Here is a 57671-nt window from a genome sequence, read left to right on the forward strand (position 1 = left end):
ATGAAAACCTATATATCGCTGGTATTAACTGGCCTAATTTTATCTGGCTGTAGCAGTTTAACCACTGAACAAAAAGCTAAACTAGATAACCTAACTCCCTGCGAAAAAATGGATGGGCTGATTGCCGCCTATGACAATCGCTTTGCAGCGTTAAAAGACACCAAAGTAAAAACACCTTATTTAGATGTGTGGAGCGCAAAGTACAACGTATTTGGCAATAACTGCCAAGTAACCAGCTTTAACAATCAAACCGTGACCTATCGCTGTCAAGAAAACTACAAAGACCAACAACAAGCCGTTGCCATGCATCAACAAGCCGTTGAGCTCACTCGCCAATGTCTAACAAAAAATAGCAACTGGTTAGAAACACAAAAAGAGTCGGAAACCTCTCTGCGCACCACCTTTGTACTTGATGATAAATCGCCGGTTATTTCTGTTTATACCAGCAAAACCTTATCAAAAATTAAAACCTGGTCTACCTCGTTAGAAGTAGGAAAGCCCGTCGCCACTAAATAATTACGAGAGAATGTATGCGCCTAACACCCAGTAAACAATCCACTCATTTAAAAACAGACTGTATCGGTGAATGTTATAGAATGAATGGCTACTGTACTGGGTGCGGGCGCACAAGTGACGAAATATTCGACTGGATTATTTTAACCGATGAGCAAAAGCAAGCTATATTGGCCTCCCCTCGTGAAGATGCCAAAAAAGACTAGCTTAAATTTATAACCATTAAGGCGCATTACGTTGTGATGGGTCACGTTTAAAGTCTTTACTTAATCGCTTAGGGTCTAACGCTTCACGTTGTTTGCTAGCACCTTCTGCCCACCAAATTAATTGATTAAAGGTGCGCGAAAAATAGCTATCCCATGATGTTTGCTCTGCCGCATTATTTGCGTCACCACTTTCAATAAACACATCCTGCGCTTTTGGTACATGGATCATTGCTGATACCGGCAAACAGCCCAGTTCACTTAAAAAGCTGCGCATGCCAACAGCAGCGCGCACGCCGCCCCACTGCCCTGCAGAATAGGTTACAATTGCGCTGGGTTTATAGCCAAATAAAGAACTACCAAAATGGTTTAGCAAATTAGCAAGTGCCGGACTTATCGAATGATTATATTCAGGGCTCACCATAACAAAGCCATCGCTGGCTTTAATTTTTGCTGCTAAATCATCAAGTTGTTTAGGTACCTCAGCCTGCGTATAGGCAAAGTGCGGTTTAAACACAGGGTCTAAATCGTAATCGAGCGGATCAATAAGCTCTATTTCATGCTCAGAGTAATGCTCAAGCAAACAACGCTCACATGCTTTTGCTACCCTTTGCCCTAAACGAGCAGGCTTAGGTGGGCTACTTTTTCTAACCGAACCGAGAAAAATTAAAAATTTCATGTATCGGCACTCCTTTTTGATTACAAAAATAAATACCTCAAAAAAGTTTGAGGTATTTACTGTACAATTTAGGCCTTATCAAGCGCTTGGCTTATATCGGCAATAATGTCGTCAATGTTTTCAATACCCACCGATAAACGAATTAAATCGCGGCTAACGCCCGCATTGGCCAGTTCTTCATCATTTAATTGGCGGTGAGTGGTAGATGCTGGATGACACGCCAGCGATTTAGCATCGCCAATATTAACCAAACGTAAAATCATGTTTAGAGCATCAATAAACCGCGTACCGGCTTCAAGGCCACCGGCAATACCAAAACTTAAAATACCTGACGCTTTACCATTGGTAATTTTTTGGCTTATTTCGTTATACGGGCTTGATTTTAATCCCGCATAATTAACCCACAGCACCTTAGGGTGGCTCTCTAGGTATTCAGCAATTTTTTGCGCGTTTTCGCAGTGGCGATCCATTCTTAGCCCTAACGTTTCAAGGCCAATTAAAATATCAGAGGCGTTTTTAGGCGCAAGCGCCGCACCGGTATTTCTAAGGGGTACAACGCGACAACGTCCAATAAACGCCGCCTCAGCAAACGCATCGGTATACACTACATTATGGTATGACGGATCAGGCTCATTCATCATCGCAAAACGGGTGGCATTGGCTTTCCAGTCAAACTTGCCCGAATCAACAATCATGCCGCCAATAGCGGTTCCATGGCCGTTAATGTATTTAGTTAGTGAGTGCACCACAATGTCGGCACCCCACTCAAATGGGCGACATAAATACGGCGTAGCCACAGTGTTATCTACAATTAAAGGCACCCCTTTGCTGTGGGCAATTTTCGCAAGGCGAGCAATATCGACAATATTCCCAGCTGGGTTACCAATTGATTCGCAAAAAACCGCACGGGTGTTTTCATCAATGGCGTTTTCAAAGCCGTCAAAATCATCGGCTTTTATCATTCGTGCTTCAATACCTTGGCGCGGTAAGCTGTGAGCAAATAAATTATAAGTGCCGCCGTATACTTGGCTAGTGCTCACAATATTAGTGCCCACCTCACATAAACATTGAATTGCATAAGTAATGGCCGCCATACCCGAGGCCACCGCCAGCGCACCAATGCCGCCTTCCATCGCCGCAATACGCTGCTCAAGCACCGCATTGGTCGGGTTCATAATGCGAGTATAAATATTACCCGGCACTTTTAAATCAAATAAATCAGCACCATGCTGCGTATTATCAAAGGTGTACGAAGAGGTGTTATAAATCGGCACCGCTGCCGATTTAGTCGTGGCTTCAGATTCATAACCATGGTGCAACGCTAAAGACTCAAGTTTCATAATTTATTCCTTCAATATAGTTACATCTAACGTAGCATTTAATGGTTACAAAATGCACATGAAATATACTAAAGAATGTTGAAGTAATTTGATTGGATGCTGTATCTAATTCTACCGTTCGCCCATATATTCAAGAAAATGAGCCAATCGCGCATATTACTCCTCTAAGTATTTATTAAACACAATAAAAACTTAGTAATAGTAATATGTTAGGTAATTTGTTAAAACTATATGTAAAAGAAAATGAGCGCAGCGCTGGTATGAATATGCGCGATGAGCGCACTATTAAATTGTTAGGGCTCAAGGAGAGTTCGGTGAAACTTCCAACACATACGAAAAACGCTTTGTTGGCTACCTTGAAAGTTAAAGAGCTTGGCATTTCGATTGAAACACAGCAAAAAATAGGTGTGTTTGCCGTTACTTGGGGAATGTTTGAGTCCCATTTAGAAAGAGCTGTATGGATTTTACAAAATGAACAGGTTGATGGCGTTAGGCCTTCAACAGATAAAAGCTCCGCTCATAAGTGGGTTGAGGTATTAGAAAATGGTAGTGACGATTTAACACCCAAGGCAAATGATGTTTTAAAAACTGCGGCATGTGCAGCAAAAGATTTAATGAGTTATCGGCATTCGTTATTTCATGGGTACTTAGTACCATTAGGGGACACCGCTATGTTTATTAGGAATCCAAGCTGGCATGGAGAAATTAGAAATAGAGAATGCGGAGATGCACATATTGACGATAATATTATTGATTTAGCGATTGATGCATCATGGGTTCTATTTAACTTAATTATGTCTATTACTAAATTAAATGAAGATCTGGCTTCTATTACTGTTATAGAAAACTTTGAAAAAGAAGCTAAACGAATTCGCAGTAATGCAAATGAAGTGAGGCATATAGCAGCTCTAATGAATCACGAAAAGTATTAGCAGTTGAAGCCCTAACAAGGCATTTAAACGGAACAAAAACAGTTGGCTTTTGTTCGTGCCTCACAAATTATAGCCAACTATTTTTGTCCGCTTAATGCGGCGTTATGTTTTAAAGGAGTATCGATGCCAGCAGTTATAATTCCAGCAACTTTCACTGCATTAATTGCAGGTTTAAAGTTTTGGGAAGATAAAAAACTTCTCACTGAGCAACAATTAAAAGACCGAGATGAAGCTATAAATGTTGTTCTTGAAGCTGCCATATTAACTAAAGGTTATTTATACAACCGTAGAGAATTAAACGCAGAGCAAGACCGAGGCAAAGAAGAAGAGCTATCTCACGCATGGCAAAAAGCAGCTAACTGTATCTATCGCTTTGATGAACAACTATTTCAATCGGCACAAATTAAAGCTTTAGGTTGGGCTGACCCTCGTGAATGGGTTAAAGCAGCACAGCAAAATATAACTGTTACTCTAGATACTCTTATTAAGCAATGTGAGTGGCTTAAGAGTAACTAAAACATAACAAGTCATTAAAGCAGGAAAATTTACAGTTGGCTGTTTTCACTGCGTTCAACATTTTAGCCAACTATAAATTTCCTCTTAATGAGGCGTTATATGGTTTTTCAACTACGAGGTAATTCAGTGAAGACTATCGATTTTAAAATGTGGCAGTTATGTGAAAAACCAACTATTAAAAAGCAGATAAAACGTTGGCTTAAATTGCAGGAAGAAGTCCCAACCCTCTGGAAAGATTGTGATTTTGAATCAAAAGGAATTCAGCTGCTTTTTAGAAACTATACCAATGACATTAACGAGCCTTGTTTAACTATCGCTAGCGTATACTTGGCAGATGAGCTTCAGAATCAAGGTGTGCTTAAGTCATTACTAAACTATGTGTCAGAAAAATCCCCTTGGAACATTATTGCGTTTGAAGATATTGGAAATGCACATCTAAGAGACTTTTGTATAAAGTATGGCTTCAAGCCTGTTAGCTCTCGCTATCCATCTTCATTCTTCATTCTTCATCAACAAGAGTCAACTTTGTCGATTTAATGTAGATAAATTCAATTATTGATGCATCTTTTATGGCACCACCAACCATATAACAAACTGTTTAAGAGGGATTCGCAACGCGTGGCATTTTTACTATGCGTTGATTTTAGTGTTTAAGGTGGTTTGCGGCGGCATCTGTATTGCGTTGCTCACCCCTTAACAGGGCGTTAGCTGTGAGTTTTTATAACTAATAATCTGAGGCATAATAATGGAAGTTGATGAATTTACTGATACATATTCTGATGATCTCATATATCTTAAAGAAGCACGTGTAGCTCTACTTACACATCCTCTTCGCAATGAACATCACAATTTATGCAACGCTTCTTTCTGTAGAATTTATTCAATTATGATGATTGGAAGCATAGAAGCAATGCTAGAAAGGTGGTGTGAACGTGATAACTTTAATATTTTGAATGAGTACTTTGCTTCGAGTATATCTAATGAAAATCGTATAAAGAATCTTCGAGAGGTTTTCGTTGAAAAAGGGATCAATGTTCAGGCGAAAGTGTTCGACGACTATCTAGCAATAAAATATATTCGTAATGCTATTGTTCATGCTAGTTGGGAAACTGCTACAGGTAACCTGAAGCAAGACCAACTTGATTGGATAAATGAAAGAGGTTTTCCAACCGATACTCGCAAACTTACTTCTAAAGATTTAGAGCGTTTCGAATGGGTAAACGGAAATATGATGTTCTATATTGCCCTTACTGGATTAGAAGGTGTTCAAGCTAGGCCAGATTTAGTTGATATCGGAATCCCCCCTTCTCAGTTACCTGATGCAAATGGCATTATTAATCCATCAGATTGGCCTAGAATGTATTGGTCTAATATTGAACGAATATCTTCAGAAATAACAAAAATGATCGAGATTGCGGCTAATCGACCTGAGCTTGGCCGGGCTTGTGATTTTACAGAAGAGCAACTCAAGGAAATGCCCCAAGATACATTGAAAAAGAAATTTTATCTTTCAGCATTATCTGCAAAAAAAGAAGGATTTGATGGTCTCATAGACAACAATGGTTTTGCTGCTAATGCTCTCATGTGTTGGGAACAATTTGTTTCGCAGGTTTCAGTGTTTGAGATGTTTAACGAACACACAGTAAAATCAGTTTTAAAGACTTTGAGAATAATGCTTCAAAATAATATTCATCCTAAGAATAATCTTTTACCACCATTACGTAAAGATACGCCGTTCAAAATCAGAGAACAATTGTTTGGTATGTGCTTTGAGAATTTAGGGTCTTTGACGATATTAGAAATTATTGAAGCATATGATCTAGGGGAAAAAGCAAAATTTGCTATTAGGAATATTACGCCACTAAATTTATTTGCTATTCAGCTACCATTACTTGCACCTGAAAGAAACGATGAATGGCGACAAAAGGCTCAATATATTGCTGACCTTTTCGAAATTGGTCAATCATGGTACTCCTCAATAGAGGGACATTCATCACCACAATCAACCGTTGAATTTTACCGTGAAATGAACGTTATTCTAACGAAAGACAGCTAACAAGCGCTTCCAGTCGGAGCATTACTCAAGCAAGGAGAGGATATTTTGACATTAGATGAATACAGAAAAGAATTTGAACAATCTTCAAACAGATCTATTTCAATGCCGGTTGCTGGAACCATTATTTGGGGTTTAGTTGGGCTTTTAAGTACACAATTTAGCGCAAATATTTCTATATATATTCTACTTTTTGCAACAGGCGGTATTTTCCCTATAGCTTTATTAATTGCTAAATTTAGAAAAGAGAACTTAGTTTCCTCATCCAATCCTTTAGCAAAACTAATGGGTTTATGCATAGTGATGGTTAATCTTCTTTGGGCTGTCCATATACCGTTACTTTTAAATGCACCTGAATTTGTTCCTTTGAGTTTAGGCGTTGGCTTAGGACTTCATTGGGTAGTGTATTCTTGGATCGTTAAACACCCTGTTGGCTTAATTCATGCTGTGCTAAGAAGTATTTTAATTGTAGCCGCTTGGTATTTATTCCCTAACAGTAGTATTTTAGCTATCTCTTGCGTTATCGTTTTAACTTATTTAATAAGCATTTATCAAATGTTAACCAGGAATATGACAAACACCTAAACTCCGACAATGTCCTTAAAACCATCTGAACATAGAGAAAGCAATGAGTAGTAAATGAGTACCAAAAATCATTTAACTCTTGAATATCATCAGCACTCTCCCCATTGAGTTACTATAACAAGATGGAGCGATAAATGGATTTACTCAACGCTATTGATATTGAAGTGTTTTATTATTTGGGTGGAATGTTACTCGCCTTAGTAGTTTTTCAGGGAATGTTTAAGTTAGTTACTTGGAGCAAAAAAATGCCAAAGGGGGCATTGGTCTTTTTAGCTTTTTTTCCATTAATATCAATCTACCCTATTCCTCCTCAAGAAATAAAAAAAATTGAAAGAATGAAGCAAAAACAAATTAAAAGCGAAGATGAGAGTGGTGATCCAGCTAATGAAGATGAAGTTATTTAATAACTAACATGCTAACTTAGAATAATAGGAATTTAATCTGTTTTAACTTAACGTAAAGAAAAGGTACCAAGCCTTTGAAAATAAATAATAAAAATTTAGGTGTTTTACTTTGCCTATGCTTAGCCTTAATATTACTTTTGATTGCACTAAATTATAGCAATGGCCGATTATCGCACTCTTCACCTCTCAACTCAGTGGTAAAGGAACCAAATACATTAAAAACAACTCCCCCCCTTAGTTTAAAACAAAAAACACTCGATGATTTATCCGATAAAAACACTATCGCCCCTTTAGAAAAAGGCATACAAGATCAAAATAACCAACTTGCTGTAATGGCTATTCCTCGCTGGAAACAACAAGGGCAACTAAAAACACATTTAGTGCAGTTAAAAAATAAGGCTGGCAAAGGCGATATTGATGCAAAGTATATTGTTGCAGCCAATTTAAGATATTGCTTTACTGCCCCTATTGATGATTTTGCCTTACAAGCAAAGCTAGAAGCCATAGCTGATTATACCGATGCAGGTGAAGCAATTGATGCTACGTTAGAAAGATTTGATTACTGTAGTGGAATTAATCAGGAGCAACGTCGTGAGTTTTATTTATATTTTTATGATGCAGCGCAAAACGGATCTGTTGCAGCGCAACAAACATTTGCTGATATAACAGCAGAGTTTTATATGCAATCACAAGGTTTTAAAACACAAAACAGAGATGAGTACATTAAAAAGCGCGATGCATTCAAGCTACAAAAAATCGCTTTTTTAGAGCAAGCAGCCCAGCATGGCAGTGAAAAAGCGTTAATGAAATTGTCGGCTTTGTATCATTCGCAACAAATCAGCGGTAATAGCTTAGCAAAGTCGTACGCATTAAATCGCCTAATGATGGAAATAACGGAAAACGGTGAACTATATAATCGTTATGCATGGTTTGAGCAACGGCTATACCCTCAGCTTTCACAGGCTGAACTCAGTGAAGCCAACACTATCGTGAATGACTGGCTGGCAAACATTTATCAAAATGGCAGTCTTTACCCTTATTAATGATCAAACCATAGGCAATATAACAATAACGACTACCAACTCATACTGAGCCAGTGTATTTGAACAACGCTGATTCAGTAAATTCTAATATTGACATGACTTGTGTTTATCCAAGGCTGTCGTAACTTTCAAGTAACGACCGCCTTGCATTTATTGATATAAATTAGAATTTAGGGTTTAGGGTTTAATATAATGTCGAATTCACCATCACTTCGCACGTAAATAAAGCTTTCATCATCATCGTTGAAAGAAAGTTGGTGAGCATGTAGGCCATTTGAACCAAAATAACTACCGGGTTTAAGTGCCTTTAAACTACTTTTTGTTTGATAGGCTATCTTTCCTTTGATTAATACAGCGTGAAGTGTATTTGCTTTACTGCTCAGTGCTGCTGATACACCTGGTGGAAATTTGAGAAGTGCACCTCTAAATTCACCTTCTTCAAGGCTACCCCACAAATAGGTTATTTTGACGCCCGTTTTAGTCATCGACTCTTTAGAAGCCAAAGGGGTCAAATCTTGACTTCAGACATTATAACTCCTGACCATCTGCTTCTGGCACTTTGCTGCCAATCGTTAATGCAAAACACTAATAATAATTGAGGTTGCCTTTGTTTACTGGGCTTCATTGTAATAGACCGAAGTAAAAAGTGACTACCCATGTTACGTTTAACATTTCCCCCTTCATCACGCCCTGAAAATAAGGTATTGCTGAGTAATGTATTCCATGGATGAAATACAAGGCGTAACTTCGCCAAGGATGGTGAATATACGCCGCTTACGTTCAAGCAATGGTTTATATGAAGGATAAAGCGTGACGCTCGGGTGCGCTGAGAGTGTCCAGAGAGGGACCAGCGGTAGCCCCTCTTTGGCTGCTGTCGCCAGTGCGACAAAACCTTAAATAAGGTTTATTTAATCATTTACATCTCAGCCTTTAATTAACAAAAAACAATCAATCAATTATGCAACACATCAATATTTGCTAAAGCATGAGTGAAAAGCACAGTGTTGTTTTTTAGAAGCGCAGCGTCTCTTCGCCCTCTTTGTAAATCAATGATTTCAAAATCTAATTCTACAAAGATAACTAAATAAGCAGGAAGCGAGAAAATATAACCATAACGCATTCTAACTTGGCTTTTTGCTATTTTTCATCATTTCTAAATAGCGCCCTTCAATGAATTTTTTTTCTTTTGTAAGGTGTTTAAGTGCGTACTGCGTTTTTTCTAGCTCTTGCTTGAGTGTGTCTAACTCCTCACTACTTTCTGGCCCGTCTGTTTGTAACTGCAATTGCTGTAGTAGTTGGTCTTGCTCTGCAATTTGCCTTTTATATTCGTTTAAAGTGTTAAGTAGTCTTGTTTGATCGGGCGTTGAGGATGTATCTGTGCTTGATGTTTTATCACTATTTTCGCTTGCGGTTTTAAGCGCTTCATAATCTGCTTGTAGCTGGTCTTTTTCTTCTTGAAGCACAGTCACTGCATCATATTGTGCATAGAGCTTTTGACGGGTAACTTTTAATTTTTCAACACTTTTATCGAGATCCCCTTTTAGTTTGCGAATTAACTGATGCGAGCGTTTTAATTTTTTATTGAGATCATCAATTAGCTGTTGTTCTTTTTCGGTAACATGATCTTTGGTTGATGAAGTAACCTCTGTTAATTGTTGTTGTAACAGCATTTGTACACTGATTAACTCAGCGATAGTTTTTCGATTATCGTTAACATAGCTCATGGCATTGTCAACAGACTCTCTGCACATAGCTAACGTCGCATCATCCATTGTGCCGTTACTTTTAACCATACTCAACGCAAAAGCCCTAAACTCTCTGAGTATCAGTAAAAGAATATAAAACCACGCGGCTAAAATAAGTAGCCCAAAATTTATAGCAATATAATGATAAACCTCTGGCGGAAAAACGGCATATGGCATTATTTAGTTATCTTAAATTAAGTGTTTATTTACTAGAGTTTAGCGCTGTGAAAAAAATCTGCCATAATAACAACAACATTAAAAAAAAGTTACCTGTGTGAAAATACTTATCGTGGATGACAGCCATGCAACACTTGAAATTGTACGCCGAGGGTTGGAAAAGTTTGGCTATCGAAAATTATTAATAGAAAAAGCCAACAATGCTAAATCTGCGTTAACGCTGATTGGTAGTTGGCACCCCGATATTGTCCTTACAGACTGGCATATGCCTGATATGTGTGGAGTTACGTTATTACGTGCAATAAAGCAAAGGCAACTTAATATAATAGTGGCAATGCTGACCACCGTTGATGAAAAGTCTCAAATTGAAGAAGCTATTAGCTTTGGTGCATCCTTTGTATTATCAAAGCCTTTCACAGACGCGCAACTACACGATAAATTATTGCCTTTAGTACAGCTTGTTGAAAATAACGAAATCATCCCTGATGAAATTGAATTAAACAGTGATTTAGCGTTACCAAAACTGTCGCAATTAGAACGATTGTTTCATAAACATATAAGTCAGTCCTTAATCGTAAACACAATTCAACCTCAGGTATTTGATGAGTCTAAAGTACCCTGCGTCATGGCTGTTTATGAGGATCCAAAAAGTCAAAAAGTACGTGCCATTGCCATACTTGATATTTATGCTGCCTGCGTAATGGCAAGTGGCTATAGCAGCTTGTCGGCTGAAGATATCAGTAACTCTATATTGTCAGGCGTTGTAACGAATACAGCATTAAGCGCATGTAAAAAAGCGTTAACGGAAACGGCTTTTGCCTTTTTAGACAAACGAACACGCGTTAGTTTACAAATCAAAACGGTCAAAGTGATTACCACGCCTTTTCGTAAACTCACTTTGCTGTATAAAACACCTGCTGAAAAGCGCATTGATTTTAGCTGCCAGCTTGAGGGCATGGCACAAGGTAAAATTATGTTGGTTGGCATTTAGTAAATTAAACGCACGTATTTACCATTATTAAAAAGTTTATATTAAAAAACACCTTGCTCCTAAAAAAGCGCAGCGTCTCTGCACCCTCATTGTAAATCAATCACTTAAAAACCTTATTCTACAAAGAGAAGTGAATGAGCAGCAAATTAGTAACCTAAACCACCAAACAACCTTGTTTTATACCTTCCTCTGAAAGCGCAGCGTCTCTTCGCCCTCTTTGTGCATAAATCACTTAAAGACCTTATTTAACAAAGAGAAGTGAGAGCTACGAGGCGCGAGTAAAATGCTAATGTCCATAAATACGCGATATGAAATCGCTGCTACGAAATACATTTACTGATAAAAACAATTTTTGCACCACAGAGAATTCCGAGGCGCTTTGCGCTACACAGAGGTGGATTGATATCTTTTAAGCATTTCTCTGTGAACTCTGTGTCCTCGGTGGTAAATGCTTATTTAGGCTTAACTCTGACGCGATATAAAGTCGCTGCTACGAAAGACATTTACTGCTAAAAACAGTTTTTTCACCACAGAGAATCCCGAGGCGCTTTGCGCTGCACAGAGATGGATTGATATCTTTTAAGCATTTCTCTGTGAACTCTGTGTCCTCGGTGGTAAATGCTTATTTAGGCTTAACTCTGACGCGATATAAAGTCGCTGCTACGAAAGACATTTACTGCTAAAAACAGTTTTTTCACCACAGAGAATCCCGAGGCGCTTTGCGCTGCACAGAGATGGATTCATATCTTTTAAGTATTTCTCTGTTAACTCTGTGTTCTCGGTGGTAAATACTTATTTAGGCTTAACTCTGACGCGATATAAAATCGCTGCTACTAAAGATACTTACTGCTAAAAACAAATTAACTCCCCCCGCAACCCGAACCTCGCAGCTCGTAGCCCGCAGCCCGAACCTCGTAGCCCGTAGCCCGTACCCTAAGTTAAATTAATCGCCGAAAATGTTTAAACAAAAAAAGGCGCTTCCGATTAAGGTAAGCGCCTTTTTGTTATTTTAACTGCTTCTTATTTTACGATTTTCATTTCGTCTAATAAGTTTTGGGCGTTATCTACTTTATCCATTACCCACAGCATGTAGCGTGAATCTACATGGATTGAGCGATTTAGCTCTGGGTTGTAATCCCAATCACCAATAATGCTTTCGTACACACCGTCAAACAGTAAACCCACCAGCTCAGCTTTACCATTTAGTGTTGGTGAACCTGAGTTACCGCCAGTTGTGTCTACGTTTGATAAAAAGTTAACCGGTACGGTATTCATGCCACCTGTGTAATCACCATAAAGCTTGGCTTTAATTTGCTCTTGCAGCTTTTTAGGCGCATTAAATGGGTCAACATCGGTGTTTTTAGCCAGTAACCCTTCAAGTGAGGTAAACGGCGTGGCCACTAAACCATCTTGCGGAGAATACCCGCCTACCGTGCCGTAAGTTACACGTAATGTGCTATTTGCATCGGCGTAAACCGGTTTGTTTTGCGCTTTATTAAAGGCAATAATCGCACTCATTAACTCTGGGCGAGCGGCTTGTAACTTACCTGCAAGGGCTTTTGACTTATCTTCCTCAGCTTTCATTACCGTGAATATGGCTTTTGCATATTGCATGAATGGGTCTTGGCTTTGGTTTAATTGGCTAAGCGTTTGCTCAAATAATGAATTACGTACAATTTCGTTATCAAGCGTTGATTTAGCGTACATTTCATCAAGTAATGCACTTTGTTTTGCTTTATCAAACCCATTTTCTAAAGCAAAGGCTTTATCAATTTCACTAAAACGCTCTGCTTTAGGTAATGCTGCATATTGCTCTAAAAAGTGCAGTAATATGGCTTTATCTACGTTTGCGTCAAAGCGGCGTGACATACGCTCTAAACCCGATTTAATACGCGGTAAATCACGTTCTTGATAACCCGATTCACGCTCGCTATTTGGCTTTTGTTTTTCATAAGCTAAACGGTATAAACGACGTGCCGTGCTGATCATTTGTGAACGGTGAACATAGCCTACCATACGGTCGCGCTCACTGTGCTCTTGCGATTGTGCAACAAGTGCTGATAACTCATTAAGTACATTACCGTAGCGCTGTTTACGTTCGCTATCGCTGTTTATCCAGCTTGTAAGTTCTTGTTCAAACTGCTTTTTACGCTCAAACATGGTGCCTTTTTTAAAGCTTTCGATCATCGAGCCATAGTTTTTAATGTAGTTGTTATAACCAGCTATGGTGCTTTCGTAAGCAATACGCGCTTTGCTGCCATCTTCTGAGTTTTCTTCAATAAGTGACACGTATTTAGTATTGTGCATGCGCGCTTTAGGGTAGCTGTCGTTAAATACATAATCGACCTCTGCCGCAATACGGTAACGATTGGTTCGTCCTGGATAGCCAGTAACCATGACAAAATCACCCTCTTGCACGCCTTTAGCACTTACACTTAAGTAAGACTCAGGCACGTACGGTACGTTGTCTTCGCTGTATTCTGCTGGTTTGCCGTCTTTACCTACATAGGCGCGGTAAAAACCAAAATCGCCTGTGTGACGCGGCCACATCCAGTTATCGATATCGCCACCGTATTTACCTACGCCCATAGCAGGTGCATACGCTAAACGTACATCTTTAATTTCCAGCGATTTAATAAGGTAAAACTCTAAACCACCATGAAACGAATATACATTACAACGGTAGCTTTCATCGGCTTCACACTCTGCAACGAGGGCTTTTTGATTTTTTTCTAACGCATCGTAGCGTGCTTTTGCACTTAGCTCGTTAGTGCCGCTAATTACTTTATCAGTCACGTTGGTCACTGTTTCTGTAACGTACACACGCGAACCTGGCGCAGCAGGTAAATCTTCAGCCGGTGTTTTTGCTAAAAAGCCGTTTTCAAGTATGTTGTTTTCAGGCGTTGAATTATATTGCACTGAGCCATAAATACAGTGATGGTTAGTAACAACTAAGCCCTTTGGCGAAACAAACGAGGCTGTACATCCGCCTAAGCTAATAACCGCATTCATTGGAAATTCGGTTAATTTTGAAATTGAATCAACACTGATTTCAAGGCCTTTGGCTTTTAAAATTGATTCCAGCTCTGGTAGCTGATGAGGTTGCCACATACCTTCATCGGCATTGGCCGCAGAAGAAAGTGCCAGTGAACAGGTTGCTACCAAAGTGGCAACAAGAGGTTTTAAACGCATTATAGAATCCCTTTTATTATTGAACCTGCAGATTACTCATTAAGTATGAGTAAGGTCAACTACGCTGAGATAAATTGTTACAATATAGCGCTCAATAAACAAAAAAGGAGCTCAGGGTTTGTACCCTAAGCTCCTTTTTAAACAATATGATAAACGATGTTAGTCGTCTTTTTTCACATCATTTGGATGCGCTACACCCATCCATGCTTTAAATAATGCTTTTTGCTCATCAGTGGCATTTTTATTCGCAACCACTTTTTTAGGTTTATCGAAATCTTCAGACAACACAAGCTCAGTCGACATTAATGCATCACGACGAATAAAATCAACAGTGACTTTATCGCCTGCTTTAAAGGTCTCTAGGCTGGCTGTTAAGTCTTTACCTACATGCTTTTTATTAATAGCGACGAGTTTATCGTCGGTGGTTAAGCCGCCTTGCCATGCTGCACCATCGCGGCGTACATGGGTAAGCGTAAGTAACTCGCCAGTATTTTTAGTAAATGCATCTAAGCTTGGTGTGGCCTTGGCTTTTTCTGGTAATTCAAAGCTTAAACCTACTTTTGCTAGCAGTGCATCAAAATCAAGGTTGGCTGGTGAGCTAACATTTGCCTGCCACCACGCGCTGTAATCACGCCCTGATAGTTGTTTTAAAATAGCCAGTACGTCTTGCTCAGTAAACCCTGCCGGTAATTTATGCTGTTTATAAAGCGCTTTATGTACATCTCTGTAGCTAATTTTACCTTGGCTATTTTCAAGTAGGTCGATATCTAACGCCATCGACAATAATGAACCTTCAAGATAAATATTAGTGCTGTAGTTACGTGCGTGATCGCCGCCTTGGTTTATCCATTTATCAAAACTGGTTTCGCTGGCACTTTGCACTTCACGCCCCGGTGTTGTGAGGTGGCGGTTAATGGTTTTGCTTAATACTTTAAAAAACTCATCGTTAGTTTGAATACCCGAACGCACTAATAAATGATCTTCAAAATAGCTGGTAGAGCCCTCTGCTATCCATAGCAATTTTGAATAATTAATATTAGTGTAGTCATATGGCGCAAGCCCTTTAGGACGGTACGCTTTTACATTCCAGGTATGAATAAACTCATGAGCTGCAGTACTTATAAAACCTAAATAGTCTTCACGTTTAGCAAAGCGGTCGCGTGGGCGCTGAATAATCGTTGAGTTTAAGTGCTCAGTTGCCCCGCTTGCGCCTGATGTAGCATGTACCATAAATACATAACGTTCATACGGGTAGCTGTCCCAAATCACATTGCCGGTAGCCACTAGCTTTTTCAAATCGGTTAGCATCAGTTCAATATCGTAATTGCCCTCACCCCATACCACCAGTTCGTACTCACGACCATCAACTTCAAAAGTACGTAGCTCGTTAATACCGGTTTCGATTGGCGAATCAACTAATACATCGTAGTCACTGGCTTTAAAGCTGTGCTTATTTTTATAATTTTCCATGCCTGACACAGAGCGCCATGCTTTGGGGACGTTTAATTCAACCGTTACTGGCTCTTGGCGAAATGATTCGCTAAACATAAAAAAGCCTGATGCATCAATAAAGGCATGGCTGTCGTCAATATGGCGGGCGCGCTTACCTAGCTCATTGGCATACACTTGGTAATCTATATTTACTTCAGTGGGTTCATTTAAATGAACGCGCCATGTGCTGTGGTCAATCTTTTCCCACTTTAATGCATTACCTTCATCATCACTGGCTTTAAAGTAGCGAACGCCATTGGCAAGATTTAAAATTTCATAACGACCAGTGCGCCATGCTGGAAGTTTCACATCTAAGAAAGACTGCGCCGTTTTAGGAAATTCTACGTTCACATCACCTAAATGATGCTCTGGCTGAGAAATGTTTAAAGCGTAATTAACGTCGGCAAATACCGGTGCTGAACAGGCAGCTAAAATTGATAAGGCAAGTAGCTTTTTCATAAAGGCTCTTTTTTATATAACGTATTGTTGTACCAAGGTTAACAAGACCCATTTTAAAAGTGAATTAAAAGCGATAAATACACTTATATTTAAGATCGTTCGTATTTTGTTGCTAAAAACATTAAGTTTTTGATCTCATACCTACTATTAATATGTTTTTGTTGTAAACTAAACCAATAAAGGTATTAAAATAATGGTGTGTAGGTGTCTAGGAGCTCCAATACGGTGGAACAAAAACTAAAACAAGCAATCGACAGTAGAAAAGTAATAGAAAGCGCTCGTAAACATCAAGTTGACACCCTTTCTAACTTTGCGGCTAAGTTATCTTTAAGCTGTAAAGGACTTGATATTGAGCTTGATAACCGCCTAGCAAAGTTCCGTAGCGCATTAAACAAAGGAATGGATTTTGAAGACTTCTCTCCTTTGGTAGATGATATTTTGGCCTTGCTAAAAAATCAGGAAGCGATTCAACTAGCGCATCAACGCGACCTGTTAACCAGCGTACAAAATGCAGGAAAACAGTTACAACAAACGAAAGGCCTGCCTGACGAAACCCGCAGAACGCTGCGTCATTTATTAGATAACCAACTTGACGATATCCAATCGGTGCATGGGTTTATCCCAATATTAAACCAATTGATCACCTTTTATCATCAAGCTTTAATTGCTAAAAGCAATAATACCTTTGAACCACCCAATCTAAGTGTACTCACTGAAAAGCTGTTTAAATTAGTTAGTGAGCTTGTACTAGAAGAAGAAGCCAACGAATCACTGTATTTAATAAGAAAACGCATTGCTAAAAATAAAGCCGTTGATCAGTTACTTGATGCCGCAATAGATGTGATTACTTTAATTGTTAAAAGTATTCACGTTGAACGTGAATCAGCGCAAAGCTTTTTAGCTTCATTAAACCAAACACTTGAAGAGCTGCATCGCTCATTGGTATCAACCAGTGAACACTCTGAATCAATGAATGTTGAATTTGACTCAATAAATCAACGCATTGGTGAAAAGCTAGAAAGTTTAAATACACAAACAAAAAATGCGACCTCAATCACAGCGTTAAAGCAGCTAGTTGAAAACGAGTTACGCTCACTCAGTGCAGATATTTTAGAAAAAGAGCAACTCGAACAAAAAGATCGCAGAATTTTAGTTGCCAGCTTTACGCAAATAAATGAAAGAATTAATAGCTTAGAAAACAAAGTCAGTAACTATAAAAAACGTTTAAATGAGCAACGATTTAAAAGCTTACTCGACAGCCTGACAAAACTGCCTAATCGCGCGGCATTTGATGAGCGTTACAACCACGAAATTAATTTATTTAACGAACAACCGTCAGACATAACGCTAGTTGTTATAGACGTCGACCATTTTAAATCAATCAACGATCGATTTGGCCATACCGCGGGTGATATTACTTTACAAGTTATTGCTAAAGCGCTGCAAAAGTCGATTAGGCAATCAGACTTTATTGCACGCTATGGCGGCGAAGAGTTTGTGCTATTAATGCCACGCACTTCACTTGAAAACGCGACAGCGCACCTCAATAAATTAAGACAGTCTATTAAAAAGATACCGTTTAAATTTAAAGACAAACAAATTGAAATTACTGTTTCGCTAGGCGCAACCCAATTTAAAGAGGGTGATACCCCTCTAAAAGCATTTGATAGAGCCGATCAAGCTTTATACGATGCTAAAAATTCAGGCCGGGATCGTCTGTGCATTAGTAAATAGTGTTATGCATTTCTACCTTTGAGTACAAGGCATAATTACGCAGTAAATTTACCCAAGAAGTATCAAGGAGAATGCCGATGCTAATACAGTTAAACCCAACAGGGGTATTAGATTTATTATCGCAGCTAGAAGTAGACCTACTAGAACAGTCATCAACAAGCGAACGCTACAGGTTATTCAGAAATTGTGTTTTAGCTGTGCTTAATGTAGGCAGCCATACCGATGTAAGTAACGATATATACGAAAAACATAAAGACTTTGATATTCGTTTAGTAAGCCGTGAACGCGGTATTAAAATTGAATTAGAGAACCCGCCGCAAACGGCCTTCGTTGACGGCCACATAGTCACCGGCATACATGAGCACATATTTTCGGTTATTCGCGATATCTTATTTATTTGCCAAAAGTATGAAAAAAATCTCCAAGAAACTAAAGCCATTACCCACATGGTTTTTGACATGCTTAGAAATGCCGACGCTCTTAAAGTAAATAGTGAACCTAACATGATTGTATGTTGGGGCGGCCACTCTATTAACGAAATAGAATATAAATACACTAAACAAGTAGGTTACGAATTAGGCTTACGCGGGTTAAATATTTGTACTGGCTGTGGGCCTGGTGCAATGAAAGGCCCGATGAAAGGCGCCACTATTGGTCATGCCAAACAACGTATAACTAACAACCGTTATTTAGGTTTAACTGAGCCCAGCATTATTGCAGCTGAGCCACCTAACCCGATTGTGAATGAACTGGTTATTTTACCCGATATTGAAAAGCGACTTGAGGCCTTTGTTCGCACCGCTCATGCCATTATTATTTTTCCTGGTGGTGCAGGCACAGCAGAAGAACTATTGTATTTATTAGGTATTTTGTTGCACCCTGAAAACGAAAAGCAATGTTTACCTGTTATTCTTACCGGTCCAAAACAAAGTGAAGCTTACTTTGAGGAGCTGTGTCAATTCATTCAAATGACTTTAGGCGATGCAGCCCTAGATAAATTTGAAGTAATTATTGATGACCCTCAATTAGTAAGCCAAAAGTTAAAGTCGGCAATGAATGGTGTACGCGAATACCGTAAAAGCCAAGGAGATGCGTATTACTTTAACTGGACCTTGAAAATAGACAGTGATTTTCAGCAACCTTTTTACCCCTCTCATGAGGCTATGGCGTCGCTTGATTTACACCTTGATCAACCCAAACAACAGTTAGCGGCTAATTTACGCCGTGCGTTTTCGGGAATAGTGGCGGGAAATGTAAAAGAAGAAGGTTTAAATGCGATTAAAAAAGACGGCCCATATGTCCTCAGTGGCGAGCCTGATTTAATGAAAGCAATGGACACACTTTTACAAGCGTTTGTAGAACAAGGTAGAATGAAGCTCCCTGGCAGTAAGTATATTCCTTGTTATACAATAAAAGCGTGAGTTTATAATTGAATCCCCATTTACTTCTTATTGATGCGCTTAATTTAATTAGGCGCATCTATGCTGTTGATGCTAACCAAACGCATCACAGCGACGAACATATGTTAAAAGCATGCTGCGCTCGAGTAGCACATGCCTGCAAAAAACTCATAACAACCACTAATGCAACCCATGCAATTGCTGTATTTGATGGCGATAAAAGTTGGCGCTATCACTTTTACAAAGATTACAAACATTCGCGCGCCCCGATGCCACAAACGTTAAAAGAAGCCTTGCCACATTTTAAAGCGGCCATTGAAGAAACCGGCATTGTGGTATTTGAGCCGACTAACGATGAAGCCGATGATATTATTGCAACATTAGCCCATAAAGCCGCCAACAATCAGATAAATAACACTATTGTCTCTACCGATAAAGGGTTTTTACCGCATTTAAATGAGCAAATTGAAGTTTATGATTACTTTAAAAAACAACAGCTCACACAGCAGCATATCCAAGAACGTTTTGGCGTGGCACAACACAAACTCATAGACTTTTGGGCCCTGGCAGGAGACAAAACCAATGACATTCCAGGTGTTAAAGGCATTGGTGTTAAATCGGCACAACAATTGGTGAATCAGTACAACACTCTCGAAGAGGCATTAAGCGATGAATCATTAAGTGCGCGCTTACAAAAAAAGCTTGCTGATGATATGGATATGTTTGTTATTTCTAAACAACTGGTGAGTTTGCGTACTGATATCCACTTAGGCTTTAGTTTAAAGCAGTTAAGGCTTAATTAGTCGCAAGTTAATGGCACTGAACGATCGCAATACGTATACTAGTAATAGTTATATTGGTCTGGGTAGGCAATGTTTAAAAAGTTTTTTAGGTATTTGATATTGGGATTAGGTTTATATGCACTGATAGCCACGTCGGTTATTATGTTTTATAAAGACGATCCACAAGCAATGATTTGGCAAGACCGCGAAGCATTCAATAAACGCTATATTGAAAAACTGCGCTTAGAAGATGCTTTTACGCTAAATGCTGTGCTTGAATATTTAGGCAGCCCAGATTTAACCTACGCGAAGCGCGATGGTGAACAGGTGTGGCAAGTTATATTTTATCGTACACAACATAAAACCTCGGATGGCATTACCACCATGGATGAATGTACCGGGTTATTATTTAAAAACGGCCAACTAATAATGTGGGGCCCAAGTGCTTATGAAAAATACCTTGAGCAAAATGATGGAACAATTTAATGGAAGCACCACTGTCGGGTAACCTAAAAAAGCTACTCGAAAGCACACAGTTGCTTTTAGGTTCACATAATAATAAAAACCAGTGGCATACTTTTTACCCGATTGTTTGTAAACTTGCAGAACAATACGCAGCGTTATATAAACAAAACCCAGCGGCGTTACAAGCTCAGCTCAATTTGTATAAAACACACTATAGCTTTGCAACCAATTTAGTGGTTAATCAATGTGTTTTAACCTGTGCATTAAGTGCTAGCCAAAATTACGATAAACACTTAACAGAGCTTTATATCAGTGCCTCATTGGTGGAACACCTTTGTGTTGCTAATCAGTTGAATAAACTAGCCCAACAGCAAACATTTACTAATACCGACACTAAAATGTGGCAGTTACGCCATAAACTCGCTGCCAAAGTGATATTGACATCACAACAACCAGCACATCAAATTGCCCATATTTTAGCTAAACTAGCCAAATACAAACACGCATTATTAAACACGCCTAAAGTCATGCTTTATGACGGAGCCAGTGTATTGGTTGCTTTGGCAAATATTTTGGCGCTTAACGTAACCTGCAACGCAAAACAGCAGCATATTAGTTTTTATAAAGCCATAGCTGATTTGTACATAAGAACCCCCAACTCATTCGCACAGAAGCTACTAAAAGACTTAGTAGCACACGTTGGACAATATGTACCAGGTAGCCAAGTGGTTTATGCTGACCAAACAATGATTTATTTGGCTACAGATTCGGCAGGCCGTCATATTATCGTTAATAATGCCAATACAAAAATGGCCTGGTATCGAATAAAAGCATCATTAGAGGATGGCTTAAAGGCATGGCCGTGTAATGACGATCGCTTGTTTTTAAAAGTTTGGGACAGTGAATACCTGCATATTGTTCATAAGAGTGACGACACACAGTCCTCTTTGTACGAATTAGTTAAACAAATAAAAAACCAACAAGAGTACAATTACAAAGCATTAAATACATTACTTACCCCTTATCCTAATGTTATAAAATCAGTGTGCCATGCAGTAAAACAGTATAATAAAGAGCTGCAACCGGCAAAAGATTTAAGGCATAGCTTGTCTATGGTAGGTTACGATAAGGCCCCTGCGATTATTCAAGGCATGGTTTTTGAGCAGTTGGTAAATAGTATTGCCCATCCTTTACATACATTTTTGTGTACCCGCATGGGTTGTTTAGTCAACATTGTAGAGCTGTTAGTAAAACACGATAAAAATTTGCAAAGTGAACGCATTAGTTTGAGCCTATATGCCTATTTATATTATCTATTAATTAATTACAGCCCAGAAGTTTCTAGAAAAATCACCTTAGACCAAACACCGAATAAATCCTTAGATACGCCAATATGCACATTTTTTGGCATAAACAATGTTGATACCCCTCATTTAACTAATGAGCTTAATGAATTACTTAGTAGCGACCCCTGGGCAATAGCGTTATTAAAAGCTGAAACATTGCCTAAAAAGCAGCTCGATGATAGCGCTAAGTTGTGGGCAGCTTTGAAAGTTGTAGCCCAGCGCGCACTTAAACCTGACCAACCATTAACAGCATGGCAACAGCAGATATTAAATCAACAACTCACCCGCCATGGCTGGAAAAGTGAGGTCATTTTTTATCAATCCCTGCAGCAATTAGGTCTGCATAATAGTATTTAGCTGGCTTATTATCACTATAAATTAAAGTTATACCCTGTATTTGCAGTATAAACTGGCAAAATGTTCAATAAATTGGTATAAATGCCGGCTTAAATTTAGCACCCCTGTCATATAAGTAGTCTAAACTCTGTGAGTATTTTTTATTTATGTGTGTATCCAAATCTTTAAAGGAAAAGTTCATGGCCAAACAAACCATAACAGTGATCAAAGGCGACGGCATCGGCCCAAGCATTATCGACTCAGCACTTGAAATACTAAAAGCCGCAGGATGCGATTTTGATTATGAATTTGTTGACGCTGGCCTCGCTGCGCTTGAAAAAACGGGCGAATTGCTTCCACAAGAAACAATTGACACGATTGCTAAAAATAAAATCACTTTAAAAGGTCCATTAACGACCCCTGTAGGCGAAGGCTTTACATCAATCAATGTAACACTTCGTAAGCAGTTTGGTTTATACGCTAATGTTCGTCCTGTGAAGTCGTTCGCAGGTACTAAAGCACGTTACGATGACATTGATATTATTACTGTTCGTGAAAATACCCAAGGTATGTATTCAGGTGCAGGTCAAGTAGTGAGTGCTGATGGCAACGAAGCTGAGGCAATGTCTGTGATCACCCGTGAAGGCGCTGAAAAAATCGTTACTTTTGCATACGAGCTAGCTGTACGCGAAGGCCGTAAAAAAGTAACCGCTGTTCATAAAGCAAATATTTTAAAATCAACATCGGGTTTGTTCTTAAAAGTTGCTCGTGAAGTGGCTGAACGTTACCCTGAGATTGAATCAACTGAAATGATTGTTGATGCAACCTGTATGAAACTAGTAATGACACCGGAAGAGTTTGACGTAATTGTAACGACTAACCTATTCGGCGATATTTTATCTGATTTATGTGCTGGTTTAGTTGGTGGTTTAGGCATGGCGCCTGGTGCTAACATTGGTGAAGATGCGGCTATCTTTGAAGCTGTTCACGGTAGCGCACCTGATATTGCAGGTAAAAACCTAGCAAACCCTACGTCAGTTATTTTAGCGTCTATTCAAATGCTAGAGCATTTAAATATGGGCGATACGGCAGAGCGCATTCGTAGCGCAGTGGCTGATGTAATTAAATCAGGCGACCGTACTACTCGCGATTTAGGCGGCAGCCATGGTACAACTGACTTCACTCAGTCGGTAATCGACCGTCTGTAACAGTATAATTGAATTATAAAGCCAACATCTGTTGGCTTTTTTTATGCCTGCTCAAAACCGCTTGTATCACTTTAATGTAATTAATGTGTATTTAAGCTCCCTACTCCTTAAAATTAAAAATGCATAATTTCTGCTTTTAATGTGAGAATACTTTACATCAATTAGAATTTAAGATTAAAAAAGATATAAAAATGAATTTTTAATCCAAAAACGTTAGTTTTGGGTTGACATGAGCGCGCAAAAGCCTTAAAAATAACCACATACAAAAATTGTAATTTAAACAGCATTTTATTTTAAAGAGCAAAACATCATGAACACACAATTTCGTCTTTTAGTCTTACTCGTACTGGTCTTAGTGATAAGCCCAGCGGGGATGTATTAAAAGGTGAAATATGCTTTTTAAAACCCTCGCACTACGCGGGGGTTTTTTTTTGCATAAATCAGTCAACAGAGGAATGAGGATGAGTAAACAAGAATATAATGGCTCTGAATTGGTTGTTAAGTCATTAAAAGAGTTAAACGTTAAGTATATATTCGGTTACCCCGGTGGCTCAGTATTAGACTTATATGATGCGCTATTTCAGCAAGATGATATTGAACATATTTTAGTCCGTCACGAACAGGCCGCCACACACATGGCCGATGGTTACGCAAGAGCAACCGGTGAAGTCGGTGTTGTACTTGCCACTTCTGGACCAGGGGCAACAAACTGTGTAACAGGCATAGCAACTGCGTATATGGATTCTATTCCGATGGTGGTGTTATCAGGTCAAGTGCCAACCAACTTAATTGGCGATGACGCGTTTCAAGAAACGGATATTGTTGGCTGCTCTCGTCCGATTGTAAAGCATAGCTTTAATTGTAGAAGCGCTAGTGAAATTCCCAATATTCTTGCTAAAGCCTTTTATATTGCCAGCTCAGGTCGCCCAGGCCCAGTTGTCGTTGAACTTCCTAAAGACATGCTTAACCCTGAGCTAACCTTTGCTTACAACTTTCCAGCGGCAACAGAACTCAGAACCTACAACCCTAATACCAAGGGTCACTCTAAACAAATTCGTAAGGCCGTTACTGCTATTTTAGAAGCGAAAAAGCTGGTTATTTATTCTGGTGGCGGAATTGTGCTTTCAAATACATCAGAACAACTAACCCATTTAGTCGAATCGCTTAATGCCCCTATTACCAATACCCTAATGGGACTAGGTGGTATATCAGGCATTCACCCTAACTTTATTGGTATGTTGGGTATGCACGGTACATTAGAAGCAAATAAAGCCATGGCCAATGCTGATGTTATTTTAGCCCTTGGCGCACGATTCGATGATCGAGTTACCAATAACGTACAAAAGTTTTGCCCTAATGCCACTATCGTGCATGTAGATGTCGATCCGACTTCAATTTCCAAAACCATAAAAGCACATATTCCGGTTGTTGGCTGTTTAGCCACGGTACTTGAACAGTTACAAACTGCTATAGATAAAAGCCCAATAAAAATAGACCGCAGTGCACAAGAAGATTGGTGGCGACAGGTGATCAGTTGGCGCGAACAAAAATGCTTAAACTACAATACCGATGGCGATAAAATTAAACCTCAAGCAGTTATAGAGGCTATTTATAAAGCGACTAATGGTGATGCTTATGTCAGTTCAGATGTGGGCCAACACCAAATGTTTGCAGCGCAGTATTATCCATTTAAGCACCCTCGTCAGTGGATCAACTCAGGTGGCTTAGGCACCATGGGCTTTGGCTTACCAGCAGCTATGGGGGTTAAGCTCGCCTTTCCGGATAAAGAGTCTTTATGTGTGACTGGCGACGGCTCTATTCAAATGAACATTCAAGAGCTTTCTACCTGTTTACAATACAACTTAGCGGTAAAAGTGATCTCGTTAAATAACCGTTCACTAGGTATGGTTAGACAATGGCAAGATATGATTTATGGCGGCAGACACTCCTCTTCCTATATGGAATCACTTCCTGACTTTGTAAAACTTGTAGAAAGTTACGGCCATGTAGGAATACGAGTCAATACACTGGATGAATTACAGCCGGCAATAGACAAAGCCATGTCGATAACCGATAGATTAGTGTTTTTAGATATTTTAGTAGACGAAAAAGAACATGTTTACCCGATGCAAATTAAGCACGGTGGCATAGATGAGATGTGGTTAAGAAAAGGAGTAAAGGCATAATGCGTCGTATATTATCTATATTATTAGAAAATGAACCCGGTGCGTTATCACGTATAGTGGGGCTTTTTTCTCAACGAGCTTACAATATTGATAGTTTAACTGTTGGAACCACTGATGATGAGTCACTCTCGCGTATTACTGTCACCACTAAAGGCGATGATAGAATTGTTGAGCAAATCACCAAACAGGTAAATAAACTGGTCGATGTACTTAAGGTGATTGATTTAACCGAAATGAGCCACATAGAGCGCGAACTGTTACTAGTAAAAGTATTTGCTCAAGATGAAGCTACGCGAGCTGCTGTAACGCGGGTTGTAGATGTATTTCAGGGCGCTATTTTAGGTATGGGGCGTCAAAGTTACAGCCTACAGTTGGTAAGCAGCACCGATAAAATAGAGTCGTTTTTAGATACCTTACGTCATGAAACAGACATTATAGAAGTGGTTCGCTCTGGCGCGGTCGGCATTGGTCGCGGAGATAAGGCGCTTAAAGCTAAATAAGCGTTAAATTTACGGCAAAAAAAAAAGGGCTTAATAGCCCTTTTATTATTTTTATAAACCTAAACCTTATAGGTTTACTTGGTCTTTAAGACCTTTACCTGGTTTAAAGCTTGGAATAGTCGCTGCTGAAATTTGGATTTCTGCACCTGTTTGTGGGTTACGACCTGTGCGAGCAGCACGTTCTTTAACTGAAAAAGTACCAAAACCAACTAATGCAACAGAGTTGCCTTCTTTTAGTGAAGAAGTTACAGCGCCTGTGAATGCATCAAGTGCACGTGTAGCGGCTGCTTTAGAGATTTCTGCGTCAGTAGAGATTTTTTCAACTAGTTGAGCTTTGTTCATTATTAGATTCCTATTCGTTATTATTTTGCCTTCGCAAATCCTATCTTTATGCATTTTCGAAGAGTTAGCAACAGCAAATTACGTTTTTTATCTAAAATACTAAAAAATTAGTAAAATTATAATAATTCACTGTAAAATACAGCGAGTTGGGTTAACAAAAACTTAATTTAAGCACAAATATAGTGCAGCTATGCACTGTGATGAGTCGCTATATTTTTTCTATTACTAAGGTCACTTCCCCGACCTCAACGCCAAACTTAACAATAGATGTGCGGTTTATCAAGCGCGTGTTGGTGACTAAATACATCCAATCATCAAAGTTAACTTCAAAAGTGCTGCCATCGTAAGGAATTTCTACATTGTAGTTCCAATGAAAAACACTGCCTTCACTTTTGCCTGTGGCCGTGCCTAAAACATCAGAAGCAGTACCGGTTAACGTGTTGTCGTCGTTTAAGGTTATTTTCCAAATACGTTTTTGGGTTTCGCCGTCATCATAAACGAAGTCTTCCTCAATAACGCCTTGGTTGCCATCCCACGTAGCGCTCAAGTCTACAACAAGCTTTCGGGTTAATTCGCCTTTAAAGTCTTGTACAACACCGTAGGCTTTTAAATCGCCGCTAAAAAAAGTCTTAAAATCGAAATTAGGTTCTGAGCCTTTGTAATGCTCTACACTCGGCGCTGAACAACTTGCAATAAAGAAGCTTACTACCAGTAGCAAAGTTACTTTGATACGTTTTAGATTAATCATATTAAATCCCTAAAAGTTGATTTCTAATCGATGGTTCTGAGGTGTTCTCACTTAGCCAAATAGCTAAGAAGTCATCTGCAAAAGTGGTGTCTTCTATGCGGCCTATTTCATTGTCATTGTGAAAGAAAATACTGTGTCCTTGCTGATCGGTCAGTAAGGTTAACGATTCACCCTTTTTAATGTCTGGCCATATGGCTAATAATTTATCTGCATAGCGAGCTGATAATTGTGATTTACCTAAATGTTGCCATTGCTCTTTAGTGGCTTTTACAATGTCTTTAGCATCAAAGTCGCGCAGGTAAGTTAAAGTAAATTTAACCGGCGTTTGCTTGGGACTATAAGATCCAGAGGGAGTAAAAAGCGTTGCATCATAAACATCCCAAAAAAGGTATTCCATACGTGCCTCGCCCACTTTGTTAAACTGGGTATCAGCATAAGCAGCATGGTTAAACAGGGCATAAATTAGTACTAAATTTAAAAGCGTTTTCATAATCAGCTCCAAGCAGTAAATACAATTGTTTTATTGCTTAATAAACGCGCCAATTTTACCGTTAATAAATAAAATAACGCTAAACGTTGCAGCCCATAAAGCACCGTATAAAGGCCAAAATTGCCATAGCGGCAAGCCGAGTTCTAACACGTCGAATCGCGCCCCCGCCCAGTAACTTCCTGGTGCAAACGCTAAACATACAATAAACGCTTGCCAAGGTTTGAGGGTTGTTAAAAACGACATTGAGGTGTTAATACATAGCAATAAAGCAGCCCATAAAAACACTAACCAAAGCGGAAATGGCGCTACTTTAAATTCAATCAGACCGAACTTAACCGCGATAAATTCACTTAGTAAGGCTAGTGGTAAGCACTTTAGAAGCAAAAAAGCATCCTGTTTTTTTTGCGCTGACAAATAAAACATTAATGCAATGACTACTGTTGAATAGACAATTGAATGCTGTTCAAGCAGTAGGCATAAAAACCACACTACTTGAAACAGTACAAAATTAATAAGCGAGTGCAATCTCATCATTACTACTCGTAAAACGGGGTTTGCGTGCCATTAAATGCACGGTACTTGTTGCGCGAGTTCTAAATGCGCCCTCGCAATAAGCAAAGTAAAATAGCCATAAACGATAAAATCGCTCATCAAATTTATTACTATCGAGGTTTGGCCAACTTGCAATGAAACGATCTCGCCAATCAGCAAGGGTTCTTGCGTAGTGAGCACCAATATCGCTAACTGTGTGGATATTCATATCGGTATGATTTTTTATTTGCTCACTCATTTCGTTGAGCGAAGGCAAACACCCACCAGGGAAAATATATTGCTGAATAAAGTCAGAATTTTTTAAATAATGCTGGTAACGCTGGTCGCTAATTGTAATTGCTTGAATAAGCATAGCACCGTCGTCTTTTAATAGCTGACCGCACTGAGTGAAAAAACTAGGCAAGTACTCATGACCAACCGCTTCTATCATCTCAATTGATACTAGCTTATCGTATTTACCGGTTAGTAAACGGTAATCTTGTTTGAGTAAAGTTATTTTGTTTTCAAGCCCAAGCTCTTTAATTTTATTTGCAACATAATCGTGCTGTTCATCAGAGATGGTAGTGGTTGTTACATGGCAGTCGTAGTGAGTAGCCGCATAAATCGCAAATGCTCCCCAACCTGTACCAATTTCAATGACGGTGTCGCCTTGTTGTAACTCGACTTGTTCACAAATACGCTGTAGTTTGTATTGCTGTGCTTGCTCAAGGGTGGCGTCTTTACTTGGGTATACGGCACTTGAATAAAGCATTTCTTTGCTTAAAAAAGACTCGTATAAGTCATTGCCTAAGTCGTAGTGTGCAACAATATTCTTTTTAGAGCCCGAGTGAGAGTTTTTATTTTTAATGTGGTTTATACGATGAGCAATGTTACTAAAAAAAGCGAATTTCTTTTCAAATGCGTCTAGTTGGTCTTGGTTAATTGCAAAAATTTCTATCAACCGAGTTAAGTTATCACACTGCCACTGCCCTAATATGTAAGATTCTCCCGCGCCAATACTTCCCGAGAGCGCAAATGCTTTATACATAGCAGTATCATTAACGGTTACCGTTACTTTAAGCTCTGATGACGTATCGCCAAATACAGACTGCTGATTATTGTCTACAAGCACTATTTGGCCTGTTTCAATAGACGAGAACGCTTTGAATACTAACTTCTTGTATAAGTTAGTAAACCAACTTGTGCGTTCTTGAACGCGTAAGCTCGATACCTTTTCCATACACTTACCTATATTATTGTTATTACTTGTTAAACAACATAAATTAATAAAAAATTATGATCTACCTGAATGACCTAAAAATGGGACTTTTTTTACAAACAGTTTAAATGCCTGATAGTAAATACCTTTGAAAATAGACCATGTCATTGCTGGAAAACGCTTAAGCAATTTACTCATTTGTGCTGTGCAGAGTGTTTGACGCTGTAACCTTAGTGATGCGTCAAAAAGTAATTCGTCATCGCGCTTATTTTCTATACGTATCAGTATATTGTCTTGCTTTTGTCGAACAGTCCAATGGTAGTTCATATCTAAGTTCATGAAAGGTGATACGGAAAAAACTTTCTTAAAGTTCACTTTTTTTTGTAGTGGAACCAAGTAGTAATGTCGTTCATTCCATGGGGTATTACTCACCTCAGCGACCATGTAGCTAAATTGATTATCATCATGGCCAAAAAAATAAAAATTAACGGGGCTAAAGTAAATACCCAAGCAGCGTAACTGCCCTAACATATAAACATGACTGAACTTTTCTGTAACCCCTAGCGCAGCTAACTGAGCGTGAGCACGCTCTACAATGGGGTTATTGTCAGTATTCGGCAATCCTTTCAAATAATCAGACTGTTTAAATTTTAAAGCCTTAAATCCTGTGGTACCAAGTTGTTTATGTACCCCGTTAAGTGCTTCGATGTTATTTAAGTCAACCCACATCATATAAAGCGGGTAATTAAACGCGTGGTGTTTAACAGCAAAACGGCGATGTTTAACATCGCCTAAATACACTGCATTAGTCAAACTCTACTCCAAGTTGCTTGGCCACATCAACGGCGCTGCGCACACCATCCTCATGAAAACCGTTGTACCAATACGCTCCGCAAAAGTACGTGTTATTTTGTCCATCAACGGTATGTTTTTGCTGTTGGGCGGCAATAGACTCTTGGTTAAATACAGGATGATGATAGGTAAATTCACGTAAAATTTTACTCTGATTAATACCTTCTAAGTGGTTCAAGGTAACGCAGAACTGTGTATCTGATTTGATCCCTTGAAGTATATTCATTTGATACGTAACCACCGCCGCTTTATCGGTATTATTATTAAGCAAATAATTCCAACTTGCCCATGCGGCTTTTCTATCCGGTAATAATGATTCATCAGTGTGAAGTACTACTGAATTTTCTGTGTACGGGATAGCACCCAAAACAGTGGTTTCTTGCTCACAAGGATCGCCAAGCAAAGCTAAAGCTTGATCAGAGTGACAGGCAAAAATGACTTTATCAAACTGTGCTTGCTGATCATCTGCAAAGGTAATTGTTACGCCTTCTGCGTTTCTAGTGACAGACTTAATGTGACTGTTAAGTTTTATATTGTCGGCAAAACCGGCAATTAAAGGCTTAATGTATTCTCGCGAGCCACCGGGAATAACGTACCATTGAGGTCTATTGGCAATGTCTAGCAAACCATGGTTGAAGAAAAACTTTACAAAAAACTCAACCCCTACATTTTCCATTTCTTTAATGCTAGTAGACCAAATGGCAGCACCCATAGGTAAAATGTAGTGGTATTTAAAGAAATCATTAAAACGATGTTGTTGTAATAATTGACCTAGTGATTGCTCTGTGTAGTGACCTTTTGCGTGCAAAGCCTTACATAACTTATTAAAACGCACGATGTCATACAATAAACGCCAAAATTTAGGTCTAACTATATTTCTGCGCTGAGCAAATAAACTACTAAATGTATGCCCATTGTATTCAAAGCCGGTTGCTTCGTTATGCACACTAAAACTCATTTGTGTCGGTTTACGTTTTACACCAATGCGTTCAAGCAACTTTTCAAAATAAGGGTACGTTCTATCATTAAATACAATAAACCCCGTATCTACCGCGTAATTAATACCGCTGTGCTCTACATCTACAGTTGCGGTGTGACCACCAATATAATCATTTTTTTCAAATAATGTGACATCGTAATGCTTGTGCAGTAAATGCCCGCAGGTTAAACCTGATACGCCAGTCCCAATTATTGCTATTTTTTTCAACGGGTTAATCCTTTTGCAATTTTAAGCCAAAGCGAAAGTGGCAATATTCGCAATGCTTTAAGTATAAGTGTAAAACGATAGGGGAAATGAACTTCTTTGCGGCGTTTAGCGACGCCTTTTATTATATAGTCAGCCGCTTTTTCGGCTGTAACAGCCATCGGCATAGGGAAATCATTTTTATCAGTTAAAGGGGTTTTTACAAAACCAGGGTGTACTAATGTCACATCAACATCGGTTAAATCTATCGCTAGGCTCTTAGCTAAATAACTAACGCCTGCCTTTGATGCGCCGTAGGCTTCTGAACGCGGTAATGGTAAATAAGTAACACTTGAACTAACCATCACTAATTGCCCGCCCGAGACTATTTTTGGCAAAAGTGCCTCTAAGCAGTAACCCATTGATAATAAATTAACATTAATAACGCGCTCAAATAAGGCGCTATCAAAATTACGTGCATCGTCAACATACTCGCAGTTGCCAGCATTGAGAATTACGCGGTCAAATTGAGTGTACCCTAACATTGCCGCTTTTATATCTTGTAAATTAGTGGCGTCAAATTGGCAGGTTTCTATGTTGTTGTGTTTACCTAGTTCAGCAAGTTTTTGCGTATTACGCCCGCAAGCGATCACTGTATCACCCTGCTCGGCATACTTAATAGCAAGTTGCTCACCAATACCCGACGTTGCACCTGTAATAAGGGTAATCATAGTTAACCAGCCCTTTTATCAATAAAATTAATGATATTACCTAGTAATGGGATATGCTTGTATAACAGCTCACCAGCATTAAAGTAATCTCGATGTTTTACAATCTTGTCGCCTTCAAATACCAACTTGCTGTGCCCTTGCACTGTGATGGTTTTACCGGCATTCAGTTTTGGGTGAGAGTAGTACATTGTCCAATACACAAATGCGTTATTATCGTTGGTAAATGAATCGGTTATGTCAAATCGACAATCCTTAACATTACTGTATAAACCACAAAAATAACGCCTTAAATCTTCTAGACCATTAATTTCGTGCAGCGGATCTATAAATTGTATATTTTTTGCATAAATTTCGGTTAATAACTCAAGGTTATTTTTATCAAGCTTTTGATATATTTCTACAAATTTATCGACTGATAATTGGTTATCCATATCACACCTTAAATGCATCTAAAGCCCTAGCTCGTGCTGCTTTATGATCAACAATTGCCGGCCAGTAACAGTGTTCACTTTGCCCCGTTGCCGCTAAATAGGTATGAGGAAAATGAATGTGTTTATCTGGGACTTTTTCTAATTCAGGCAGATATTTACGAATAAATTGACCACTTGGATCAAAGCGTTCACTTTGAGTAATAGGGTTAAACACTCTAAAATAAGGCTGTGCATCACAGCCTGTACTTGCCGCCCATTGCCAGCCGCCATTATTCGAGGCTAAATCACCATCAATAAGGTGCTGCATAAAAAACTGCTCGCCCTTACGCCAGTCGATTAAAAGATGTTTAGTTAAGAAACTTGCCACTACCATTCGCAAACGGTTGTGCATCCAACCAGTTTGCAATAGCTGTTGCATGGCAGCATCAACAAGTGGATAGCCAGTGCGGCCTTCACACCAAAGCTTAAACTCAGCCTCATTATCACGCCAAACAACACTATCGTACTTTTCGTTGAAATTAGCACCGCGCGATAATTTAGGAAATTCGGCAATGAGGTGTTTATAAAATTCACGCCAAATCAGCTCGTTCACCCACGTAAAGGTTTTACTTTTTGAGGTAGTCAAAATATCTGGATACTGCTGTTGTATGTTGACCATTAACTGCTTACTGCTAACAACCCCTAATGCTAAATATGGGCTTAAACCCGATGTTCCTTTTACACTAGGTATATCGCGTACATCATCATAACTTGCTAATTTATCATGGATAAAATTATCGACCACATTCGCTAAAGTGTCGTCATCAACCGGCCATTTTTTTGAACTGTCATCACTGCTGAGTAATTCACACGATTCAATATCAATAGGGTTTGAAGATAATGGCCACGGCGCCAAGCTAAAGTGAGTATCTTGATACTGTTTTAACCACGCCCGCTTAAAGGGCGTAAACACTTTATACATTTCATTGTTTTGTGTGCGTACACTGCCAACAGGTGCAATGATGTCACCTTCGTATAAAGTAAATGTTATTTGCTGTTGATCGCATTGCGCTTGAATCGCTTTATCTCTATTAAACTCATTAAGCTCATATTCTTTATTGGCTATTATGTGTTTAATCTCATACTGCTGACAAAAATCGAGAAGCTTAGTTTGGCAGTCTGTGAAATAAGGAGCCTCTATCACGTGTAAATTAATGCCATACTCAGCTAATTTTTCACGGATATAACTGACTCTGCGTTTTAGCAAATCAATTTGAATTGGTGCAGTGTTATGCTGTGCCCATTGTTTTTCGCACACAAAAAAAATGGTGTGTTTAGCACCATTATTTAACGCTTCAATAAGCGCTTCGTTTGAAAAAAGGCGCAAATCGCGCCTAAACCAAAATAGTGTATTCATTACAAACCGTAACGTAACTTTAATTCATTAGGATAAGGGTTAAAGTATATTTGCTTGCTTAAATATTCATTAGGATGAACCTTTAAATGATGCTTAAGCAAGGTTAGTGGTACATAAAGCGGTACCAACCCTTGGCGATATTCGTCTATTGCATCTCGCATTTCTTCTTTTTCGATTTTCGATAAATCTCTTTTGAAGTAACCTTGCAAGTGCATTAAAGTATTTGAATTGTTTTTTCTTGACGCAGGACGTTTCAACGCGGTCATTAAACCGAGAATATACTCATCGGCTAATGCGTTTATATCATCACCTAAATAAGTACCAAGCAAGTGGCCTAAGTCACGGTAAGCTTGATAGTTATGAGCCATCAACAAGTATTTGTATTGCGCGTGAAACTGAGTTAACCGATGAACTGTAATGGGTTCTTTCACTAACTGCTGCCAATTATGTAATGTATAAACACGCATAACAAAATTTTCGCGTAAATGAACGTCGTTCAAACGACCGTTTTCTTCACAGGGCAGTAATGGATTGTGTTTCATGATTTGTTCTGCAAAAAAACCAATCCCTTCAGAGGTGTTACCGGTTCCTGCTTCATTGTAAATTTTAACGCGCTCCATGCCGCAACTCGGGCTTTTAGCACAAAAAACAAACCCACTTAAATGACCAGCTTGCTCGGTGGCTATTTTTTTGCCGTATTCTGTTAGCTGAGGGCCAACATCACCTGTACCATCTGGACGACACACTTTAATAGTATCAGCAGTTCTTACTTGACGAATTGTCGGGCGCGGTATAGGTAAGCCAACCGCAACCTCAGGACAATACATTTTATATTCAACATGTTTTGCCAGCTCTTCCATACAAAAGTTAGATTTTTTGTGGCCGCTGTCAAATCTTACCTTTTCGCCTGCTAAGCAGGCGCTAATACCTATTTTTATTGTATCTGTTTGCATAGATTCTCTTAATAAATCAAGCTGCCAATTGGATTAAGCAACTTGCTAAGTCCTTTATTGAAATGTAGCGCACTACTGACTACAGTAAAGCACAAACATCCCTCTTTTGTTAAAGGAGTATGTTGATGACGGCCATCTTGCCAAATAAAATCACCTGGTACATAACTGCCTTCTTCATCTGTAAATTCGCCATCAAGAAGTAGCGTAACTTCAAAACCTGTATGTGTATGCTCAGGAATTTCACCGCCTGCGTCTATGTGCAATAAACTCGAGCGCAAATGCCCATCGTCAAGCGCTATACGTGAACGAGCAAGCTTACCTACTTGTGTAAATTTGCTATGAGAAATACGTGTTAATGCTCTTGGTAAGCTGTAATTATAGTCATTCACTTCAATAGTGACAGGTTCAACGGCATAAACTTCATCAATCGAATCGTCTGACGTGATTAATTCAAGCAACCCTGAGTCCGCTATATCGTCGCTTTGCTCATCGTTATTAACATTCATGTTGTCACTAAACACTGCTTTTGCATTACTTGCCTCGAGTTTTTCAACCTCAGCTTGGCATATTGGGCACATATCTACATGAATAGATACGGCTAAGCTTAGTGATGCGGGAAGTGTTGCTGCACAGTATTGTGTCAGTAGTGTTTCACTCGGGTGATGTTTAATCATGCTGATCTCCCATTTCATTACGTAATTTCTGCAAGGCTAAACGTAATCGTGATTTTACCGTGCCTACTGGAATGTTTAATTGTTGAGCAAGCTGCTCTTGCGACATATCTTGAAAGTAAACACCGCGTACCACTTCTCTTTGTGCTTGTGGCAGTTTATCTAGGTAGCGCTTAATTTGTTTATCTTCAAGGTGGTCACTGTATTCGTGATGTGTATCTTCTGATTCATTCAATAACGGCCAGATGTCTTCACTGATATTTTCTTCTTTGTTGCTTTTCATTTTTCGAAGCATATCAAAGGACGCATTACGCATTACCGTGTAAACCCACGTAGTGGCTGCGCCTTTGTCGCTGTTGTACAAATGCGCTTTTCGCCACACTGAAGTGAGCGTTTCTTGCACCAACTCCATTGCTTGGGCCTCTACACCAAACTGCTTAATGCCAAAGCGTTTGATCTTTGGTGCAAAATATTCAAACAAGTACGCGAAAGATTTTTTATCGCGAGATTGGGCTACATTAACTAATGCTTCCCTGAGTTCCGTACTTGGCGTTTCTGGCATGGCAGTATACTTACCTGTGTTAGGTTCACAACGTAATGTTTGTTGTTGACTTACCATAGTAAAATGTCCCGTTATAGCTTTTGTAAGTACCATTACGAGCTAAGAATGTAAGCGGATCAAAATTATTTTAGGCAAATTCGTTATTAATCACAGTATGGAGGAAATTCAGCAAGTTATCAAAATTAGTTTCAAATGCAAGTTGTTGTTTTTTCTCAATAGAAATAGGGAGAAGCTCAAGCCATCTGGCAACAATCCAAGTAAGTTGATTAAACTGGGTATGTTTATAAAGAGACTGTAGCTGTGGGTTATTAGAGAATACTTCTTCTAGTGCCACTTGAAGTAGTTGATGTTCACCAATGTCATGATTACTGCTATTGTACCAATAAGGTGTATTGCACGCAGAGACCTCGCCATGGCGTAACTCCTGTTCGTCTTGATACACGTTATCTAGTTGCACACTTTTTGATGCAAAAACATCAATCAACAGCATACCGCTTTCGTCTTGATCAAAATCAATAATATCCATTAAACACCCTTGGGCGCTTATATTAAATGGTGTGTCGTGTTCGAAGGTGCAAAGTACAAAACCGCTGTTTGTTTTTAATGCGTTTTTAACCATCGTCAAATAACGAGGCTCAAATATACGTAATCGCGTATAGCCTTCAGGTAATATAAAAATCGGTAATGGGAAAATCGCACGTTTCATAAAGTCTACTTCTTTCAAACACTCTGCCTTTATTTACGTGCGCTCTATTGAAGTCGATCAGCTTTAGTTACATCGATTGTTTTACCGTGTAAGTGCATTCGCTAATTAAACCTCGTTCCCACATTTTTTATCATGTAAGCGATGTAATATACACTCAGTACACTTGCCACTGGCGCCAACATCAGGGCTAACAATTCGAACTCGCTGTTCATCACTTATTCCCTATTTTTATTGCTTTTGTTGTGTTTTTACTACAAGTTGCTTTTCATCAATGCCACTATTATCAACAACTGGGTTGGTTTGTAGTAAACCATCTAAAATAGCTTGGGCATCAAAAGAAACGGCTTCTTTTACTGACTGTTCAAGTTCATGGGTTGCTTGTGATACATAAGTTGTCACCGTTTTAGTCAACATATCTGTAATATCTAAATCGACCTCTGTTGCATGTACTTGAGATGAACCTAATAAAAGTAAACTAGCCAGTGTCATGTTAATTGAAGTTTTCATAATGTTATTCCTTGTTTGTTTATTGGTTAATACACCTAGATACAATCAAGGGCTGTGCCATAAAGAAAAAAATTAATAAACCTTTGTTTTATAAAGATATAAAATAAAAATCTTAAGATTTATAAAATATGTGTTAGTTAATTTAACTAACAATTTAAAAAATATAACCAAATAGTAGTGTATTTTTTAACATACCGTAATCCATAAACTGGCAGCACCATGTCAATCAATTCTCAATTGATAATTTCAGCGCACACTTGTACACTAAACACCAAATTATAAGTGGTAAGATCTGTTATGTCTGTTGAAGCGCCCTATTCTAAAAAAGAAGAGCTATTAAATGTTGTTAGCCATGCTTTAGGTATTTTATTTGCTACGTTTGTAATTTGGGATTTATTTAATCAAGCTAACTCTGTAAAAGGTTACGCCAGCACAGTCGTTTATGGCAGCAGCTTATTTATTTTATTTTTGTCCTCTACACTTTATCACGCCAGTGTTCGCCCTAAATTAAGAGCGTTTTATAAAAAATGTGACCACTGTGCTATTTACATGCTTATTGCTGGCACATATACCCCTTTTTTATTACTCTCTTTGTCTGGGGTTTGGTCTTGGGCCACCTTGGTATTTATTTGGACAGTAGCTTTAGCCGGTGTTGCTTATAAACTGCTTGTTAAAAATGGCAATAAAAAAGTGTCACTCGCTACTTATTTATTAATGGGCTGGTTTGCACTGGCAATTATATACCCACTTTACTCAAACTTACCTATCAACGCACTATACTGGCTACTTACTGGCGGTTTATTTTATAGCGTGGGTACATTGTTTTACAGCGCTAAAAACACTCAATATAGCCACGCTATTTGGCATCTTTTTGTCATTGGCGGTTGTGTAAGTCATTATATTGCCATTACTCACTATGTGTATTAACTAAATACACATAGTGCCTTCCTAGCTAATCTCACAATGTAGCCTATTATTTTACTCAAGCTTTAGTAAATCACGGTGGTTATTTTAAAGTATAATTAAATCTCCCTAATGCTTTAGATGACTGTTTGCTATACTGTTTCAGGAACTTAAAACGCCATTGTTCTAAATGGACGCGGCTTAAACAACGCTAGGTGTTATTTACATTGTCACCATCTAATACTCGACCACAGATATTGAGCTTGTTTATAAAAGCAAGACTGGTGTTGATCACATTGTTAATCTCAACGCTTGCATCTGTGTATTCAATTTATCTACTCGATCAATACATTTACCAGCAAAAGCAAAACTCTATTAGAAAGGTGGCGGGTAGCTACGTTAACCATATTAGAAATAACCTTAACCAAGCACTTTCTGCAGCCTACCCAATTGCGGCATTAATTCGTACTCAAAATGGCGAGACTAAAGGCTTTGAAGAACTCGCTTCTGAAATGTTAAGTCTTTATCCTGGTCTTGACGCCTTACAACTTCATAAAAACGGTATTCTTACACACGTTGTTCCACTTAAGGGCAATGAAAGTGCTATCGGTAATAATGTGTTAGAGAACCCACTGCGAACGCAAGAGGCATTTTTAGCCAAAAAAACAGGTAAATTAACCCTTGCTGGCCCTTTTGAATTATTTCAAGGTGGTATGGGTGCAGCGGCTAGGCTGCCTGTGTATCTAGATACCCCACAGGGAAACCAGTTTTGGGGATTTGCCACTGCGCTTATTCGTTTTCCTGATATTCTTCAAAGCGTTAATTTAGCTCAACTGCCACAGGCAGGCATTGGTTATGAGCTTTCAAAAGTCATGCCCGATACAAATGATGTGCAAATCATTGCTACCTCAGACAACCAAATAACAAAAAATACGGTCGACTTTAACATACAAGTGCCAAACGGCGTTTGGGTATTTAAAGCCTACCCTATCAGGGGCTGGCAAGACAATAGTATGCTGTTACTTGGTATTGCTATTGCGGTTGCGTTTACTTTTTTAACTACACTTTCATCTTATCTGATAACCCGATTAAGAGCGAGCCACCTAAAATTAGAAAAAAAAGTAGAGCAACGTACTCATGCATTACAAAATAACATTAAAGCATTAACTGATACCGAAAGACGACTTCTTTTAAGCCAAAAAGTGGGGGGAATTGCGACTTGGGAATGGGACATAAAAACCAATATAATCCGCTTTTCTGAACATGGTATAAGACTAATTACTGGCAATGTTAAACAATTAGAAATGACTAAAAATGAATACCTAGCCAGTATTCACCCAGATGATCGCGCCAATATAGTAAGCGATATAAATCAATGTATTGACGCGGCGAAAGAATATAATGTTGATCACCGTATTATTACTAAACGGGGTAACGTTCGTTGGTTTAATACTAAAGGGACTCTTGTTAGAGACAGCTCTGGCAGCGCAATTACCATGTTGGGTGTCTCGGTTGATATTACTGAACGTAAATTAATTGAAGAAAAACTGCATTTATCCTCTCGGGTTTTTAGAGATACCCATGAAGGGATTATTATTACAAATGCTGATAAAGTTATTGTTGATGTCAATCCTGCCTTTTGTCATATAACCGGTTATAGCCACGATGAAGTTATAGGCCGCAATCCATCATTTTTAAATTCGGGCAAACAAACAGAGTCATTTTATAAAAACATATGGAAACAGCTCAGCCTATATGGTCATTGGCAAGGTGAAGTGTGGAACTGTAAAAAAGACGGTGAACTTTATGCTGAGCTACTTAATATTTCAGTTTTAAAAGACGACAACAACGTTACTTTTTACTTAGGAATATTTACCGATATCACCCAAGCTAAACGCCAACAAGAGCAACTTAGTCGTATTGCACATTATGATTTATTAACTAACTTGCCAAACCGCGTATTGCTTGCCGATAGACTCAGTCAAACCATGTTGCAATGCCGTCGCCTTAACAATTCTCTGGCTGTGGTGTTTCTTGATTTAGATGGATTTAAGCATGTTAATGACTCTCATGGCCATGATATTGGCGATAAATTATTAATTGCACTTTCTATTCGTTTAAAAGATGCACTTCGTGAAGGTGATAGCTTAGCCCGTATTGGTGGCGATGAATTCGTTGCTGTATTGACTAATTTAGGATCAGTTGCCGATTGCGTGCCCGTACTTGAGAGGCTTCTGGCCGCAGCAGCTAAACCTGTCACTGTTAACGATATTGTTTTGAATGTCTCTGCCAGTATTGGCGTAACAATATACCCAGAAGATAATTTAGATGCTGAACAACTGATGCGCCATGCCGATCAAGCCATGTATATTGCCAAACAAATGGGCAAAAATCGTTATCATTTATTTGATACGAGTCAAGGAGATACAGTTAAATTACAGCAAACCGGTATTTCACTTATCCGTGAAGCCTTAGCCAATAATTGGTTTGTACTTTATTATCAACCAAAAGTAGATATGCGAACGGGCAGTATGATTGGTGTTGAGGCATTAATACGCTTGCAACATCCGGAGCGCGGCCTGCTTAGCCCTATTGAATTTTTACCGGTAATTGAAAACAATGCGCTAATGATAGACGTTGGAGAATGGGTTATTAACGCTGCATTATCTCAAATTAACCAATGGCAAATTTTAACACCTAGTTTAAACATAAAAGTGAGCGTTAATGTTGCCGCAGTTCAATTACAGCAGCCTGAATTTACAGCGCGGCTAACTGAATTACTATTGGCTCATCCACAGGTCGATGCTAGAAACCTAGAGCTAGAAGTACTTGAAACCATTGCACTTAAAGATGTGGCCCACGTATCTAAAACCATGCAAGATTGTAAAGCTTTGGGCGTTGAGTTTTCACTAGATGACTTTGGTACGGGTTACTCCTCACTCACATACTTAAGGCGTTTACCTGCAAGCTTAATAAAGATAGATCAAAGCTTTGTTAGAGATATGCTTGAAGACTCGAACGATTTAGCAATTGTAAAAGGCGTTATTGCACTGGCTAATTCGTTTAAACGAAGCGTTATAGCTGAAGGCGTAGAAACCCCTGAGCATGCAGCAACACTAATGCTACTTGGCTGTTATCTAGCACAAGGCTATGGTATTGCTAAGCCAATGAAAGCCGAAGATATTCCTATTTGGCTAGACGAATGGACCGCAGATGAAATTTGGGCTTTAACTGACTTACAAAAAATGGATAATTAGTTTATTGCCAGCGGTGTTTTGCCATATTAATTCGTTGATTGTTAAAAGTAACACCCTCAGAAAGTAGCTTTTCTCGTTGTGTTTGATACTGCGCACTGCCCTGTGCAAACGCTATTTTACCTTGGCTGTTAACCACTCTATGCCAAGGGATCGTCGAATCTTTTGGCATCTCTTTTAATAATCGGCCAACTAGCCTTGCATTATTAGGATACCCTGCAAGCGCCGCTACTTGGCCATAACTGGCAACACACCCTGAGGGTATACTCGCAATAATAGTATAAATAACCGTTTCTTTATTAACGTCCATTATTGTTTAAGTACTCCTGACTGAGTAATTCAAATTGCTGCCAAATTTTACGGGCAACAGGACCATGGTGCATAGCATGTTGACGAAAAGCACGAATTTGCGCGCTAAACTGATGCTCTCTGTCTGTTACTATTATTTGCTGTAATGAGCCCGCGGCAATTTCTTTTTTACAGTGGCCTAAGCTCATCATTGCCCATCCTGCACCTGACAATAAAAACGACTTTAGGGTAGATATGTCATCTATTTTCATCACCGCAGCCCCTTTAGAATAAGACAGCCTGTCGCTGTCTATGCTCAAGCCACTTTCAAACATCGCTAAACACGGGTAAAGTTGTAACTCATCGTAGGTAAGCTGCTTAGGTAAAATCCCTTTTGCGCCAACAATACCTATATCGAGCTTGCCTATCGGTAAGCTTTCTAAATCGCCGGTGGCATGAAATAAATCAAACCATGGGCCAATCCCAAGCTCGGCTTGGCCGGTATTCACTTGCTCTAAAGATACAAACCGTTTACCACTGGTTAAACGAAATTCTGTACTAGAAAAATGCTTAAAAGTATTACTTATGATCTCGTTATAACTTTGCACATGACAAATTTGCTCATAGCAAACTCTATATTGTGCTTCATTCCCCAGCGCCAGCTCGGTTGCAAGCTGTGTAAGCTGCTCATTCGCGTTTAAAAGCTGTTTAGCTTCACGATGAAAAATACGTCCTTTTTCGGTAAGTTGTAATCGGTATTTAGAACGGTCGAGTAGATCAAAACCTAATTTCGCCTCTAAGTTTTTAATCGCCAGTGTCAATGCAGGCTGAGTTTTATGTAGCTTTAATGCAGCGCCACTTAAGCTCGCACTTTGCACAATAGCATCTAAAATTTGTAATTGATTAAGTTTCATAGTCAGCCCAGCACATTATAAGTAAAACTTATTGAGTTTCTAAAATTTAATGAATTTTATTTTATATGTTTGCAGCGTATGCTGCACTGACTTATTTAGCCTTTTTTATCATGGAGATATCATGCCACTGTTTCGCTTATGTTTACTATCTGCGACATTACTAAGTTTAATAGGCTGCTCGGAGCCCGAGAAAATAGTTAAAGAAGAGCCGATTCGCCCTGTTAAATTATTTAGTATTGGTCATGATTCGCAAACAAACATACGCAGTTTTCCTGCGGAAGTCGTTGCAAACCAGGGCTCGTACCTGGCTTTTAGGGTCAATGGTGAGTTGGTTGAATTTCCTGTATTAGCCGGTGAGCAGGTAAAAAAAGGGCAACTATTGGCGAAATTAGACCCTGAAGATTTTCAATTACAATATAATGAGCGCAAAGCGCGCTATGAACTGGCTAAGTCGCAGCTAAAACGTATTAAACAACTATTTGATAAAAATATCACCAGTCAATCCGAGCTTGATCAAGCGGTTGCCAATGAACAAGTCGCTGAGTCAGCGTTTAAAATTGCAGAAACAAATTTAGAGTACAGTGAACTTCGTGCTCCTTTTGCTGGCATAGTAGCCAAAGTGTTTGTAAAAAACTTTGAAAGTATTCAAGCAAAACAAAATGTTTTGCGCTTAGAAACCCGCGATTTTATGGATGTAGCAATACAGGTTCCTGAAAAAATCGTGGCACGTATTCAAAAAGATACCCAATATCAACCTATGGTTGAATTTGATGGCTATCACGACAAGCAATACAAACTCACGCTTAAAGAATGGGATACCCAAGCCGATCCTGCAACACTTACCTATAAAGTGGTGTTTTCATTACCGGTGCCAGAAGATTTTAACTTACTTGCGGGTATGTCGGGACAAGTGATGATAGATTTGAGCAAAGTTACACGCTCACAAACCCCCTACACTATTTTACCTATTGAGTCGGTCTTTTCAGATCCTAATAAAAGCCTAAGCGATAATGCCTATGTGTGGGTTTTTAATCAGCAAACTGGCACTGTGCATAAACAAGCAGTACAAGTGGGCCAATTGCATCACGACACTATTGAAGTTCTTAGCGGCGTGAAAGAAGGGCAACAAATTGTCTCTGCTGGTGTTCACTCTTTACAAGAGGGCATGTCTGTTCGCCCTTGGAATAAAGAGCGAGGCTTATAATTATGGGCTTTGCGCAACTATCTATTGAGAAAAAGGTCATTAGCTGGATGTTTACGCTGCTGCTGTTAATTGGCGGTAGTGTGTCTTATTTTGATTTAGGCCAGCTGGAAGACCCTGAATTCACTTTAAAAAAAGCCATGGTGATCACTTTATACCCGGGCGCCTCTCCACAGCAAGTAGAAGAAGAAGTCACATTTCCGATTGAAAATGCCATTCAACAGCTCCCTTATGTTGATTATGTCACCTCTATTTCATCCAATGGTAAATCACAAATTACCGTAGAAATGAAAAGCACCTATCGTAAACAAGAGCTTAGACAAATATGGGATGAAATGCGTCGTAAAATTAACGACCTTAGCCCGTCGCTGCCAAGTGGTGTTTACCCTAGTAATGTGATTGATGATTTTGCCGATGTTTACGGCGTTATGTTTGCCGTCACGGGCGATGGCTACTCGTATGATGAATTAAAAGACTATGTCGATTATTTAAAACGAGAACTTGTTTTAGTCAAAGGAGTGAGTAAAGTTACAATTGCGGGCCAACAGCAGCCACAAGTAATGGTTGAGGTATCGACGCAAAAGCTTGCCCAACTCGGTATTGCGCCTAGTCATATTTATGATTTACTGCAATCACAAAACACCGTATCTAACGCTGGACGTATTCGCGTGGGTGATGAGTCTATTCGCTTGCACCCTACTGGTGAATTTAAAGATGTAAAAGAACTTGAAACCTTACTAATTTCAAAATCAGGTGCCAGCGAACTCATTTATCTAGGCGATGTTGCAAAGGTTTACCGTGAATATGCTGAAGTACCGACCAATGTGATTCATTACAATCAACAACAGGCTCTACTTATTGGTGTGTCGTTTATGTCTGGGGTCAATGTTGTTGATGTGGGTAAACACATAGATGAGCACTTAGCATCTCTTGAGTATCAACGCCCGCATGGTATTGATATTAGCTCAGTGTATAACCAACCTAAAGAAGTAGAGCAGTCGGTAGATGGCTTTATTGTTAGTTTAATAGAGGCCATTGCAATAGTTATTGTAGTACTACTTATTTTTATGGGCTTTAAAAGTGGGGTTTTAATCGGCGGTATATTATTACTGACCGTATTAGGCACCTTTATATTTATGAAACTGTTTGCGATTGACTTACAACGTATATCATTAGGTGCGCTAATTATTGCACTAGGTATGCTGGTCGATAACGCCATTGTTGTGACCGAAGGTATTCTCATCAACCTCAAGCGCGGACAAACAAAGCTTAAAGCGGCAGTTAATATTGTCGATCAAACTAAGTGGCCACTACTTGGCGCAACAGTTATTGCCATAACCGCTTTCGCACCGATTGGTTTAAGCTCAGATGCCAGTGGTGAATTTGCTGGTAGCTTATTTTGGGTGCTGTTTATTTCTTTGCTCTTGAGCTGGATCACCGCAATTACGCTCACGCCGTTTTTTGCCCACTTGATGTTTAAAGAAACCGAATTTAAACACGAACATAATCAAGAGCATGAAGACCCTTACCAAGGCATCATATTCAATGGTTATAAAGCGATATTAAATTTAGCTATGCGCTTTAGAAAAACAACCTTAGTCCTTATGGTTGCTCTTTTATGCAGCGCTGTAGTGGGGTTTGGTGCTGTGAAGCAATCATTTTTTCCAGCCTCGAATACCCCGATGTTTTATGTCGATTACTGGCAAGATCAAGGCGCTGATATTCGCGCAACCCTTGAGGGCATTAAGCAGCTAGAAGCTTATTTACAAAAGAATGAACTGGTCACAGAAATCACCAGTACGGTTGGCCAAGGTGCGCCGCGTTTTATGCTGACTTACGCGCCTGAAAAATCCTACCCTGCTTATGGACAGTTAATTATTCGTGTCACCAATCGTGAAGCCGTCGCAAAAGTCATGCAAAAAGTGCGCGATTACGCAAAGCAACATCCACTGTCAGCAAAGTTAAAAGTAAAACCAATGGAGATTGGCCCCTCGACTGATGCCAAAATAGAAGCGCGGTTCTCAGGCCCCGATCCGGTTGTTTTAAGACAGCTTTCATCACAGGCTAAAGAGATTATCGCTAAAGACGACGGTGCCTTTAACATTCGAGATGATTGGCGTGCACGCACTAAAATGATTCGTCCGCAATTTAATGAACAAAAAGCGCGCCGTTTGGGGATCACCAAATTTGATCTTGACCAAGTTCTGTTAACGAGCCTGTCGGGTAAGCAAGTGGGTGTGTATCGTGATGGTACGCAATTATTGCCTATTATTGCCCGTTCACCGGCAAGCGAGCGTTTAAATGTAGACAGTGTTCACGATTTACAAATTTATAGCCCTGTTTTACGCGTGTTTGTGCCGGTTACCCAAGTGGTTGATGAATTTATTGTTGAGTGGGAAGACAGCTTAATTATGCGTCGCGATCGTAAACGCACCATTACTGTGATGGCAGATCATGATGTTTTGGGTGATGAAACGCCTGCAAAATTATTTGCTCGGGTTCGCGCTGAGGTTGAAGCAATTGATTTACCCCGTGGCTATGAAATGCAATGGGGCGGCGAGTTCGAATCATCAAGCAAAGCGAAAAAGGCTATTTTTGGCTCGTTACCACTGGGCTATTTAGCAATGTTTGCAGTAACAGTATTACTGTTTAACTCAGTGAAAAAACCTTTGGTTATTTGGGCAACTGTACCGCTGGCTATTATTGGTGTTAGTGCAGGCTTATTAGTGATGAATGCGCCGTTTAGCTTTATGGCGCTACTGGGCTTATTAAGCTTAAGCGGCATGCTAATTAAAAACGGCATTGTACTGGTTGATCAAATAAACTTAGAACTGAGTGAAGGTAAATCGCCATATCAAGCAGTGTTTGACTCAGGCGTAAGCCGTGTGCGCCCTGTAGCCATGGCCGCTATCACGACAATACTTGGCATGATCCCATTACTATTCGATGTATTTTTTCAGTCGATGGCGGTCACCATTATGTTTGGCTTAGGGTTTGCCACCATACTGACGCTAATTGTAGTGCCGGTTTTATACACTGTGGTATTTAGGATTGATTACCCTAAACAGTAGGCTAACAAAAAACGCAGCTAAGGCTGCGTTTTTATTTGCTTTTTTACACAAGCTTAATTACTTTTTTAAGCTTAACGTGCCACTGCTGCGGGTTTTGTTTCCTGTGGCAGTATTTGCTTTGTGAGTATTTGATTTACCCACATAAGTAGTAGAGCGTTTTTGATAAGGCGTATTTCGACTACTTTTTTTAGCTTGCTTTTGTTGCTCGTCATTATTTTCACGACGTAGTTTCCCGCCCTGAAAGTCACGCTTATGAGCAGATTTAGCGCCACTATTTTTAGCTTGTTCAGTGTAATTGCGCTGTTCAGTATCATCATAAAGTGAGTGTTCTTGCGTTTTACCTGAATCAGCAATTGAGTCGTTAATGACCGCCATTTCAGCGTCGCTTAAATGTCGCCACTGCCCTACTTTTAAGCCTTTGAGAGTTACGTTCATAATACGCACACGTTTTAGTGTAACCACTTCGTAACCTAAGTATTCACACATACGGCGAATTTGACGGTTTAAACCTTGGGTTAAAATAATGCTAAATTGCTGCGCACCAGTCTGAGTAACTTTACACTTTTTAGTCACGGTATCTAAAATAGGAATACCGTTCGCCATTTTATTTACAAACTGACGATTAAGTGGTTTGTCTACAGTAACCACATATTCTTTTTCGTGGTTATTGCCAGCTCGTAAGATTTTATTAACGATATCGCCTTCATTGGTTAAAAAAATCAGCCCTTCTGAGGGTCTGTCTAAACGACCAATCGGAAATATACGTTCAGGATAATTAACGGCTTTAACTATATTACTTTGAATTTTACGCTCTGTGGTACAGGTAATGCCCACAGGTTTATTATAAGCAATATACACACGTTTAGGTGGTGCTTTTAATGGTTTACCATCAACCAAAACTACATCTGATTGGGCAACTTTAACACCCATTTCTGGTAATTCACCATTAACGGTAACACGACCTTGCTCAATATATTTATCGGCTTCGCGGCGAGAGCAAAACCCGGTTTCACTAATAAATTTATTTAAACGCTTCAAGTCTGTCATCAGGCAAATCTTCTTAAATATAAAGGCGCATAGTTTAAACTACTCAAGCTATTTTTTCGCGGTTAATTTTCGCTAATTTACGCCATAGGTATTCAAGCGGGCCTTGCTTAAAATACCGGCAATAAATAGCTGTAAATATAAGCTGTACAATCACTAAGCTAATAGCGACGAGCCAATAATCGAGTCGGTTAAATTTGAGCGTCCACTGCGGAAAAAACACTTTAAACAATAATAACTGCATAATGGTTTGGCTTATGTATAAAGTAAACGCTAAGCGTCCAACTTGTTGGATAAGCCCCCCTATGTGGGCGCTGTTGTCACAAAGTTTAACGATTAAATGAATATAAAGCAGTGCAACACATAAGGCAGCAAGTTCATTAACAGGCTCTTGTAAGGCATAACCAATACCTTGATTGTATGGCACTAACATTAACCTTAAGCTAATAAATAACGCACTTAATAGAATAAGCTTAATAAGCAGCGCCTTACTAAGCCCTTTACTAAACACACCGTATTTGTAAGCCAAAATACCAATTAGCATAAACCCAGCACTAGCCCACAATAATAAAATAGGCACAGCCAACAACATATAGGCGCTCATTGCTATATTTTGGCTAAAGTGAGCACCGATGCTTTGGTAGTAACTAGTGTATATTTCGTAGTACTCGGGGGAATCTCTGTATAATGGCGCCTCATTAAGTCCTAACATAAATATGGCAATAGTCATTAAAGAAATAAAAGTAAAAAGCGCAGCTTTGTTTTTAAGCTCTTCATTCGTGTAATCTAAATAGCGCAATATAAATAAACCTGACACCCCATATAAAAACAAAATGTCGCCCGCCCACAATAAAAAACCATGTATTAAGCCAAACACAATTAGCCAATGTAATCGTTTTTTTAGTGGCTCAGTGCATTGGTATCGCTGATACTGAATATAAAGACCCGCACCAAACAGTAAAGTGAATAAAGTGCGAAACCGCCCTTCAACAAATATAAGGCTTAGTATGTTTAGAAACTGATCACTAGGTGGTGGTGTTGTGAGTGGCGTATAATTAAGCTCGAAAATAGCGAAGGAAAAACAGTTAATAAATACCAGACCAAGTACGGCTATGCCCCTTATAAAGTCCATATTATAATTGCGCAAAGCATGAATTCCCTAAATATTATCTTTATAGCTATCGGCCCATTGTACCGCTTGTTTGTATAATTTTGGTAAAAAAGCACTGTCTAAATTAATCAGTAATACTGCATTCTCAAGCGCCCACCAGCTTCCTGTTTCGTAGGCTTTTACTGTTTCAAGGATATAATATAAGTTATTTTTTTCACCAGTTAACGCTGCTTTTATATCTTCCGGGAATGGAAGTTTATCAACCAGCAAGTCCATTGGCTTGTCTAAAATAGCATCGAGCAGTGAAAAAAGCCCCGTTAAAAATGCTTCACCTTGAACCTGCTTAGCAACTTTAGCGGCTATTAATTCACAAAACCGTGCGCGAATAACGCACATCTGCATGAGCTCTATAGGCTTAGAGCGTGCTGTATGGGCAGTGACAATTAAACTAACAAACTTTTTTAAACGTGCTTGGCCGAGGTAAACTAACGCTTGTTTTAACGACGAAATTTGGCTTTGTAGCGGAAACACACCGCTATTTAATAAACGCAGTAACTTGTAGGCCAATGCCGCATCAAGCTCAAATAAACCGGTAATCACTTTAACATCAGGATCTGGCTTCATTACTTCTGAGTAAATGGCGATCACTAGGCCGTAATTATAGTGAATATCTTTTTGTTCTATCATCACTGGGCGCGCAAAATAATAACCTTGAAAATAATCAAAGCCCATTTTACGGGCCAATTTATATTCTTCATCGGTTTCTATTTTTTCGGCTAGTAGTTTAATATTTTTGTACTTTTTAAGCTTATTAACCACCAGCGGAATTTCAGCAAGTGGAGTAAGGCGAATATCAAATTTAATTAAGTTGACCAGCTTTAAAAAGCGCTCCCACTGCGGCGTATAAACAAAATCATCAAGGGCTAATTTGTAGTTACTGTGAAATAGTTTGCGACATAGCTCGTAGGTATCGTCGGTGGGCTCTATGGTTTCAAGTAATTCAATGACAACATCTTTACAAGGTAAAAAATCACACAAATCAAGTTTTAACGACTCAGGGCCAATATTGATCAATGCTTTTTTACCCGAGGTAATGTGACGAGTACCTAGGTTAAGCTGGTTTTCCATGATAAGCCTCGCCGTTGCTTGACCATCAGATACACCAGGAAAGCAATTTTCAGGACTATCGCGAAATAGCAGTTCATAAGCAACTACATTTTGATTCCGATTTAGTATTGCTTGCCTTGCCACAAATACAGACACATTACCTACTTTATATTATTTCCACCAGACTAAGTAATTAAAGCGTAAATAAGAACGGATGTCACTGAACTTTATAAAATTTTTTAATATAAGTATGTTATATAATCAGTTACCACACTATCCCAACTAAATCGTGCATCAGCAGCTCGCCTTTTTATTGCTTGCCATTGCTTAGGGTTTGTTTGATATAGGCTAAGTGCCTCAGTTAAACTCTGCAAGAGTGCATCAGCTTGTGTACTTAGTGTATCGCCGTTAAAACAAAATCCACTGACATTATGCTCTACGGTATCTTTTAAACCTCCGACACTGTGCACTAAGCAAGGTTGGCCGGCTCGCATTGCGAGCATCTGGCTAATCCCACAGGGCTCAAAAGAACTCGGCATTAAAAATAAATCACCTAATTGATACATTAAATCGCCAACATCTTGCCCATAGCCTTTTAAAAACAAAAAGTTGTTATTACGTGCCATGGCGCAGGTAAAAAGGTGTTCAAGTTTACTATCGCCTGAGCCCAGCACAAGTAAACGCCCCTTAAATTGATTAATGATCTGACACACTGAATCAATAGTCAGGTCTTTGCTTTGTTGCTGGCAAAGTAACAATACTTTTTGCTCAGTGAGCCGCCCTACACTTGTTACAAGTGGCCCTTGCTTATCACACGCCATAAATTGTAAAACACGCTGATGGGCGATGTAGTGGCTGCTGTGTAATTGCGCGCTTTTTGCCATCCAACTAAACAAAGTCGATTCTATTTGCTCTAATAGCTGACTATAGGTTGCTTCATGTTCGTCTTGAATTGCGTAATCACAGCCGTTGAGTATACCAATTAATTTGCCTTGCTCAGCCGCTTGTTGTAAATCTCGTTCAAGTCCTTCGCCACCAAAGAATCCGTGGGCGTCATTACTTGCTATTTGCACTTCTTGGCTATAACTCGGTGAAACCACATGTACTTTGTCGGCTAAATTAATGGCACTGCGCATAGGGTTAAAGCAATGCGGATAACGAGGGTCACATAATCGTTGCCCGTCGTAACTTAACGAGGGAAACCATGCTTCTAAGCTTGAATCATCCCCTTTAAAAGGACGAATTCCCTGCAAAGCTAAATTGTGCACCGTATATACCAAGCGCAGCTTAGCAAGCTTGCCATAACGAGGATTAAATTTAAGTAACACGGCCACACAGGCACTGTGCCAATCATGCAAATGTAAAGTGTTGGGTTGTGTTAATGCGCCCTGTATCAGGGCTTCACAAATAGCGGCATTAAACAGTGCAAACTTGGTCGCATCGGTAGCAAATGGTCTATTATCGTTGTCGTTACAATACACACTCAATGATTGACTAAAAAGAGGATGACTTATAACTATTTGCCTCACCCCTTTTTGATTCTGTGTAATTTCAAACAAAGATAAAACGTGGGTCTCTGACTTAAATGCCACACTCACTTCACCAATAAAACAGCGCTCACCTAGTTCAAAACCATAATCAGGAATAACCACATCTACCGTCAGCCCCTGCGCCACTAACGCCTTTGGTACATCACGAATAACATCAGCAACACCACCAACTTTGGCATTAGGTAACGCATCATTCTCTGCAGCAACCATTAATACATGCATTAATTTACTCTTATAGTTTGCTGCAAGGCTTTCGCCTTGCTCTTTTAATTATTATTTATTAACGATGTGACTTATTGTCTAACTTCATCAGCATATCGCGGGTGACCAATACAATCCCTTTTTTTGATACCCGAAATCCATTGGCTTCATCGGTTTTACGATCAAAACCAATCTCTAATCCAGGTGGGATCTCACAGCTTCTATCTATAATCGCTCGCTTAATTTTACACCCTCGATTTACAATAGCACCGGGTAAAATGACCGACTCCTCAATGGTACAATATGAACGAATATGTACATTAGAAAATAATAATGATTTTCTCACTAAAGAGCCGGAAACAATACACCCACCCGACACCGTTGAGTCAACCGCCATCCCTCGGCGATCATCATCATCAAAAATAAATTTGGCAGGAGGAAGTTGCTCTTGGTAAGTCCAAATTGGCCAAGTAGGATCGTACAAATCCAGTTGAGGCTCCGGCATAACCAGTTCCATATTTGCTTCCCAAAACGAATCTAGAGTTCCCACATCGCGCCAATAGGGTTGTCCTACTTGTGCGGGATCTCTAAACGGGTAGGCAAACACATTATGTTCTTCAATAATGGCAGGAATTATATCATGGCCAAAATCACGCCCTGAGCCCTCTGTTTGCGCATCTTTTTGTAGCTGCTCAAATAAAAACTCAGTATTAAATACATAATTTCCCATTGATGCTAAACAGGTGCCTGGTTTACCAGGCACTGAGCTGGGCTCGGCAGGTTTTTCGTCAAAGCGACGTACACGACTTTCTTCATCAACCGTCATCACACCAAAGGTACCCGCAGCTTCTTCAACCGGTACTTCTAAACAGCATACCGTCATGTCAGCGCCATTTTCTACATGCTTTGCCAACAGCCCGCCATAATCCATACGATACACATGGTCGCCAGATAAAATCATCACATATTTAGGTAACTCATGGCGAATAATATCCATATTTTGAAATACCGCATCGGCAGTACCGCAATACCATTCATCACCATGGCGCTGTGACGCAGGTAATATTTCAACTGACTCACCTAATTCCTTTTTAAAATGCCCCCACGCTCGATTTACATGGCGAATCAGTGAGTGTGATTTATATTGCGTTGCAATTCCGACACGTCTTACACCTGAGTTAATGCAATTTGATAGTGGAAAATCAATAATACGATGTTTACCACCAAAATAAACGGCGGGTTTAGCACGCCAGTCGGTTAGCTCATGCAAGCGAGAACCGCGACCTCCGGCAAGAATTAAAGCGTAGGTTTCTCTGGTTAAATTACTTATATAACGATTTGCATAACTGGGCATATTACTCTCTCCGTTTAGTGTCAGCTGTTAGTGTCAGTGTTTGTTTTTACTGTTTGGTGTGTGGTATCTAGTGGAGTTAAATGCCATATATCATCACAATATTGACTAATTGTTCTGTCACTAGAAAATGAGCCACTGGCGGCAGTATTTAAAATACTCATTTGAGTCCAGTAGGTTTGATCTGCATAGGCTTTATCAACATCACGTTGCGCAGCTATATAGCTGGCAAAGTCATGGGCGGTTAACCAAGGATCGTTGTTACTTTTAATGCCATTAATCACATCGTCAAATAAGCCAGGTTCAAATAGATTGAAATGGCCACTTTCGAGTAAGTGCATCACACTATTCAAATCAGGGTTATTCGCAATTATTTCACTGGGGTTATAATGTGCTTTTATGTCGTCAATGTGCTCAGCTTGTGCGCCAAATAAGAAGAAGTTCTCAGCCCCAACAGCGTCACGTATTTCGATATTAGCGCCATCTAGGGTGCCTATTGTTAGCGCGCCATTCATCATAAACTTCATGTTGCCGGTACCTGAAGCCTCTTTGCCAGCGGTTGATACTTGCTCCGATAAGTCCGTTGCAGGGCAAATGGTTTCCATGGCGGTGACATTATAATTAGGTAAAAACGCGACTCTTAGAAAAGCAGATACCTGTGGGTCTTTATTGATCACCTCAGCAACATTATTAATGAGTTTAATGATTTTTTTAGCCATCATGTAACCCGGTGCTGCTTTACCACCTAATAAAACGCAACGAGGCACCATGCCTTGTGTGTCGCCACGGCGTATGCGGTCATATAAATGAATAACGTGTAAAATGTTAAGTAACTGGCGCTTATATTCGTGAATACGTTTTACCTGCACATCAAATAGCATATTGATATCAAACTCTACGCCACATCTTTGTTTTACTAAATCAACTAAGCGTTGTTTGTTTTGCTGTTTTGCTTGCTGCCACTTTATATGAAACTGCGGGTCATCGTAGTAACGACGTAATTGGCCAATTTGTGCAAAATCACCTATCCAGTCTTTGCCTATTTTTTCGCTAATGATCTGGCTTAAACTCGGATTGCAGTATGCAAGCCAGCGCCGTGGAGTAACACCATTGGTTTTGTTGTTAAATTTATCAGGCCATAGCGCGTAAAAATCTTTAAACAAACCCGCGGTTAATAACTGAGTGTGTAGCGCTGCCACACCATTGACAGAGTAACTGCCGACAATGGCTAAAAAGGCCATACGTATTTGCGGCTCGCCCCCTTCTTCAATTAATGATAAATCCCGTTGTTTTTGCACATCACCTGGCCAATGCATGGCCACCTCGGCTAAAAAGCGGGCATTAATTTCATAAATAATCTCTAAAATACGCGGTAATAATTTAGCAAATAACGATACCGACCACTTCTCTAATGCCTCTGGTAGTAAGGTATGATTTGTGTAAGCCATCGTTTTGGTGGTGATATTCCATGCCTGATCCCAATCCAGTTCATGGTCATCAACTAAAATTCGCATCAACTCGGCAACCGCAATACTTGGGTGGGTATCGTTAAGCTGAAACACATGATGCTGAGCAAATTCAGTAAAATCATTACCGTATTGTTCAATCCATTGTGTAAGTACATCTTGAATACTTGCCGATGATAAAAAGTATTGTTGACGTAATCTCAGCTCTTTACCATTTTCACTGCTGTCGTTAGGGTACAACACCATGGTTATTTGCTCAGCGAGATTTTTTTGTGCTACCGCTTCAGAATAACTTCCGGCATTAAATTCTGTTAAGTTAAATTCGTCCGTTGCTTCAGACTTCCAAAGTCTAAGGGTATTAACAATATTATTTTTATAGCCCGGAATAGGTACATCATAAGGCACTGCTAATACATCTTGAGAACTGATCCATTGGCGATGCTCACGGCCAAATTTATCGGTGTAGCTTTGTACATAACCAGAAAACTTAACCCGTTTAGCTTGCTCCGGTGCGCTCAATTCCCAAGGATGACCTTCTCGTAACCAGTTATCTGGTTGCTCAACCTGATTACCCTCTTTTATTGACTGATTAAACATGCCATATTCATAACGAATACCGTAACCGACTACTGGCAGTGCTAAACTGGCACAGCTATCTAAAAAACAGGCCGCTAGTCGCCCTAAGCCGCCATTGCCTAAACCGGCATCATGCTCAGCTTGTTCCACACTTTCAAGCTCAGTACAGTAAGCTTGCAGTGCCTTTGTAACTTGTGATTCTAAATCTAAATTTAATACTGCATTACCCAGCGCTCTGCCCATTAAAAACTCTAACGATAAATAGGCTGTTTTACGGCGTTTTTGTTGTTTTATTTGTTGATTGGTTTCCCTACAGCGTGCCACTAACCGGTCTCTGATCGTCAGTGCTAATGCATGATACAAATACAACTGTGACTCGCCCACCACATCACGCCCTAAGGTGTAATAAAAGTGCCGTGTTAAATCATCACTTAAAGTACTTTCGTCAATCACTGGGCCTGCTTGCCAGCCTTTTACTTCACACACTTGCTCGTCTTGCTTAGTCATAATCATCGCCTTCTAAATTGGCACTAAAAACCCAACTACTTTGTGCTGAAATATTCACGGTTGCATCTTCTTGAATAACAGATGATGCGTTATTTACACTTGATAACACTAACGTCCATGGCGCGATAATGGGCGATTGTGGTAATTGGCAGACCACAGGCTGTTTACTAGCATTAAGAATAATTAATAACGCATGCTTATTTTGCTTATCAAGTAAGCTATACATTAAAAATTGCCGTGTATCTTCATGCCAATGTGTTTCATCCATTTTTTTACCTTGCTCGGTAAACCACTTAACGGTGAAGCGCTCATCAATATCATCCAAAAACACACTGTGTTTAAATGCACTGTGACCACGCCTGATTTTTAGCGCATCATCAATAAACTGAATCAATGAATGATTCAGTTGTGAGTCTTTCCAGGCAAGCCAGCTGGTGCGATTATTTTGACAATAAGCGTTATTATTACCGCCTTGCGAGTGCGCCATCTCACTGCCAGCGGCTATCATTGGCACGCCTTTGGAGAGTAATAAGGTGAGTAGAAAGTTTTTTTGTTGTTGTAAGCGCAAACTCATTACTTCTGGGTCGCTGGTAAATCCCTCAACCCCGCAGTTAAACGAATAATTAGCGCTATGGCCATCTTGGTTGTTTTCACCATTGGCCTGGTTATGTTTTTGCTCATAACTGACTAAGTCGGCTAACGTAAACCCATCATGGCTGGTAATAAAGTTAATGCTATTTAGCGGGCCTCGGTTACTGTGTTCAAAAATATCAAACGAGCCATGTAAACGCTTTGCCACATCACTAATAATGCCTTTTTCACTTTGCCAAAAGCGTTTAATCACATCACGATATTGATCGTTCCACTCTCGCCAAGGTGAAGGAAATGCACCAAGCTGATAACCACCAGGGCCTATATCCCACGGCTCACTGATCAGTTTAACTTTATTTAACACAGGATCTTGGGCAATTGCTTGTAAAAAGGTGTGAGACGCACTAAAGCCCGTATTTGAACGCGCTAAAATGGTGGCTAAATCAAATCGAAAGCCATCAACGCCCATAACTTCAACCCAGTAACGTAAGCTGTCGAGTACCAATTGTAAGGTTTTAGGGTGATCGATATTTAACGTATTGCCACACCCTGTATCATTAATATAAACATTGGGTTGCCCCTCAATGGTGCGATAATATGTCAGGTTGTCGAGCCCTCGCAGAGATAAAATAGGGCCATCATTTCCTCCCTCTGCGGTGTGGTTGTATACCACATCCAAAATAACTTCAATATTGGCGCGATGTAACTCACTCACCATTTGTTTAAATTCGTTTATATCGTCATTAACCAAATAGTCTTTATGAGGAGTAAAAAAATTAAGACTATTATAGCCCCAGTAATTTTGCAGTCCTTTAGCGGTTAAAAACTGTTCGCTTATAAAAGCATGCACAGGCAAAAGCTCAATAGCCGTTACCCCTAAACTTTTTAAATGCTCAATAAAACTGGGATGACTCAAACCTAAAAATGTCCCTTG

Annotated in this window: 52 protein-coding genes (1 of these 52 running past the window's edge); 22 read left to right on the forward strand and 30 right to left on the reverse strand. The window is 39.5% G+C overall.

From position 1 onward, the window contains the following. Both ABZP26_RS16455 and ABZP26_RS16460 read left to right on the forward strand, forming a co-directional pair. Window positions 1-516: a hypothetical protein gene (locus ABZP26_RS16455; protein ID WP_028834563.1), complete on the forward strand. Its 516-nt coding sequence runs from the start codon at window positions 1-3 to the stop codon at window positions 514-516. 14 nt (window positions 517-530) lie between these two features. Next, window positions 531-719 (forward strand): DUF1289 domain-containing protein, encoded by a 189-nt coding sequence (locus ABZP26_RS16460; RefSeq protein WP_016900157.1) that lies wholly within the window; start codon window positions 531-533, stop codon window positions 717-719. 16 nt (window positions 720-735) lie between these two features. Here the strand turns inward: ABZP26_RS16460 and ABZP26_RS16465 are convergent, their stop codons facing one another. Both ABZP26_RS16465 and ABZP26_RS16470 read right to left on the reverse strand, forming a co-directional pair. Further along, a complete protein-coding gene (locus tag ABZP26_RS16465) occupies window positions 736-1395 on the reverse strand; it encodes an NADPH-dependent FMN reductase (RefSeq protein ID WP_368485746.1) in 660 nt (219 codons plus the stop codon). Window positions 1396-1463: 68 nt separating this feature from the next. Beyond that, window positions 1464-2735 (reverse strand): O-acetylhomoserine aminocarboxypropyltransferase/cysteine synthase family protein, encoded by a 1272-nt coding sequence (locus ABZP26_RS16470; protein WP_368485747.1) that lies wholly within the window; start codon window positions 2733-2735, stop codon window positions 1464-1466. A 206-nt stretch (window positions 2736-2941) separates the two neighbouring features. Here ABZP26_RS16470 and ABZP26_RS16475 point away from each other — a divergent pair, with 206 nt between their 5' ends. From ABZP26_RS16475 to ABZP26_RS16505, 7 genes are all read left to right on the forward strand, one after another. Then, a complete protein-coding gene (locus ABZP26_RS16475) occupies window positions 2942-3667 on the forward strand; it encodes a hypothetical protein (RefSeq protein WP_368485748.1) in 726 nt (241 codons plus the stop codon). 123 nt (window positions 3668-3790) lie between these two features. Beyond that, on the forward strand, window positions 3791-4183 hold the full coding sequence (locus ABZP26_RS16480; RefSeq protein ID WP_368485749.1) for a hypothetical protein: 393 nt from the start codon (window positions 3791-3793) through the stop codon (window positions 4181-4183). A 126-nt stretch (window positions 4184-4309) separates the two neighbouring features. Next, on the forward strand, window positions 4310-4720 hold the full coding sequence (locus ABZP26_RS16485; protein WP_368485750.1) for a hypothetical protein: 411 nt from the start codon (window positions 4310-4312) through the stop codon (window positions 4718-4720). Between the two features lie 208 nt (window positions 4721-4928). Beyond that, window positions 4929-6239 carry a hypothetical protein gene (locus ABZP26_RS16490; RefSeq protein WP_368485751.1) on the forward strand — a complete coding sequence of 437 codons (1311 nt, stop codon included), beginning with the start codon at window positions 4929-4931 and terminating at the stop codon, window positions 6237-6239. A 45-nt stretch (window positions 6240-6284) separates the two neighbouring features. Beyond that, a complete protein-coding gene (locus ABZP26_RS16495; protein ID WP_368485752.1) occupies window positions 6285-6821 on the forward strand; it encodes a hypothetical protein in 537 nt (178 codons plus the stop codon). A gap of 134 nt (window positions 6822-6955) precedes the next feature. Further along, window positions 6956-7225, forward strand: a complete 270-nt coding sequence (locus ABZP26_RS16500; RefSeq protein WP_075170199.1) for a hypothetical protein — start codon at window positions 6956-6958, stop codon at window positions 7223-7225. Between the two features lie 74 nt (window positions 7226-7299). Next, a complete protein-coding gene (locus tag ABZP26_RS16505) occupies window positions 7300-8268 on the forward strand; it encodes a hypothetical protein (protein ID WP_010388886.1) in 969 nt (322 codons plus the stop codon). Window positions 8269-8438: 170 nt separating this feature from the next. Here ABZP26_RS16505 and ABZP26_RS16510 read toward each other — a convergent pair whose 3' ends face one another. Continuing rightward, entirely contained in the window at window positions 8439-8753 is a 315-nt protein-coding gene (locus tag ABZP26_RS16510) for a DUF4437 domain-containing protein (RefSeq protein ID WP_368485753.1), read from the reverse strand. Between the two features lie 636 nt (window positions 8754-9389). Next, window positions 9390-10190, reverse strand: coding sequence for a chromosome partitioning protein ParA (locus ABZP26_RS16515; protein WP_368485754.1), 801 nt, complete (start codon window positions 10188-10190; stop codon window positions 9390-9392). Between the two features lie 97 nt (window positions 10191-10287). Here ABZP26_RS16515 and ABZP26_RS16520 point away from each other — a divergent pair, with 97 nt between their 5' ends. Next, entirely contained in the window at window positions 10288-11181 is an 894-nt protein-coding gene (locus ABZP26_RS16520; RefSeq protein WP_024601604.1) for a response regulator, read from the forward strand. A 1020-nt stretch (window positions 11182-12201) separates the two neighbouring features. On the opposite strand, the gene ABZP26_RS16525 is transcribed toward ABZP26_RS16520, so the two are convergent. After that, window positions 12202-14373, reverse strand: a complete 2172-nt coding sequence (locus ABZP26_RS16525; RefSeq protein WP_368485755.1) for a S46 family peptidase — start codon at window positions 14371-14373, stop codon at window positions 12202-12204. Window positions 14374-14532: 159 nt separating this feature from the next. Continuing rightward, a complete protein-coding gene (locus ABZP26_RS16530; protein WP_215522194.1) occupies window positions 14533-16323 on the reverse strand; it encodes a M61 family metallopeptidase in 1791 nt (596 codons plus the stop codon). A gap of 225 nt (window positions 16324-16548) precedes the next feature. On the opposite strand from ABZP26_RS16530, the gene ABZP26_RS16535 reads away from it, so the two are divergent. From ABZP26_RS16535 to ilvN, 8 genes are all read left to right on the forward strand, one after another. Next, window positions 16549-18057 (forward strand): diguanylate cyclase, encoded by a 1509-nt coding sequence (locus ABZP26_RS16535; RefSeq protein WP_368485756.1) that lies wholly within the window; start codon window positions 16549-16551, stop codon window positions 18055-18057. 77 nt (window positions 18058-18134) lie between these two features. After that, window positions 18135-19478 carry a nucleotide 5'-monophosphate nucleosidase PpnN gene (gene ppnN, locus ABZP26_RS16540; protein WP_013463271.1) on the forward strand — a complete coding sequence of 448 codons (1344 nt, stop codon included), beginning with the start codon at window positions 18135-18137 and terminating at the stop codon, window positions 19476-19478. Between the two features lie 8 nt (window positions 19479-19486). Then, window positions 19487-20260: a flap endonuclease Xni gene (xni, locus tag ABZP26_RS16545; protein ID WP_013463270.1), complete on the forward strand. Its 774-nt coding sequence runs from the start codon at window positions 19487-19489 to the stop codon at window positions 20258-20260. A gap of 69 nt (window positions 20261-20329) precedes the next feature. Next, entirely contained in the window at window positions 20330-20725 is a 396-nt protein-coding gene (locus ABZP26_RS16550) for a DUF3192 domain-containing protein (RefSeq protein WP_024600863.1), read from the forward strand. After that, a complete protein-coding gene (locus tag ABZP26_RS16555; protein WP_215522192.1) occupies window positions 20725-22407 on the forward strand; it encodes a hypothetical protein in 1683 nt (560 codons plus the stop codon). Before ABZP26_RS16550 ends, ABZP26_RS16555 begins: the two co-directional genes overlap by 1 nt. 179 nt (window positions 22408-22586) lie before the next feature. Next, window positions 22587-23594, forward strand: coding sequence for an isocitrate dehydrogenase (locus tag ABZP26_RS16560; RefSeq protein ID WP_013463267.1), 1008 nt, complete (start codon window positions 22587-22589; stop codon window positions 23592-23594). 461 nt (window positions 23595-24055) lie between these two features. After that, window positions 24056-25780, forward strand: a complete 1725-nt coding sequence (locus ABZP26_RS16565) for an acetolactate synthase 3 large subunit (protein ID WP_013463266.1) — start codon at window positions 24056-24058, stop codon at window positions 25778-25780. Continuing rightward, complete coding sequence (gene ilvN, locus ABZP26_RS16570; protein ID WP_128583281.1) at window positions 25780-26280, forward strand: acetolactate synthase small subunit; 501 nt, start codon at window positions 25780-25782, stop codon at window positions 26278-26280. Before ABZP26_RS16565 ends, ilvN begins: the two co-directional genes overlap by 1 nt. A gap of 66 nt (window positions 26281-26346) precedes the next feature. On the opposite strand, the gene ABZP26_RS16575 is transcribed toward ilvN, so the two are convergent. The 15 genes from ABZP26_RS16575 to ABZP26_RS16645 form a co-directional block, all read right to left on the reverse strand. Next, complete coding sequence (locus tag ABZP26_RS16575) at window positions 26347-26622, reverse strand: HU family DNA-binding protein (RefSeq protein ID WP_008112559.1); 276 nt, start codon at window positions 26620-26622, stop codon at window positions 26347-26349. A gap of 208 nt (window positions 26623-26830) precedes the next feature. Next, complete coding sequence (locus ABZP26_RS16580) at window positions 26831-27370, reverse strand: DUF3833 domain-containing protein (protein WP_013463264.1); 540 nt, start codon at window positions 27368-27370, stop codon at window positions 26831-26833. A gap of 1 nt (window position 27371) precedes the next feature. Next, on the reverse strand, window positions 27372-27860 hold the full coding sequence (locus ABZP26_RS16585; protein ID WP_013463263.1) for a chalcone isomerase family protein: 489 nt from the start codon (window positions 27858-27860) through the stop codon (window positions 27372-27374). A 30-nt stretch (window positions 27861-27890) separates the two neighbouring features. Beyond that, window positions 27891-28391 carry a DUF2878 domain-containing protein gene (locus ABZP26_RS16590; protein WP_028834799.1) on the reverse strand — a complete coding sequence of 167 codons (501 nt, stop codon included), beginning with the start codon at window positions 28389-28391 and terminating at the stop codon, window positions 27891-27893. Then, window positions 28369-29631, reverse strand: coding sequence for a cyclopropane-fatty-acyl-phospholipid synthase family protein (locus ABZP26_RS16595; RefSeq protein ID WP_033104221.1), 1263 nt, complete (start codon window positions 29629-29631; stop codon window positions 28369-28371). Before ABZP26_RS16595 ends, ABZP26_RS16590 begins: the two co-directional genes overlap by 23 nt. Before the next feature lie 54 nt (window positions 29632-29685). Then, window positions 29686-30423 carry a DUF1365 domain-containing protein gene (locus tag ABZP26_RS16600; protein ID WP_036954815.1) on the reverse strand — a complete coding sequence of 246 codons (738 nt, stop codon included), beginning with the start codon at window positions 30421-30423 and terminating at the stop codon, window positions 29686-29688. Next, the gene (locus ABZP26_RS16605; protein ID WP_036954817.1) at window positions 30416-31669 is read right to left on the reverse strand and encodes an NAD(P)/FAD-dependent oxidoreductase; all 1254 of its coding nucleotides are present in this window, start codon (window positions 31667-31669) and stop codon (window positions 30416-30418) included. The genes ABZP26_RS16600 and ABZP26_RS16605 overlap by 8 nt, the downstream gene beginning before the upstream one ends. Next, on the reverse strand, window positions 31666-32376 hold the full coding sequence (locus tag ABZP26_RS16610) for an SDR family NAD(P)-dependent oxidoreductase (protein ID WP_368485757.1): 711 nt from the start codon (window positions 32374-32376) through the stop codon (window positions 31666-31668). Before ABZP26_RS16610 ends, ABZP26_RS16605 begins: the two co-directional genes overlap by 4 nt. Window positions 32377-32378: 2 nt before the next feature. Further along, window positions 32379-32807, reverse strand: coding sequence for a nuclear transport factor 2 family protein (locus ABZP26_RS16615; protein ID WP_013463257.1), 429 nt, complete (start codon window positions 32805-32807; stop codon window positions 32379-32381). A 1-nt stretch (window position 32808) separates the two neighbouring features. Beyond that, complete coding sequence (gene phrB, locus ABZP26_RS16620; protein ID WP_368485758.1) at window positions 32809-34203, reverse strand: deoxyribodipyrimidine photo-lyase; 1395 nt, start codon at window positions 34201-34203, stop codon at window positions 32809-32811. Then, the gene (locus ABZP26_RS16625) at window positions 34203-35156 is read right to left on the reverse strand and encodes a DUF523 and DUF1722 domain-containing protein (protein WP_024600872.1); all 954 of its coding nucleotides are present in this window, start codon (window positions 35154-35156) and stop codon (window positions 34203-34205) included. The genes phrB and ABZP26_RS16625 overlap by 1 nt, the downstream gene beginning before the upstream one ends. A gap of 8 nt (window positions 35157-35164) precedes the next feature. Next, the gene (locus tag ABZP26_RS16630; protein WP_013463254.1) at window positions 35165-35830 is read right to left on the reverse strand and encodes a ChrR family anti-sigma-E factor; all 666 of its coding nucleotides are present in this window, start codon (window positions 35828-35830) and stop codon (window positions 35165-35167) included. Further along, window positions 35823-36446, reverse strand: a complete 624-nt coding sequence (locus tag ABZP26_RS16635; RefSeq protein WP_013463253.1) for a sigma-70 family RNA polymerase sigma factor — start codon at window positions 36444-36446, stop codon at window positions 35823-35825. Before ABZP26_RS16635 ends, ABZP26_RS16630 begins: the two co-directional genes overlap by 8 nt. 70 nt (window positions 36447-36516) lie before the next feature. Continuing rightward, window positions 36517-37095 carry an LON peptidase substrate-binding domain-containing protein gene (locus ABZP26_RS16640; protein ID WP_368485759.1) on the reverse strand — a complete coding sequence of 193 codons (579 nt, stop codon included), beginning with the start codon at window positions 37093-37095 and terminating at the stop codon, window positions 36517-36519. Window positions 37096-37323: 228 nt separating this feature from the next. After that, window positions 37324-37602, reverse strand: coding sequence for a hypothetical protein (locus tag ABZP26_RS16645; RefSeq protein WP_013463251.1), 279 nt, complete (start codon window positions 37600-37602; stop codon window positions 37324-37326). Between the two features lie 297 nt (window positions 37603-37899). Between ABZP26_RS16645 and ABZP26_RS16650 the strand changes: the two genes are divergently transcribed. Further along, window positions 37900-38529, forward strand: a complete 630-nt coding sequence (locus tag ABZP26_RS16650) for a hemolysin III family protein (protein ID WP_064663039.1) — start codon at window positions 37900-37902, stop codon at window positions 38527-38529. Between the two features lie 260 nt (window positions 38530-38789). Then, window positions 38790-41762, forward strand: coding sequence for an EAL domain-containing protein (locus ABZP26_RS16655; protein ID WP_368485760.1), 2973 nt, complete (start codon window positions 38790-38792; stop codon window positions 41760-41762). A 1-nt stretch (window position 41763) separates the two neighbouring features. On the opposite strand, the gene ABZP26_RS16660 is transcribed toward ABZP26_RS16655, so the two are convergent. Continuing rightward, entirely contained in the window at window positions 41764-42069 is a 306-nt protein-coding gene (locus tag ABZP26_RS16660; RefSeq protein WP_076921812.1) for an MGMT family protein, read from the reverse strand. Further along, window positions 42059-42961 (reverse strand): LysR family transcriptional regulator, encoded by a 903-nt coding sequence (locus ABZP26_RS16665; protein ID WP_024600876.1) that lies wholly within the window; start codon window positions 42959-42961, stop codon window positions 42059-42061. The genes ABZP26_RS16660 and ABZP26_RS16665 overlap by 11 nt, the downstream gene beginning before the upstream one ends. A gap of 121 nt (window positions 42962-43082) precedes the next feature. Between ABZP26_RS16665 and ABZP26_RS16670 the strand changes: the two genes are divergently transcribed. Together ABZP26_RS16670 and ABZP26_RS16675 are read left to right on the forward strand one after the other, a co-directional pair. Continuing rightward, a complete protein-coding gene (locus ABZP26_RS16670) occupies window positions 43083-44165 on the forward strand; it encodes an efflux RND transporter periplasmic adaptor subunit (RefSeq protein WP_013463246.1) in 1083 nt (360 codons plus the stop codon). A gap of 2 nt (window positions 44166-44167) precedes the next feature. After that, on the forward strand, window positions 44168-47233 hold the full coding sequence (locus tag ABZP26_RS16675; RefSeq protein ID WP_013463245.1) for an efflux RND transporter permease subunit: 3066 nt from the start codon (window positions 44168-44170) through the stop codon (window positions 47231-47233). 57 nt (window positions 47234-47290) lie between these two features. On the opposite strand, the gene rluF is transcribed toward ABZP26_RS16675, so the two are convergent. From rluF to glgX, 7 genes are all read right to left on the reverse strand, one after another. Next, window positions 47291-48280 carry a 23S rRNA pseudouridine(2604) synthase RluF gene (gene rluF / locus ABZP26_RS16680; protein ID WP_024600878.1) on the reverse strand — a complete coding sequence of 330 codons (990 nt, stop codon included), beginning with the start codon at window positions 48278-48280 and terminating at the stop codon, window positions 47291-47293. Window positions 48281-48323: 43 nt separating this feature from the next. After that, window positions 48324-49409, reverse strand: coding sequence for a DUF418 domain-containing protein (locus tag ABZP26_RS16685; RefSeq protein ID WP_024600879.1), 1086 nt, complete (start codon window positions 49407-49409; stop codon window positions 48324-48326). A gap of 27 nt (window positions 49410-49436) precedes the next feature. Further along, window positions 49437-50651, reverse strand: a complete 1215-nt coding sequence (locus tag ABZP26_RS16690; RefSeq protein WP_024600880.1) for an EAL and HDOD domain-containing protein — start codon at window positions 50649-50651, stop codon at window positions 49437-49439. A gap of 83 nt (window positions 50652-50734) precedes the next feature. After that, window positions 50735-52267, reverse strand: coding sequence for a glycogen synthase (locus tag ABZP26_RS16695; protein ID WP_368485761.1), 1533 nt, complete (start codon window positions 52265-52267; stop codon window positions 50735-50737). 58 nt (window positions 52268-52325) lie between these two features. After that, the gene (gene glgC, locus ABZP26_RS16700; protein ID WP_013463240.1) at window positions 52326-53600 is read right to left on the reverse strand and encodes a glucose-1-phosphate adenylyltransferase; all 1275 of its coding nucleotides are present in this window, start codon (window positions 53598-53600) and stop codon (window positions 52326-52328) included. A gap of 20 nt (window positions 53601-53620) precedes the next feature. Further along, window positions 53621-56146 (reverse strand): glycogen/starch/alpha-glucan phosphorylase, encoded by a 2526-nt coding sequence (locus ABZP26_RS16705; RefSeq protein ID WP_368485762.1) that lies wholly within the window; start codon window positions 56144-56146, stop codon window positions 53621-53623. Continuing rightward, a protein-coding gene (gene glgX / locus ABZP26_RS16710; protein ID WP_368485883.1) for a glycogen debranching protein GlgX crosses the window boundary here: on the reverse strand, window positions 56139-57671 show its 3' portion. 531 nt of this gene lie beyond the right edge of the window; the window shows 1533 of its 2064 coding nt (coding positions 532-2064); its start codon lies off the right edge, out of view; the stop codon is at window positions 56139-56141. The genes ABZP26_RS16705 and glgX overlap by 8 nt, the downstream gene beginning before the upstream one ends.

The sequence above is a fragment of the Pseudoalteromonas sp. SD03 genome, from assembly GCF_040937955.1.
Classification (GTDB): domain Bacteria; phylum Pseudomonadota; class Gammaproteobacteria; order Enterobacterales; family Alteromonadaceae; genus Pseudoalteromonas; species Pseudoalteromonas tetraodonis.

Bases quoted from the DNA above. Each gene is read 5' to 3' on its own strand.
- ABZP26_RS16455 (WP_028834563.1), top strand. From the start codon at position 1: ATGAAAACCTATATATCGCTGGTATTAACTGGCCTAATTTTATCTGGC.
- ABZP26_RS16460 (WP_016900157.1), top strand. From the start codon at position 531: ATGCGCCTAACACCCAGTAAACAATCCACTCATTTAAAAACAGACTGT.
- ABZP26_RS16465 (WP_368485746.1), bottom strand. From the start codon at position 1,395: ATGAAATTTTTAATTTTTCTCGGTTCGGTTAGAAAAAGTAGCCCACCT.
- ABZP26_RS16470 (WP_368485747.1), bottom strand. From the start codon at position 2,735: ATGAAACTTGAGTCTTTAGCGTTGCACCATGGTTATGAATCTGAAGCC.
- ABZP26_RS16475 (WP_368485748.1), top strand. From the start codon at position 2,942: ATGTTAGGTAATTTGTTAAAACTATATGTAAAAGAAAATGAGCGCAGC.
- ABZP26_RS16480 (WP_368485749.1), top strand. From the start codon at position 3,791: ATGCCAGCAGTTATAATTCCAGCAACTTTCACTGCATTAATTGCAGGT.
- ABZP26_RS16490 (WP_368485751.1), top strand. From the start codon at position 4,929: ATGGAAGTTGATGAATTTACTGATACATATTCTGATGATCTCATATAT.
- ABZP26_RS16500 (WP_075170199.1), top strand. From the start codon at position 6,956: ATGGATTTACTCAACGCTATTGATATTGAAGTGTTTTATTATTTGGGT.
- ABZP26_RS16510 (WP_368485753.1), bottom strand. From the start codon at position 8,753: ATGACTAAAACGGGCGTCAAAATAACCTATTTGTGGGGTAGCCTTGAA.
- ABZP26_RS16515 (WP_368485754.1), bottom strand. From the start codon at position 10,190: ATGCCATATGCCGTTTTTCCGCCAGAGGTTTATCATTATATTGCTATA.
- ABZP26_RS16525 (WP_368485755.1), bottom strand. From the start codon at position 14,373: ATGCGTTTAAAACCTCTTGTTGCCACTTTGGTAGCAACCTGTTCACTG.
- ABZP26_RS16530 (WP_215522194.1), bottom strand. From the start codon at position 16,323: ATGAAAAAGCTACTTGCCTTATCAATTTTAGCTGCCTGTTCAGCACCG.
- ppnN (WP_013463271.1), top strand. From the start codon at position 18,135: ATGCTAATACAGTTAAACCCAACAGGGGTATTAGATTTATTATCGCAG.
- ABZP26_RS16550 (WP_024600863.1), top strand. From the start codon at position 20,330: ATGTTTAAAAAGTTTTTTAGGTATTTGATATTGGGATTAGGTTTATAT.
- ABZP26_RS16555 (WP_215522192.1), top strand. From the start codon at position 20,725: ATGGAAGCACCACTGTCGGGTAACCTAAAAAAGCTACTCGAAAGCACA.
- ABZP26_RS16560 (WP_013463267.1), top strand. From the start codon at position 22,587: ATGGCCAAACAAACCATAACAGTGATCAAAGGCGACGGCATCGGCCCA.
- ABZP26_RS16565 (WP_013463266.1), top strand. From the start codon at position 24,056: ATGAGTAAACAAGAATATAATGGCTCTGAATTGGTTGTTAAGTCATTA.
- ilvN (WP_128583281.1), top strand. From the start codon at position 25,780: ATGCGTCGTATATTATCTATATTATTAGAAAATGAACCCGGTGCGTTA.
- ABZP26_RS16575 (WP_008112559.1), bottom strand. From the start codon at position 26,622: ATGAACAAAGCTCAACTAGTTGAAAAAATCTCTACTGACGCAGAAATC.
- ABZP26_RS16580 (WP_013463264.1), bottom strand. From the start codon at position 27,370: ATGATTAATCTAAAACGTATCAAAGTAACTTTGCTACTGGTAGTAAGC.
- ABZP26_RS16585 (WP_013463263.1), bottom strand. From the start codon at position 27,860: ATGAAAACGCTTTTAAATTTAGTACTAATTTATGCCCTGTTTAACCAT.
- ABZP26_RS16590 (WP_028834799.1), bottom strand. From the start codon at position 28,391: ATGAGATTGCACTCGCTTATTAATTTTGTACTGTTTCAAGTAGTGTGG.
- ABZP26_RS16595 (WP_033104221.1), bottom strand. From the start codon at position 29,631: ATGGAAAAGGTATCGAGCTTACGCGTTCAAGAACGCACAAGTTGGTTT.
- ABZP26_RS16610 (WP_368485757.1), bottom strand. From the start codon at position 32,376: ATGATTACCCTTATTACAGGTGCAACGTCGGGTATTGGTGAGCAACTT.
- ABZP26_RS16615 (WP_013463257.1), bottom strand. From the start codon at position 32,807: ATGGATAACCAATTATCAGTCGATAAATTTGTAGAAATATATCAAAAG.
- phrB (WP_368485758.1), bottom strand. From the start codon at position 34,203: ATGAATACACTATTTTGGTTTAGGCGCGATTTGCGCCTTTTTTCAAAC.
- ABZP26_RS16625 (WP_024600872.1), bottom strand. From the start codon at position 35,156: ATGCAAACAGATACAATAAAAATAGGTATTAGCGCCTGCTTAGCAGGC.
- ABZP26_RS16630 (WP_013463254.1), bottom strand. From the start codon at position 35,830: ATGATTAAACATCACCCGAGTGAAACACTACTGACACAATACTGTGCA.
- ABZP26_RS16635 (WP_013463253.1), bottom strand. From the start codon at position 36,446: ATGGTAAGTCAACAACAAACATTACGTTGTGAACCTAACACAGGTAAG.
- ABZP26_RS16640 (WP_368485759.1), bottom strand. From the start codon at position 37,095: ATGAAACGTGCGATTTTCCCATTACCGATTTTTATATTACCTGAAGGC.
- ABZP26_RS16645 (WP_013463251.1), bottom strand. From the start codon at position 37,602: ATGAAAACTTCAATTAACATGACACTGGCTAGTTTACTTTTATTAGGT.
- ABZP26_RS16650 (WP_064663039.1), top strand. From the start codon at position 37,900: ATGTCTGTTGAAGCGCCCTATTCTAAAAAAGAAGAGCTATTAAATGTT.
- ABZP26_RS16660 (WP_076921812.1), bottom strand. From the start codon at position 42,069: ATGGACGTTAATAAAGAAACGGTTATTTATACTATTATTGCGAGTATA.
- ABZP26_RS16665 (WP_024600876.1), bottom strand. From the start codon at position 42,961: ATGAAACTTAATCAATTACAAATTTTAGATGCTATTGTGCAAAGTGCG.
- ABZP26_RS16670 (WP_013463246.1), top strand. From the start codon at position 43,083: ATGCCACTGTTTCGCTTATGTTTACTATCTGCGACATTACTAAGTTTA.
- ABZP26_RS16675 (WP_013463245.1), top strand. From the start codon at position 44,168: ATGGGCTTTGCGCAACTATCTATTGAGAAAAAGGTCATTAGCTGGATG.
- rluF (WP_024600878.1), bottom strand. From the start codon at position 48,280: ATGACAGACTTGAAGCGTTTAAATAAATTTATTAGTGAAACCGGGTTT.
- ABZP26_RS16685 (WP_024600879.1), bottom strand. From the start codon at position 49,409: ATGGACTTTATAAGGGGCATAGCCGTACTTGGTCTGGTATTTATTAAC.
- ABZP26_RS16695 (WP_368485761.1), bottom strand. From the start codon at position 52,267: ATGCATGTATTAATGGTTGCTGCAGAGAATGATGCGTTACCTAATGCC.
- glgC (WP_013463240.1), bottom strand. From the start codon at position 53,600: ATGCCCAGTTATGCAAATCGTTATATAAGTAATTTAACCAGAGAAACC.
- ABZP26_RS16705 (WP_368485762.1), bottom strand. From the start codon at position 56,146: ATGACTAAGCAAGACGAGCAAGTGTGTGAAGTAAAAGGCTGGCAAGCA.